Origin of the sequence: Oxalobacter vibrioformis (genome assembly GCF_027118995.1) — a bacterium.
Taxonomy (GTDB): Bacteria; Pseudomonadota; Gammaproteobacteria; order Burkholderiales; family Burkholderiaceae_D; genus Oxalobacter; species Oxalobacter vibrioformis.
This window is the reverse complement of the sequence record NZ_CP098242.1, coordinates 112697-168409: the sequence shown is the minus strand read 5'-3', so window position 1 is coordinate 168409 and position 55713 is coordinate 112697. Positions and strand designations below refer to the sequence as shown.

The 55713-nt window shown below is 53.6% G+C and carries 56 protein-coding genes and 5 pseudogenes (1 of these 61 running past the window's edge); 36 read left to right on the top strand and 25 right to left on the bottom strand.

Annotated features, from left to right (window positions below; genetic code table 11):
• A protein-coding gene (locus NB640_RS00915) for an EAL domain-containing protein (protein WP_269309266.1) crosses the window boundary here: on the top strand, positions 1-3185 show its 3' portion. The gene continues 1495 nt to the left of window position 1, outside the view; the window shows 3185 of its 4680 coding nt (coding positions 1496-4680); its start codon lies beyond the left edge, outside the window; the stop codon is at positions 3183-3185.
• 216 nt (positions 3186-3401) lie between these two features.
• On the opposite strand, the gene NB640_RS00910 is transcribed toward NB640_RS00915, so the two are convergent.
• Positions 3402-4811 carry an FAD-binding oxidoreductase gene (locus NB640_RS00910; RefSeq protein WP_269310467.1) on the bottom strand — a complete coding sequence of 470 codons (1410 nt, stop codon included), beginning with the start codon at positions 4809-4811 and terminating at the stop codon, positions 3402-3404.
• Between the two features lie 216 nt (positions 4812-5027).
• Between NB640_RS00910 and NB640_RS00905 the strand changes: the two genes are divergently transcribed.
• Both NB640_RS00905 and NB640_RS00900 read left to right on the top strand, forming a co-directional pair.
• The gene (locus NB640_RS00905) at positions 5028-6332 is read left to right on the top strand and encodes a YhjD/YihY/BrkB family envelope integrity protein (RefSeq protein WP_269309265.1); all 1305 of its coding nucleotides are present in this window, start codon (positions 5028-5030) and stop codon (positions 6330-6332) included.
• A 75-nt stretch (positions 6333-6407) separates the two neighbouring features.
• Positions 6408-8030: an MFS transporter gene (locus NB640_RS00900; RefSeq protein WP_269309264.1), complete on the top strand. Its 1623-nt coding sequence runs from the start codon at positions 6408-6410 to the stop codon at positions 8028-8030.
• Positions 8031-8226: 196 nt separating this feature from the next.
• On the opposite strand, the gene bioC is transcribed toward NB640_RS00900, so the two are convergent.
• From bioC to bioF, 3 genes are read right to left on the bottom strand one after another with little or no spacing between them, the layout of a single operon-like run.
• A complete protein-coding gene (bioC, locus tag NB640_RS00895) occupies positions 8227-9009 on the bottom strand; it encodes a malonyl-ACP O-methyltransferase BioC (RefSeq protein WP_269309263.1) in 783 nt (260 codons plus the stop codon).
• The gene (locus NB640_RS00890; RefSeq protein WP_269309262.1) at positions 8996-9739 is read right to left on the bottom strand and encodes an alpha/beta fold hydrolase; all 744 of its coding nucleotides are present in this window, start codon (positions 9737-9739) and stop codon (positions 8996-8998) included. Before NB640_RS00890 ends, bioC begins: the two co-directional genes overlap by 14 nt.
• A complete protein-coding gene (bioF, locus tag NB640_RS00885; RefSeq protein WP_269309261.1) occupies positions 9736-10890 on the bottom strand; it encodes an 8-amino-7-oxononanoate synthase in 1155 nt (384 codons plus the stop codon). Before bioF ends, NB640_RS00890 begins: the two co-directional genes overlap by 4 nt.
• 621 nt (positions 10891-11511) lie before the next feature.
• Between bioF and NB640_RS00880 the strand changes: the two genes are divergently transcribed.
• On the top strand, positions 11512-11787 hold the full coding sequence (locus NB640_RS00880; RefSeq protein ID WP_269309260.1) for a tetratricopeptide repeat protein: 276 nt from the start codon (positions 11512-11514) through the stop codon (positions 11785-11787).
• Positions 11788-11927: 140 nt separating this feature from the next.
• Here the strand turns inward: NB640_RS00880 and NB640_RS00875 are convergent, their stop codons facing one another.
• Complete coding sequence (locus NB640_RS00875) at positions 11928-12668, bottom strand: NRDE family protein (RefSeq protein ID WP_269309259.1); 741 nt, start codon at positions 12666-12668, stop codon at positions 11928-11930.
• A 13-nt stretch (positions 12669-12681) separates the two neighbouring features.
• Positions 12682-13677, bottom strand: coding sequence for a CAF17-like 4Fe-4S cluster assembly/insertion protein YgfZ (gene ygfZ / locus NB640_RS00870; RefSeq protein WP_269309258.1), 996 nt, complete (start codon positions 13675-13677; stop codon positions 12682-12684).
• 182 nt (positions 13678-13859) lie between these two features.
• Here ygfZ and mltG point away from each other — a divergent pair, with 182 nt between their 5' ends.
• The 3 genes from mltG to NB640_RS00855 all read left to right on the top strand — a co-directional run bounded on the left by mltG (position 13860) and on the right by NB640_RS00855 (position 16257).
• Complete coding sequence (gene mltG / locus NB640_RS00865; protein WP_269309257.1) at positions 13860-14855, top strand: endolytic transglycosylase MltG; 996 nt, start codon at positions 13860-13862, stop codon at positions 14853-14855.
• Positions 14852-15487, top strand: a complete 636-nt coding sequence (gene tmk / locus NB640_RS00860) for a dTMP kinase (RefSeq protein WP_269309256.1) — start codon at positions 14852-14854, stop codon at positions 15485-15487. The genes mltG and tmk overlap by 4 nt, the downstream gene beginning before the upstream one ends.
• A gap of 227 nt (positions 15488-15714) precedes the next feature.
• The gene (locus NB640_RS00855) at positions 15715-16257 is read left to right on the top strand and encodes a DUF7831 domain-containing protein (protein ID WP_269309255.1); all 543 of its coding nucleotides are present in this window, start codon (positions 15715-15717) and stop codon (positions 16255-16257) included.
• A gap of 512 nt (positions 16258-16769) precedes the next feature.
• Here the strand turns inward: NB640_RS00855 and NB640_RS00850 are convergent.
• Positions 16770-17192: a hypothetical protein gene (locus tag NB640_RS00850; protein WP_269309253.1), complete on the bottom strand. Its 423-nt coding sequence runs from the start codon at positions 17190-17192 to the stop codon at positions 16770-16772.
• A gap of 481 nt (positions 17193-17673) precedes the next feature.
• Here NB640_RS00850 and NB640_RS00845 point away from each other — a divergent pair, with 481 nt between their 5' ends.
• The 7 genes and pseudogenes from NB640_RS00845 (at position 17674) to NB640_RS00825 (ending at position 22410) form a co-directional block, all read left to right on the top strand.
• Positions 17674-19188, top strand: a complete 1515-nt coding sequence (locus NB640_RS00845) for a tetratricopeptide repeat protein (protein ID WP_269309252.1) — start codon at positions 17674-17676, stop codon at positions 19186-19188.
• A gap of 19 nt (positions 19189-19207) precedes the next feature.
• Positions 19208-20272, top strand: a complete 1065-nt coding sequence (locus NB640_RS00840) for a tetratricopeptide repeat protein (RefSeq protein WP_269309251.1) — start codon at positions 19208-19210, stop codon at positions 20270-20272.
• Between the two features lie 68 nt (positions 20273-20340).
• Positions 20341-20427 (top strand): annotated as a pseudogene (locus NB640_RS12985) (SEL1-like repeat protein); the annotation flags it as partial.
• Between the two features lie 9 nt (positions 20428-20436).
• Positions 20437-20526 carry a hypothetical protein gene (locus NB640_RS12940; RefSeq protein WP_332880219.1) on the top strand — a complete coding sequence of 30 codons (90 nt, stop codon included), beginning with the start codon at positions 20437-20439 and terminating at the stop codon, positions 20524-20526.
• Between the two features lie 112 nt (positions 20527-20638).
• Entirely contained in the window at positions 20639-21343 is a 705-nt protein-coding gene (locus NB640_RS00835; RefSeq protein ID WP_269309250.1) for a tetratricopeptide repeat protein, read from the top strand.
• Positions 21344-21740: 397 nt separating this feature from the next.
• Entirely contained in the window at positions 21741-22106 is a 366-nt protein-coding gene (locus NB640_RS00830) for a porin (protein WP_269309249.1), read from the top strand.
• A gap of 22 nt (positions 22107-22128) precedes the next feature.
• Positions 22129-22410, top strand: a complete 282-nt coding sequence (locus NB640_RS00825; RefSeq protein WP_269309248.1) for a porin — start codon at positions 22129-22131, stop codon at positions 22408-22410.
• A 511-nt stretch (positions 22411-22921) separates the two neighbouring features.
• On the opposite strand, the gene NB640_RS00820 is transcribed toward NB640_RS00825, so the two are convergent.
• Complete coding sequence (locus NB640_RS00820; RefSeq protein WP_269309247.1) at positions 22922-23653, bottom strand: MarR family winged helix-turn-helix transcriptional regulator; 732 nt, start codon at positions 23651-23653, stop codon at positions 22922-22924.
• Positions 23654-23836: 183 nt separating this feature from the next.
• Here NB640_RS00820 and NB640_RS00815 point away from each other — a divergent pair, with 183 nt between their 5' ends.
• On the top strand, positions 23837-25144 hold the full coding sequence (locus tag NB640_RS00815) for a hypothetical protein (protein WP_269309246.1): 1308 nt from the start codon (positions 23837-23839) through the stop codon (positions 25142-25144).
• A 199-nt stretch (positions 25145-25343) separates the two neighbouring features.
• Here NB640_RS00815 and NB640_RS00810 read toward each other — a convergent pair whose 3' ends face one another.
• Positions 25344-25634: a hypothetical protein gene (locus tag NB640_RS00810; protein WP_269309245.1), complete on the bottom strand. Its 291-nt coding sequence runs from the start codon at positions 25632-25634 to the stop codon at positions 25344-25346.
• Positions 25635-25962: 328 nt separating this feature from the next.
• Here NB640_RS00810 and NB640_RS00805 point away from each other — a divergent pair, with 328 nt between their 5' ends.
• The 5 genes and pseudogenes from NB640_RS00805 to NB640_RS13100 all read left to right on the top strand — a co-directional run.
• Complete coding sequence (locus NB640_RS00805; protein WP_269309244.1) at positions 25963-26442, top strand: tetratricopeptide repeat protein; 480 nt, start codon at positions 25963-25965, stop codon at positions 26440-26442.
• Between the two features lie 56 nt (positions 26443-26498).
• Positions 26499-27341 (top strand): tetratricopeptide repeat protein, encoded by an 843-nt coding sequence (locus NB640_RS00800; RefSeq protein WP_269309243.1) that lies wholly within the window; start codon positions 26499-26501, stop codon positions 27339-27341.
• A gap of 61 nt (positions 27342-27402) precedes the next feature.
• Entirely contained in the window at positions 27403-27576 is a 174-nt protein-coding gene (locus NB640_RS13110; RefSeq protein ID WP_269309242.1) for a transposase, read from the top strand.
• A gap of 85 nt (positions 27577-27661) precedes the next feature.
• On the top strand, positions 27662-27838 hold the full coding sequence (locus tag NB640_RS13105) for an IS3 family transposase (protein WP_456299712.1): 177 nt from the start codon (positions 27662-27664) through the stop codon (positions 27836-27838).
• Positions 27828-28037 (top strand): annotated as a pseudogene (locus NB640_RS13100) (integrase core domain-containing protein); the annotation flags it as partial. The gene NB640_RS13105 and the pseudogene NB640_RS13100, both read left to right, overlap by 11 nt.
• A 312-nt stretch (positions 28038-28349) precedes the next feature.
• On the opposite strand, the gene NB640_RS00775 reads toward NB640_RS13100, so the two are convergent.
• Positions 28350-28736 carry a hypothetical protein gene (locus NB640_RS00775; protein WP_269309240.1) on the bottom strand — a complete coding sequence of 129 codons (387 nt, stop codon included), beginning with the start codon at positions 28734-28736 and terminating at the stop codon, positions 28350-28352.
• A gap of 169 nt (positions 28737-28905) precedes the next feature.
• On the opposite strand from NB640_RS00775, the gene NB640_RS00770 reads away from it, so the two are divergent.
• The 6 genes from NB640_RS00770 to NB640_RS00745 all read left to right on the top strand — a co-directional run bounded on the left by NB640_RS00770 (position 28906) and on the right by NB640_RS00745 (position 34602).
• Entirely contained in the window at positions 28906-29499 is a 594-nt protein-coding gene (locus NB640_RS00770) for an SMI1/KNR4 family protein (RefSeq protein ID WP_269309239.1), read from the top strand.
• Between the two features lie 200 nt (positions 29500-29699).
• Entirely contained in the window at positions 29700-32552 is a 2853-nt protein-coding gene (locus tag NB640_RS00765; RefSeq protein ID WP_269309238.1) for a tetratricopeptide repeat protein, read from the top strand.
• Positions 32552-33235, top strand: a complete 684-nt coding sequence (locus NB640_RS00760; RefSeq protein ID WP_269309237.1) for a tetratricopeptide repeat protein — start codon at positions 32552-32554, stop codon at positions 33233-33235. The genes NB640_RS00765 and NB640_RS00760 overlap by 1 nt, the downstream gene beginning before the upstream one ends.
• Before the next feature lie 51 nt (positions 33236-33286).
• Positions 33287-33622, top strand: a complete 336-nt coding sequence (locus NB640_RS00755; protein ID WP_269309236.1) for a hypothetical protein — start codon at positions 33287-33289, stop codon at positions 33620-33622.
• Positions 33576-34418, top strand: a complete 843-nt coding sequence (locus NB640_RS00750; protein WP_269309235.1) for an amidohydrolase family protein — start codon at positions 33576-33578, stop codon at positions 34416-34418. The genes NB640_RS00755 and NB640_RS00750 overlap by 47 nt, the downstream gene beginning before the upstream one ends.
• A gap of 10 nt (positions 34419-34428) precedes the next feature.
• Complete coding sequence (locus tag NB640_RS00745; protein ID WP_269309234.1) at positions 34429-34602, top strand: hypothetical protein; 174 nt, start codon at positions 34429-34431, stop codon at positions 34600-34602.
• A gap of 58 nt (positions 34603-34660) precedes the next feature.
• Here NB640_RS00745 and NB640_RS00740 read toward each other — a convergent pair whose 3' ends face one another.
• From NB640_RS00740 to NB640_RS00730, 3 genes are all read right to left on the bottom strand, one after another.
• Positions 34661-34852 (bottom strand): hypothetical protein, encoded by a 192-nt coding sequence (locus NB640_RS00740; RefSeq protein WP_269309232.1) that lies wholly within the window; start codon positions 34850-34852, stop codon positions 34661-34663.
• 1 nt (position 34853) lies between these two features.
• A complete protein-coding gene (locus NB640_RS00735; protein WP_269309231.1) occupies positions 34854-35912 on the bottom strand; it encodes a tetratricopeptide repeat protein in 1059 nt (352 codons plus the stop codon).
• 142 nt (positions 35913-36054) lie between these two features.
• Positions 36055-36345, bottom strand: a complete 291-nt coding sequence (locus NB640_RS00730) for a putative quinol monooxygenase (protein ID WP_269309230.1) — start codon at positions 36343-36345, stop codon at positions 36055-36057.
• A 420-nt stretch (positions 36346-36765) separates the two neighbouring features.
• On the opposite strand from NB640_RS00730, the gene NB640_RS00725 reads away from it, so the two are divergent.
• Positions 36766-37335, top strand: a complete 570-nt coding sequence (locus NB640_RS00725; protein WP_269309229.1) for an AAA family ATPase — start codon at positions 36766-36768, stop codon at positions 37333-37335.
• An 82-nt stretch (positions 37336-37417) separates the two neighbouring features.
• Here the strand turns inward: NB640_RS00725 and NB640_RS00720 are convergent.
• The 3 genes and pseudogenes from NB640_RS00720 to rfbC form a co-directional block, all read right to left on the bottom strand.
• A pseudogene (locus tag NB640_RS00720) lies at positions 37418-38593 on the bottom strand (IS3 family transposase).
• A gap of 245 nt (positions 38594-38838) precedes the next feature.
• Positions 38839-39093: a hypothetical protein gene (locus NB640_RS00715; protein WP_269309228.1), complete on the bottom strand. Its 255-nt coding sequence runs from the start codon at positions 39091-39093 to the stop codon at positions 38839-38841.
• Positions 39094-39123: 30 nt separating this feature from the next.
• Positions 39124-39672: a dTDP-4-dehydrorhamnose 3,5-epimerase gene (gene rfbC, locus NB640_RS00710; protein ID WP_269309227.1), complete on the bottom strand. Its 549-nt coding sequence runs from the start codon at positions 39670-39672 to the stop codon at positions 39124-39126.
• A gap of 160 nt (positions 39673-39832) precedes the next feature.
• Between rfbC and rfbB the strand changes: the two are divergent.
• A pseudogene (gene rfbB, locus NB640_RS00705) lies at positions 39833-40892 on the top strand (dTDP-glucose 4,6-dehydratase).
• Between the two features lie 39 nt (positions 40893-40931).
• Here rfbB and NB640_RS00700 read toward each other — a convergent pair.
• From NB640_RS00700 to NB640_RS00685, 3 genes and pseudogenes are all read right to left on the bottom strand, one after another.
• Positions 40932-41333: pseudogene (locus tag NB640_RS00700) on the bottom strand (transposase); the annotation flags it as partial.
• Between the two features lie 263 nt (positions 41334-41596).
• A protein-coding gene (locus NB640_RS00690; RefSeq protein ID WP_269309226.1) for an IS3 family transposase occupies positions 41597-42729 on the bottom strand; the annotation gives its coding sequence in 2 pieces (ribosomal slippage) (positions 41597-42477 and positions 42477-42729; 1134 coding nt in all).
• 86 nt (positions 42730-42815) lie between these two features.
• On the bottom strand, positions 42816-43277 hold the full coding sequence (locus NB640_RS00685) for a transposase (RefSeq protein ID WP_269309225.1): 462 nt from the start codon (positions 43275-43277) through the stop codon (positions 42816-42818).
• Positions 43278-43475: 198 nt separating this feature from the next.
• Between NB640_RS00685 and fabG the strand changes: the two genes are divergently transcribed.
• Entirely contained in the window at positions 43476-44231 is a 756-nt protein-coding gene (fabG, locus tag NB640_RS00680; protein WP_269309224.1) for a 3-oxoacyl-ACP reductase FabG, read from the top strand.
• A gap of 64 nt (positions 44232-44295) precedes the next feature.
• On the opposite strand, the gene NB640_RS00675 is transcribed toward fabG, so the two are convergent.
• The gene (locus NB640_RS00675; protein ID WP_269309222.1) at positions 44296-44484 is read right to left on the bottom strand and encodes a hypothetical protein; all 189 of its coding nucleotides are present in this window, start codon (positions 44482-44484) and stop codon (positions 44296-44298) included.
• Positions 44485-45193: 709 nt separating this feature from the next.
• Between NB640_RS00675 and NB640_RS00670 the strand changes: the two genes are divergently transcribed.
• From NB640_RS00670 to NB640_RS00660, 3 genes are all read left to right on the top strand, one after another.
• Complete coding sequence (locus tag NB640_RS00670; protein ID WP_269309221.1) at positions 45194-45454, top strand: hypothetical protein; 261 nt, start codon at positions 45194-45196, stop codon at positions 45452-45454.
• Positions 45455-45486: 32 nt separating this feature from the next.
• Positions 45487-45675 (top strand): hypothetical protein, encoded by a 189-nt coding sequence (locus NB640_RS00665; RefSeq protein ID WP_269309220.1) that lies wholly within the window; start codon positions 45487-45489, stop codon positions 45673-45675.
• 147 nt (positions 45676-45822) lie between these two features.
• Positions 45823-46392: a hypothetical protein gene (locus tag NB640_RS00660; RefSeq protein WP_269309219.1), complete on the top strand. Its 570-nt coding sequence runs from the start codon at positions 45823-45825 to the stop codon at positions 46390-46392.
• A 72-nt stretch (positions 46393-46464) separates the two neighbouring features.
• Here NB640_RS00660 and NB640_RS00655 read toward each other — a convergent pair whose 3' ends face one another.
• Positions 46465-47199, bottom strand: coding sequence for a flagellar brake protein (locus NB640_RS00655; protein ID WP_269309218.1), 735 nt, complete (start codon positions 47197-47199; stop codon positions 46465-46467).
• A 451-nt stretch (positions 47200-47650) separates the two neighbouring features.
• Between NB640_RS00655 and NB640_RS00650 the strand changes: the two genes are divergently transcribed.
• Complete coding sequence (locus NB640_RS00650; RefSeq protein ID WP_269309217.1) at positions 47651-48862, top strand: FIST N-terminal domain-containing protein; 1212 nt, start codon at positions 47651-47653, stop codon at positions 48860-48862.
• Positions 48859-50037: a GGDEF domain-containing protein gene (locus tag NB640_RS00645; RefSeq protein WP_269309216.1), complete on the top strand. Its 1179-nt coding sequence runs from the start codon at positions 48859-48861 to the stop codon at positions 50035-50037. Before NB640_RS00650 ends, NB640_RS00645 begins: the two co-directional genes overlap by 4 nt.
• A 71-nt stretch (positions 50038-50108) precedes the next feature.
• On the opposite strand, the gene NB640_RS00640 is transcribed toward NB640_RS00645, so the two are convergent.
• Complete coding sequence (locus NB640_RS00640) at positions 50109-51311, bottom strand: low temperature requirement protein A (RefSeq protein ID WP_269309215.1); 1203 nt, start codon at positions 51309-51311, stop codon at positions 50109-50111.
• A gap of 352 nt (positions 51312-51663) precedes the next feature.
• Between NB640_RS00640 and NB640_RS00635 the strand changes: the two genes are divergently transcribed.
• Positions 51664-52467, top strand: coding sequence for a hypothetical protein (locus tag NB640_RS00635; RefSeq protein ID WP_269309214.1), 804 nt, complete (start codon positions 51664-51666; stop codon positions 52465-52467).
• Positions 52468-52496: 29 nt separating this feature from the next.
• Here NB640_RS00635 and NB640_RS00630 read toward each other — a convergent pair whose 3' ends face one another.
• The gene (locus tag NB640_RS00630) at positions 52497-53036 is read right to left on the bottom strand and encodes an inorganic diphosphatase (protein WP_269309213.1); all 540 of its coding nucleotides are present in this window, start codon (positions 53034-53036) and stop codon (positions 52497-52499) included.
• A gap of 128 nt (positions 53037-53164) precedes the next feature.
• A complete protein-coding gene (locus tag NB640_RS00625; RefSeq protein WP_269309212.1) occupies positions 53165-53824 on the bottom strand; it encodes an NAD(P)-dependent oxidoreductase in 660 nt (219 codons plus the stop codon).
• A gap of 253 nt (positions 53825-54077) precedes the next feature.
• Between NB640_RS00625 and NB640_RS00620 the strand changes: the two genes are divergently transcribed.
• Positions 54078-54554, top strand: coding sequence for a hypothetical protein (locus NB640_RS00620; protein WP_269309211.1), 477 nt, complete (start codon positions 54078-54080; stop codon positions 54552-54554).
• Between the two features lie 75 nt (positions 54555-54629).
• Here NB640_RS00620 and NB640_RS00615 read toward each other — a convergent pair whose 3' ends face one another.
• The gene (locus NB640_RS00615) at positions 54630-55406 is read right to left on the bottom strand and encodes an EFR1 family ferrodoxin (RefSeq protein ID WP_269309210.1); all 777 of its coding nucleotides are present in this window, start codon (positions 55404-55406) and stop codon (positions 54630-54632) included.
• Positions 55407-55713 lie beyond the last annotated feature (307 nt).

Below are 55713 nucleotides of genomic sequence, written 5' to 3'. Positions count from 1 at the left end.
ATTTCTATACCCTCCCGTTCATCGGGATGGGTATCCTGTCCAACGACCTGACCTCCTGGCTGCAGTTCAATGACAAGCTGTGCGAGATACTGGGCTACAGCCGTGACGAGCTGCAGGTAACACCCTGGCCCCAACTCGTCACCTCCAACGACCTGTCAGAAGACATGCAGCTCATGGAAGATCTGCTGACCGGCCAGATGGAAGAGCTTCATTTGCAGCGAAACCTCGTCCGCAAAGACGGGGAGATTGCCATTGCCGACATTCATCTGCGCTGTGTGCGCAAGGCCGGTGGTTCCGTTGAGCATATCCTCCTGACAGTCGAGGACATCACCCGGCGCAAGGAAGACGAAGCGCAGATTCATCGACTGAACCAGTTTTATGCCGCGCTTTCCCACTGCAACCAGGCCATCGTCCATTCCCACAGCCCGGATGAAATGTTCCGGAAAATCTGCCATGCCATTGTCAACTATGCCGGCATGACCATTGCCTGGATCGGCTGGCTCAACGCCGATGACCAGACCGTGCATCCGATCAGCTCCTACAGCAATATCCCTGATCTCGTGGGGCAGTTGCAGATGCTCAAACTCAGCCTGGACCCGAATGAGCCGGGCAGCAGGGGGCCGACCGGTCTTGCCATGAGTGAAAGCCGGCCGGTATGGCTGCAGCATGTCGATGAGATCATCAATGATGAAATGCCTGATAGCTGGAAGGCGGTAATCGTCAACCTCAACATCCACTCCATTGCCGTTTTGCCCCTGAGGCAGAACGGGGTTTATTACGGCACCCTCAACGTTTACTCGGACAGGGCCAATGCCTTTGACGAATCCTCCCGGGAACTGCTCGCCGAGATGTCAACCGACATCAATTTTGCACTGGACAATTTCCTGCGCGACCAGGCCCGTACCGTGGCAGAAAACGAATTGCGCGAAAGCGAGCAGCGTTATCGCGATCTTTACGCCAGGCGCATGGAAGCCGAAGCCGAGATTGATCGTTTAAACAGGCTGTATGCCGCATTAAGCGAGTGTAACCAGTCCATCATCCGCTGCAAGAACGAAAACGAGCTTTTCCAGCAGATATGCGCCGACATCGTCCAGTATGCGGATTTCTCCACCGTATGGGTGGGCATGATCAGTCCCGCCAGCCGAACCATCCACCCCGTGGCAGCTTACGGTATCCACCTCAATTACCTGGATGGCCTGGCCATCCCGCTGGATGGAGAAGAAGTCTCCATGGGACCGGCACAGCGGGCTGTGCGTGAAAACCGTCCGATATGGGTACAGGAGGTCGCAAATGACCCGGTGCTCAAAGGCCTTTGGGAAGCCGGAGAACTCCATGACTGGGGTTCCCTTGCCGTTTTGCCGCTGCATCGCAAGGGAGAAGTGATTGGTGTTTACTTCATCTGTTCTGATTACACTCACGCCTTTGACGTCCCTTCCCAGAACCTGCTGGTGGAGCTGGTCAGCGATATTGATTTTGCCATTGAGCATTTCGAGCGGGAAGAGCAGCTTCTCCTGTCTGCCCAGGTGATCGAGCACAGCAGCGAAGGACTCATGCTGCTGGACAACAGCGGCAAGATCGCCATGATCAACCCGGCCTTTACGGCGATTACCGGTTACGAGTTTGATGAGGTCAGGGGCAAAGACCCGAATATCCTCTCTTCCGGTATGTACGACAATGATTTCTACGCGGCCATGTGGACCTCCGTCAGTGACGGGGACCGCTGGCAGGGGGAGGTCTTCAACCGCCGCAAGAACGGCACCATTCATCCCATGTGGCTTTCCATCAAGGCCATGCGTGACACCCTGGGGCGGCTGACCCATTACATTGCCATGTTTGCCGATCTGACCGAGCGCAAGGAAGCGGAAGAACGGGTCCATTGGCTTTCCCACTTCGATTCACTGACAGGCCTGCCAAACCGGACACTGCTGCGTGAGCGCTGCAACATGGCGGTCAGCATCGCCCAGCGGAAAAACGAACCCATGGGCATGATGTTCATTGACCTTGACAACTTCAAGAACGTCAACGACTCACTGGGGCACGGTGTGGGCGATGAGCTCCTGAAACAGTTTGCCGACCGATTGCGCGGTGTTGTGCGTGAGCAGGATACCGTTGCCCGTATTGGCGGTGACGAATTTGTGCTGCTCTTGCCGGGAACCGATACGGACGGCGCGGCCTTTTTGGCCGAGCGCCTCCTGCATGTCGCGTCAAGACCTTATCTGGTGGATCACCACGAAATCAGCCTGTCCATCTCAATCGGCATTTCGCTTTACCCGACTGACGGCAATGATTTTGATACTCTCTCACGCAGTGCCGATGCCGCCATGTACCGCGCCAAGGAAAACGGACGCAATGACTACTGTTTCTTTACCGTGGAAATGCAGGCCAGTTCCGCACGCCTGCTTCAGCTGGACAATGCCTTGCGCCGTGCGCTGGAACGTGACCAGTTTACCCTGCATTACCAGCCGAAGATGTCGCTGGAAACCAGTCGTATTGTCGGGTTTGAGGCGCTTATCCGGTGGAACCATCCCGAGCTTGGCTTTATTTCCCCGGCCGAATTCATCCCGGTTGCCGAAGCCAATGGAGAAATCGTTCCCATCGGCGAATGGGTACTCCGTACAGCCGCAAGGCAGCTCAAGGAATGGCTGGATGGCGGTTTTGACAGCCTTTCCATGTCAGTGAACCTCTCCGCCGTCCAGTTCCGCCATCCGCGCCTGTCTGAAATGATCATGCACGTCCTGGACGAATTTGCGCTGCCGCCCGAATCCATGCATATCGAACTCACCGAAGGCGTTGCCATGGAAAATCCGATGGCGGCCATCGCCATCATTGACCAGCTTCACCAGCGCGGCCTGCGCATTTCCATTGACGACTTCGGTACCGGCTATTCCTCGCTGGCTTACCTCAAGCGATTCAGCGTCTATATCCTCAAGATCGATCGTTCCTTCGTCCAGGATATCCCGGCAGATGCCGATGACATGGCTATCGTCGAAGCCGTTATCTCGCTGGCAGACAGCATGGGCATGGTTACCGTGGCAGAAGGGGTGGAGACCGAAGAGCAGCTTGCCTTCCTGAGGGAGCGCGGCTGCAAGGAAATACAGGGATACCTGCTTTCCCGTCCGATACCTGCTGAAAACATCCCGGGATTTCTGGTTGAGCATGATTTGAAGAAGGGGTTGATTATCTAGCGGGGGAGGGGCCGTGGTGACGCGACGGCAGGCGCGTTTGTTGTGGCGTTTACCTCGTAGCGTGCAGGGAACGCAGTGAGCGTGCCAAACGCAGTGCGGCGCACGAGGGGGGCGGCTTGGTACGTTTGCTTTATTACTCTTTGCTTGTTGTGTTCTTGCTATGAGATGCCCCTCGAGATTGAGCTCATAAGGTGGGTGGCTGACCCACGGCAACCATCAAATCAATATCTTCCCAGGATTCATCACATGATTCGGATCAAACGCCGCCTTGATCCGCTTCATCATGTCAATCTCGATTGGCGGTTTGTACCGCACCAGTTCTTCGCGTTTCAAGGCCCCCAGGCCGTGTTCCGCTGATATCGTTCCATTAAATGAGGCCACACTGTCATACACGATCCGGTTGATTTCCGGGGTGCAGTCCATAAAGGCTTCCACCGGCACTCCCGGCGGCGCGCTGACGTTGTAATGCAGGCTGCCATCGCCCAGATGCCCGAATGTCACCATGCGGCAGCCGGGGAAATGCGCCTGCAACAGCTGGTCCGTTTTCGCGATAAAATCCGAAACCGATGACGTGGGCAGCGCAATGTCGTGCTTGATATTTTTCCCTTCCATCGCCTGGGCGGCAGAAATGTTTTCCCGCAGCTGCCACATGCTTTGCGATTGCGCGATGGATTGGGCAACCGCCGCATCACGGATGACATCCTCTTCTATCGCATATTCCAGGAAGGTTTCCAGCATGTCGGCGGCATGATCCTCCGATTCGCTGTCTGAGAGTTCGATTAACGCATATTGCCCGTAAGTGAGAGGCAGGGGAGCCGAAAGTGCCGGAAAATGTTTCAGCACCAGTTCCATCGCGTATCGCGACACCAGCTCAAAGGCGGTAAGCGAGGTGCCGCAGTAACGCTGTGCAATATTCAGCAGGTCCAGCGCCTTGTCAGGCGTTGTCATTGCGGCAATTGCTGTCAGCTTCGCCTTGGGAAGCGGGTACAGCTTTAACACCGCTGCCGTCATCACCCCAAGCGTGCCTTCCGCACCGATAAAAAGATCCCGCAGGTCATAACCCGTATTATCCTTTCTCAGCCCTCTCAAGCCATTCCATATCCCGCCTTCACCCGTTACCACCTCCAGCCCCAGGCACAGCTCCCTTGCCGTGCCGTAGCGCAGCACAGCCGTGCCCCCGGCATTGGCCGAAAGATTGCCGCCTATCGTGCAGGTGCCGGAAGAGGGGAGTGACAGCGGGAAGAGGCGCTCCGCATCTGTTGCCGCACTGTGGATATGGTCCAGGATACACCCCGCCTCGGCGGTCAACGTGTTATTGGCGGCATCCAGTTCGCGTATCCGGTTTAAGCGGTTTAGCGACAGCACAATCGCCTTGCCGGATTCATCCGGGATACTCCCGAGCACCAGGCCCGTATTGCCCCCCTGGGGGACCAGCGGCACATGGTGCAGGTTGCACAGTTTGACAATGGCGGCCACCTCCTCTGTGGTGGATGGCTTCACCACAGCCAGCGCCCGGCCCGTAAAGCGCTGGCGATAATCTGTCAGAAAAGGCAGCATCAATGCCTCATCGGTGACGACATGATCGGCACCAATAGCATTGGCGCATCCATTCAGAAAACCCTGCATTGGCATAAAAAATTTCCCTTAGCAAGCTGTAAGACGAATAAATCCATTCTGCCCTAAACCATGAAAAAGCGCAAAAACCATCGCGTTCCATCCACGGTACAAGCGCAGATAGCGGAAACATCAAGAAGCCCGGCAGCAGAAAATGATAAAACCGGGAGGATAGCAACAGGCGCATCCTTGCGCTACACTGGCAATACAACAACATGATTTGACCTGATGCCCAACCCGATAGACAACCTGCACGCCAAAAACCGTCACCTCCAGCGGCTGATCGATCTGGCCCAGTACGTATGGCGCCGGGTTGACGAAGAACGCTTAACGCAGGTGGCGGGCAACATCACCTACACCCTTATACTCGGCATCGTCCCGGCCGTTGCCGTTGCACTGGCCATCTTTACCCGTTTTCCCCAGTTTGAAATGCTGCAAAAGATGGTGGAAATCTACTTCACCCGCGGCATGATCCCGCCCGGCATGGCAAAAGGCATCCTGGACAACCTCACCCTTTTTGCCAGCAAGGCATCCGGTGTCTCGATTGTCAGCTCGCTGGCGATGCTCTTTACCACCGCCATGATGTTTGACCTCATCGAAACCACCTTCAACCGTATCTGGGGTGTCCAGGAGCCGCGCCCGATCATCCGGCGCTTCATCATGTACCTTTTCATTGCGACGCTGGGGCCGCTGCTGTTGGGCGGGTCGCTTTACCTGACATCGTATCTGTACCTCGCTGCGCGGGGTATCGTGGGCGGGCTGCCATACCTCAAGGGCATCTGGCCCATCTTTTTCCTGGGCGGTATTTCCACGACTGCCTTTACCTTGCTCTACCGCTTTGTCCCGTACCGCCAGATCCTGTGGAAAGATGCGCTGTGGGGCGGGGTCTTTGCATCCGTTGCCTTTGAAATCGCCAAGCGGCTCTTTGCCATTTTCGTCATGCAGTTTGCGTCGTACCAGAAAATATACGGCGCAATAGCCATCATCCCCATGTTTTTACTCTGGCTTTACGTCAGCTCGCTCATCATGCTTTTCGGTGCGGTACTCACCTCGTCACTGCCTGATTTCCGCAGCGGGCGCTGGCGCCGGGTAGTCACACCGGGCAGCCAGTATGCAGACGCGCTCTTTATCATCCGCACCCTTTTTTATGCGCGGTCCGAAAAAAACAAGTCGGTCGGCTGGACACGCCTGCAACGCCACGCCAGCCTGTCCAGTGCCGAGCTGGAGGGCATGCTGCTCACCATGCAGGAAAAGGGATGGGTTGACCATATCCAGCGGCGGGCGCGCATCATATTCCGCCGCCGCAGAAAGGCCATCAGGCGTGCACTCGACGAATGGCGCTGGGTGGGCAATGCCCGGAAAATCACCCTGGCAGACGTGTATGTCCTCTTTGTTTTCCAGCCCGAAGAAGAAGACGAACTGTCACAGAAAATCACCTGCCTGATCGAGGAAAACCTCGACCAGAGCCTGTCGGATTATTTCGACGAACTCGACAAAAACGACCCGTCAAGCACGCCGCCCGGCTTTTCCTGATTCAACATAAACCGTTTTCTGCCGTTACAGCATACAATAAGGCAAGCCTCGGCATTCAGACAAAACGGATTACATGTGACATTTGAGGAAAGACGGGAAAACGAACAGACAGGCCCATTTTCACCCCTGAGCAGCAAAATATTCAGGATGATGTGGATCGCCACGTTGTGTTCCAACATTGGTTCCTGGATGCAGGAAGTCGGGGCAGGGTGGCTGATGACGTCGCTGGCCCCCGATCCGCTCATGGTATCCCTCGTGCAGGCTGCCACGACCATCCCTTTCTTCCTGCTGGCCGTTCCCGCCGGCGCACTCGCCGACATCCTTGACCGGCGCAAATACCTCATCGCCACCCAGCTCTGGATGGCCGTCAGTGCCGCCATTCTCGGTGTCCTCACACTCACCGGCATGACCACCGCCTGGACACTCCTTTTACTCACATTCTCCTTAGGCATTGGCGCTGCCATGATGATGCCCGCCTGGGGCGCCATCGTCCCCGAGCTCGTCAGGCGCAGCGAACTCCAGTCCGCTATCGCCCTAAACACCATCGCCACCAATTCCGCCCGCGCCATCGGCCCGGCGATAGCCGGCCTCATCATCGCTGCCACCGGGCCGGGTGCTGTCTTTGTCCTCAATGCCATCTCCTTTTTTGCCGTTGTCATCGCCATCAAGAAATGGAACCGCAGCCCCCGCACCAGCAATCTGCCCCAGGAACAGCTGCGCGGGGCAATACGCGCCGGATTGCGCTATGCAAGGCACTCACCTGAATTGCGTGCTGTCCTTGCCAGGGGCTGTGCCTTCTTTGTCTTTGCCAGCGCGCCCTGGGCGCTTTTGCCCCTCATCGTCCGCCAGCAACTAAAAAGCGGGCCGGGCACCTACGGTTTCATGCTCGCCTGCATTGGCGTCGGCGCCATCTGCGGTGCGCTGCTGCTGCCGCGCCTGTATGGCCGTATCAGCCGTGACAGGCTCGTTGCCATCACCACCTTCACCTATGCGGCTGCCATGCTCGGGCTGGCGTACAGCACCCGTGTCTATGAAGCCGCGCCTGCCATGCTCGTCATCGGCATCTCGTGGATGACCGTCTTTTCCTCCCTCATGACATCCGCGCAGACCGCACTGCCAAGCTGGGTGAGGGCACGGGGGCTGGCATTGTACTGGGTCATCTACACCAGCGGCTTTGCCCTCGGCAGCGTCATATGGGGGCAGATTGCCTCCGTCATTGACATTCCCACGGCGCTCGCTTTTGCCGCCATCGGCGCCTTTGTCGGCATTCTCGCCGCCTGGCGTTATGAAATCGGCCAGCACGATGTGCAGGACCTTTCCCCCTCGCTCGACTGGTCACCGCCGCTTGAGGCAGACACGCACGCAATGGATCGCGGCCCCATCATGGTCACCATCGAATACGAGATCGATGTCAAAAGACAGCGCGAATTTGTCCGCGCCTTAAGGCACCTCAAACACGTCCGCCAGCGCAATGGCGCCTACCTGTGGGAAGTGCTGTGCGACATCAACCGGCCCGGCCTCATTGTCGAGATATTCATGGTCGAGTCGCTCATCGAGCATCTCCGGCAGCGCGAACGCATGACGGTGGCCGATAAAATGAAACGCGACATCGTGCGGGAGTACCATGTGGGGGATGCACCGCCGAAGATCACCCGGCTCTTGGGGTTGACGCATCGGAAGCGGACGCGATTGCGGTAGGGGGCCGTTGTGACGCGAAGGCGGGCGCGTTATTGTCCTTCGCTTGTTATGTTCCTGCTATGAGATGTACCTCAATAGAATGTCATAAGGTGGGTCAACCACCCACCTTATGAGGCCATCTTGAGGGCTAATCTCATCGTAGAGTACCAACCCGTGCAGGGTAACAAACCAAACGCGCTGCTATCGCGCTACTGCATTACCGCCGCCCGTATCCAAACACCAGCTCATACGTCGCAGGCAGCATCCCGTCAGCACCACGCAGGGTCTCGTAGCGTTCTTCCGCCAGTTTCCAGGCATTTTTTCCCATCAGGGCGCGGCGGCGTTCACCACCCACCTGGTTGGCGCCGATACCGCGTACACTCGTCAGGAAAGTGCGGAAGTCGGGAAAATAAATCCGGCGCGTCTCGCATTCGATACGGATATCGGTAAATCCGGCCTGTTTTAGCGCCATGCGGGTTTCTTCCGGTGTGGAAAAAGCACGCACATGCGGGTGCGCGTCAATGGCGGAAAAGGCAAAGTCCAGCTCAGCCAGCGTCCCAGGCCCCAGCGTCGTGAAAAGCAGTACGCCTTCTTTTGCGAGGATACGGTACATCTCGGCATACACATCCGGCGTCGTGCACCATTGCAGTGCCAGCGAACTCCATACCAAATCAAAAGCGCCGTCACGAAAGGGAAGCTGCTCCAGGTCGGCACAGATGGTGTCGATACTTTTCCCCCGTGCCAGGCGCAGCATCTCCAGTGACAGGTCGCACCCGGCAATGCGGCTGGCGGGCCAGCGGCGGGAAAGGAGTGCCGAGCCGTAGCCTGTGCCACAGCCCCCATCCAGCACCATGCCCGGCGACGGCATGTCCGGCGCAAAAACAGGCAAAAGCCCCATCAGGCTGTCGCATACCGTGTGCTGGAAACGCGCAATGCCGTCGTAATCGGGGGCGGCACGGTCAAAAGCGGCACCTACCCGGGTCTTGTCAATTGCTGGCATTCAGGAAGTCCACAATGATTTCGGCGCATTTGGGCGTATCAGAGAGGAAGGGGGCATGGGAAGCGCCGGGCAAAACAGCCAGCACGGACTTCTGTATATGTTTTTGCAGCCACTCGGCGGCAGACAGCGGCATCAGCGTGTCGTGCGCACCGTGAAGAAGCAGTGTCCGCTGCCGGATATCATGCACGATCGGGCGCAGGTCAGTATGTTTCAAAAGATCCAGCCCGGCTTCCAGCGATGCAGCGGGCGCTGATGACACATCGGTGAGTTTGCGGGCCACCTCGCGGGCATTGGCGTCGTTCTGATTGAAAATCGTGATAAAACGGCGCAGTGCCGTGACCGGGTCAACCCGGATACCCGAGCCCAGCTTGTCGATCATGTTTAACGGTACACCGCCCGGCCAGTCGTTTCGCTTCATGAAGTTCGGGGTGGCGCCGATCAGGATCAGCTTTTGCACCTGATCCGGAAAACGGGTGGCGGCCAGCATGGCCAGCATCGCGCCAAGTGACCAGCCGCAAAGGATGATCGGGCCGGAAAGCTCCTTCATCAGGTCGTCCAGCAACTGGGTGGCGGAGTAATAGATGGTCGGAATCTGCTCCGGCGTGTAGCCGGGCAGGGGCTGGACAAGGAGTTCGTATTTTCCTGCAAGCGCCGGACGCAACTCGTCAACCAGGTCATCCCAGACACCCGGTCCCACTCCCCAGCCATGCCAGAAAACGATAGTACTCACGCCAGTCCTTTCAGCGCATCGGTTAAACGGTCGATATGCTCATCATTATGCCCGGTAGAAAGGGAGATGCGCAAGCGCGCGCTTCCCTTCGGCACCGTGGGCGGCCGTATCGCCGGGACAAAAATGCCCATATCACTGAGTGCCTGCGATACCCTCAGCGCTTCCTCATTGCTGCCGATGATGACAGGCTGGATGGCGGTGGGGGAAGGCAAAAGCTCCCAGCGGGATTGTGACAACCCCATGCGCAGCCGCTCGATGAGCGAGAAAAGCCGGGCTCGCAAAAGCGAGCCTTTCCGGATGAGTTCCAGGCTTTTCAACAGTGTTGCCGTAATAATGGGACTCGATGCGGTGGTGAAAGTATAGGTCCGGGTGCGCTGAAGCAGCCACTCCACCACGGGGTCTGTGCCGGCGACAAAGGCGCCGGACACACCAGCGGCCTTGCCCAGCGTACCGATGTAAATGACACGGGAAGTGACCGGTATGCCAAAGTGCGAGAGCGTACCGCGGCCTTCGTGCCCCAGTATGCCAAAGCCGTGCGCATCATCGACCACCAGCCAGGCGTCATGTGCCTCAGCCAGCTCTGCAAGCGCCGGTAGGGGCGCTACATCGCCATCCATGCTGAAAACTCCATCGGTCAAAATCAGTTTACGTTTCGCCTGGCTGTCTTTCAACAGCGCGGCAAGATGGTCCATGTCGTTATGGCGGTAACGGACGTTTTCTGCGCGGGAAAGCTGTACGGCATCAATCAGTGAAGCGTGGTTCAGCCGGTCCGAAAAAACCGCATCCCCGCGCCCGACGAGTGCAGGCACGATACCCGTATTGGCCATGTATCCCGTGCTGAAATAAAGCGCACGGGGAGCACCCACAAAATCTGCCAGCGCTTCCTCCAGCATCTCATGCGGCATCATGTGTCCGGTGACCACATGTGAGCCGCCCGAGCCGACACCCCACTGGCGTGCCGCCTCGGCAGCTGCCTCAGCCAGTGCAGGGTGTGCCGCCAGGCCCAGATAGTCATTGCTGGAAAAGGTGAGCATGGGGTTGCCGTCCACTTCTGCCATCACCGTACACGGCGAAGAGACAATGCGGCGACGGCGCAGCAGGTTTTCTTCCGCCAGCGCTTCAAGGTTTCTGTCGATTTCGTCAGATATCATGCGGCCCGCTGCTGTTTCAATGGTTTGTCCGTTTTCCGGTTTATCGCCCGGCTGCCAGTGTGAAACGCAACCTTTCGGGAGGGGAAAAAGGAAATAAACATAATGCCAAACTTGCGCCCAAAGGTCGAGAAAAAATGTGCATGCAGATGAAAAAAGAGTCGATCCATTATGGTTTCCGGTTCCGGTGCAGGCAAGACAGCCAAAAACTGCATTATCCTCCCTGAATTAGTTTTCCAGCGGGTATGATCCTCACTTGTTTTTCATTAAAAACAAAAGGTTACGTTGGTATCGGACAAACATTCCCCGGATAGCCTTGACAGCATGAAATGTGGCGTATAACAGAAGAGGAAAAACACATTCAACCATCCATTCAGGGAGAGCCCATGGGGAAATACGATACATTTGATTTTGACACAGATGACGAGAGTGACGGCATCATTCTGTTCGGAACCAATAACAGACCGGAACGATTCAAAGCAGACAATGCAGACATGGCAAAGCCGCCTATGAAAAAGCGGCAAAAAAGGGGAACGTCAATTCGATGGTGCTTCTCGGCTCAATTTATGCAAGAGGAGGGGCGGGATCGAACAGAGCTGGAAAGAGGCATTCCGCTGGTACAGCATGGCAGCAGAAAAAGGAGAAAAAACCCAGGCAGCACTCAGCCTTGGCCTCATTTACCTGCACGGGAATGACAGGGATATCGACAACGAAAAAGCCAAATACTGGCTGACGATCGCCGCAGAAAACGGTGAGCCACGGGCAACTTACTGGCTGGGTGTAATGCACCAGTACGGCTTCGGTTACCCGAAAGACATCAATAGGGCTCGGGAATGCTACCAAAAGGCGCTTAACGCCGGGGTGAAGGAATCGCAAGAAAAGCTGGATGAGTTGAAATAAGAGGAATACAGCACCTGTTATCCGTTTTTTTCAGTAAATGCCCGAAGTGCAGCAACCTGCCTTTCAGCCCGGCAGCGGTTCAGGTAATACGCCTAGGTTCTGCTATCAAATCATGGCTGAATGTTATTTGTTAGCAGAACCTAGCGTATTACGCGTTCATCCAGAACCGGCGGTTTATCGTTGTAAAGCTGTGCCAGCGTGGAAGCGCGGGTACCATATTCCGGTGTGATGATGCACACCGAAGACAGCGCTTTTTCCCTTTCCCTGCCGATGCCGGTGTCCGGCAGGTGGGCTTCCGGCGCGGGGGTGGTGTCGGAAAGCATCTCAAAATACGCTTCCATCGGCGCACGCTGACCTAAAAGGCTCGCAAACTGTGCGCGGGTACGGACCACCTTGGGCCATGGATCATTCAACAGCGCATTGGACAGGCCATAAATACCGGGAGCAAGCGGTTTCCCGTTGGTGGAGCGGCCATAGCCGCAGTTGGAAAACCAGATCATCGACTCCGCATCGCCCACCAGCAGATTGAAGCCGTTGTACTTGTGGGCATGCTTCCTGATACTGGCAATGTATGCATCCGGTGAAAGATCGCTCTCCAGGAAATCACTCACCAGCTTGCCGCGGGTGGTGTCCCTGGGCTTCATAAACTGGGGAGCGCGCACGTTCGTAATCGCGGCAAAACGGTTATTTTTCCGCTTCTCGCCATCCCGGATACCCATCCAGGTCCCGCCGCCTTCCAGGTCCCGCCCGGCATAAATATCCGGAAAATCGGTCCACCAGTGTGCCGGCTCGGCAGGACGGGCATAAAACTCATCACGATTGGCGGCGGCGATCAGGGGAACCGAGGGAACAACCTGCCAGGCAAAAACAATCAGACACATATCAGCAACCCTTTTAGGATTCTCCTGCCTCATCCGGCAGTGCATAGGGGAGGGGGGTAATGTGAAGCGCCGGGCCGTCAAGGGCACCCAGGCGCAGTGAACCGGAAGCAGAAAGCTCCCGTGACACGACCATGAGGCAATCAATGCGTCCGGTATCAAACCTTGCCGCCCGTACGACAATACCGCAGGCCTCATGAGGCGCTTTCGTATCAAAAACATCCAGTCCGGGCACAATCCCGGCCTCACGCGCCGTTTTTTCACCCGGTATCCCGGCATAAGCCGGCAGCATCCTGCGCTTTAAGGTGCCGCGGAACTGTGTCCGGGCCACGATTTCCTGTCCCGGATAGCAGCCTTTCGTAAAACTCAGGCCGTCCACGAGTTCCATATTCATCATCTGCGGCACAAAACGGTTCTGGGTCGCTTCATATACCTGCGGCAAGCCTGCGGCAATATCGCCCAGCGCCCAGTCCTCATCGTTTGCTATATACAACGTATCAGAAAGGGAAGCGCTGGCAGCCCTTGCCGCAGCCGGTAAAACCCATAAAAAGCGCGCACCGCCAAAAGCATCCGTTACCCGGATGAGCGTACCCGGTGCCGATTCTGTTTTGTCATAAGCACTGTCCGGCAGGGCGGAAAAAACAGATGCCAGGGCGTCAGGCGCTTTTTTTCCGCCCAGGCCATGGATGGCGTATTCATCACTCACATCCGTCATCGTCACTTTCGAGCGCAGGATATAAATCTGCAGGCGCGTAAGCAGTGCCGGCAAAATCTCCCGCGGCATCATCAGCCAGATATCGCTGACGGACTTCCATACCAGCAGGATGGCTAAAAGACGGCCCTCCGGTGTGCAGTAGCCGGCCATACGCGCCTCATCGGCCTTCAGGCGGGCGATGTCATGCGAAAGCTGGCCATGAATGAATGTGACGGCATCCTCACCTGACACCCGTACCAGGCCATAGCTTTCAAGCGGGGCCACAAAGCCCGATTCCAGTTGTTCAATCGAACGCATCTTACTCCTTCCTGTCAGCATAGGGTCAAACCGGCAAAGAAACATTTCCGGCGAAAATAAAGCCGGTTTTCATGAGAAAATACCCACTTTTCCTGCCGCCTTGAATTGACGGGAACCCCCGTCAACCAAAAAAGCATACCCATTATAAAGAGGATATCAATTTTCTGCCGGACCCCGACCATATGACCTTTTTCAAAAGAATCTTCCTTGTCGTTGCCGTCCTGTTTGTCCTTATGATGTCAGGCTTTGCCTGGTGGGCCAACGCCGCCATCTCACCGTCAAAAGAAGCGATTCCTTTCGATATCCGTCCGGGCGGGCTCAACTACGTGATTGACCAGTTGAACAGCCAGGGCATTGAAATCAATGGCAGCCTCTTTTCCCTGCTGGTTCGCGTCACCGGCAATGCCAAAAAACTCAAGGCCGGCAGCTATGAAATGAAGCCCGGTGAAACCCCGTCTGATCTGATGGAGCGCCTTGCCAAAGGCCTGGTTTCCTATGAATCCATCACCATTGTGGAAGGGTGGACCTTCAAACAGATGCGCGAAGCCATGGCTGCGCACCCCAAACTCAAGCATGACACCGACCATCTGACCGAGCGCGAACTCATCGAGCAGCTCAAAATCACGTGGGGTGCAACCGAAGGCCTCTTTTTCCCGAGCACCTACCTCTTTATGCGCGGCGCGAGTGATATGCAGATCTATCGGCAGGCGCATGAAGAATTGATGAAAAGGCTCTATGCCTACTGGGAAAAACGCGATCCGGCACTGCCGTACAAGACACCGTATGAAGCTCTCGTCATGGCCTCCATCGTGGAAAAAGAAACCGGGCATCCCGAAGACCGCGCCCATATAGCCGGTGTGTTCACCAATCGCCTGAAAATCGGCATGAAACTCCAGACCGACCCCACCGTGATCTATGGCATGGGTGACAAATACAAAGGCGTGATCTACAAGTCTAGCCTGACGACAGATACCCCATACAATACCTATACCCGCTTTGGCCTGCCGCCCACACCGATCGCACTGGTTGGCGACGCCGCATTGAATGCCACCTTCAATCCCGCGAAGACCGAAGCCCTGTACTTTGTTTCCCGGGCGGATGGCACCGGAAAGAGCGAATTCACCACCAACCTGGCTGACCATAACAGGGCAGTCGACAAATTTCTGCGAAACAAATGAAACCAGCCGCCCAAAACCCGCCTGAAGGACGCTTCATCACATTTGAAGGTATTGATGGCGCAGGCAAATCCACCCATATCGACTTTATCAGCAATCTTGTCAGGGATGCCGGAAAAGAAGTGGTGGTGACACGGGAGCCGGGCGGCACCGCACTGGGCGAAAAGTTGAGAGCGCTGTTGCTCCATGAAAAGATGAATCTGGAAACCGAAGCGCTGCTTATGTTTGCCGCCCGGCGCGAGCATATCAACGCCGTCATTGCGCCCGCACTTTCCCGTGGGGCATGGGTGATTTCCGACCGTTTTACCGATGCGAGCTTTGCCTACCAGGGCGGGGGCCGGGGGCTATCGCTGGAAAAGCTGGCTGCGCTTGAAGCATGGGTACATCCCCACCTGCAACCCGATATGACCTTTCTTTTTGATATCCCGCCTCATATCGCCAGCGCCCGTCTGGAGGCAGTGCGTACACGGGACAAGTTTGAAAGCGAAGCCGAAGCCTTTTTCCAGCGTGTCCGCGCCGAATACCTCCGGCGGGCAGCTGAATTTCCCTCGCGTTTCAGGATCATCGACAGCACACAGTCGATTCCTGACATACAGGACCAGCTGCAGCAGATGCTGCGCCCGCTCCTTTCATAAACAAGCCTTTTTCCATCCCTTTCACGTGCAGGTTGGCGGCTTTTCCAATCGGCCTCCTGTGCGCCGGATGCCCGTACCGGCCTCCTCAGTTTTTCTCCCTTTTCATCTTTGTTAGTGCTATTTTGAAAAAAATTACATATTTGGGCGAAAAATGAACCTGCGCCAGCAAAACTGATGACTTCAGGAGAGCACAGGCGTACAACCAGCAAGCGAAGAGGAGGAAGATAATGGGAATAAACAAGGTGACGCTGACGTTACAGGAAGACGGTTCTGTTAAATCAACGAACAAGGATGTCGATAAGCGGATTATCAATTATCTGGCATCACAGTTGGAAGCATGGAATCCGACAGTAAGTGGTAAATGGGTGTCAGCCAATATCTTTGAATGCGACCAAGTCTGGAAAGAAAGCGATGTCAAAGCCAATCCGGACTATATTTTCGTCTATGGGGACAATGACCAGCACAAGGGTGAGGGTGGTCAGGCAGTTATCCGTTACGCAAAGAACGGCCTGCCAATCCGGACAAAGAAAGCACCAGGCTATGATGAGGCAGACTACTATATTGATGCCGAATACAAGGAAAACATCAAAAAGCTCGATGAAGACTTTGCCGCTGTCAAAAAAGCGCTGGAAGAGGGCAAAAAAGTGGTCATCAGTGCCAATGGCTATGGAAACGGGCTGTCCCGTATGCCGACAAAATGTCCAAGAACATATGAACATCTGGAGAAAAAACTGGATGAGCTGATTCGTGGAGACGGCGGCTGGAGATAACAGCAGCCACACTATAAAGCCGCTTTAATGAACTACTACAGGTTAATACCCTTCGCTTGTTTTTCTCTCTACGATGGGATTAGTCCTCGAGATTAGGGCGGCTACCCATTGCTTGTGTTTGAGTCTGCGATGAGATTGGCTCTTGAGATTGGATTCATCAGGTGGGTGGCTGACCCACGGCAGGTTACTTTTTTGTCTTGCCACAAAAGAAGTAACCAAAAAAAGGCACCGCAACGCCTTGCCCCCTGACGGGGGTGCCCGGAGCTGCTCGTCGTGACAGGGGCGGCAGCCGGAATTCGCTGCGCTCAAACAGCCGTCTGCGAAGCTCCAGTCGCTCCTCACTGTCCCGGCTACGGTGCAATCGCGGATTTTAGTAGAGAAGTGACACCACTATGTGGTGTCAAGATGCCCCCGCTTCGCGGACGGCATGGCAGCGAAGCTGCCGTTGAAAAAGCGATAAGCGTGAGAGCACGTAGGGGACAGCATAGCTGTCCTGTTGCCGGTACATCCTGTCAAATGATGTGAATCTCCATGCCGGATGAGAGCGGGTTGTCCGATTTGAAGACGACGTTTTTGCCGGTTTCCTGCGCTTCTTTGATCATGCGTTCAAAGTGGTCCAGAAAGGAGATAAAGTCGGCTTTGTTGACGGTGACGAACACATCTTTTGTATCGGGGTCGAGCTCGGTAGCCAGGAACTCATCCCATTTTTCGGGATTGTCCACGATGCGTTTTTTGGCGTCAGCGATCATTTTCATGAGTCGCGGGAGTTCTTCCGGGGTAAAGATGGTGTCTTCGAGAAGGTCAATGTATTTTTCCGTGTCGTTGAAAAGCTCTTCGATTTCGCCATGGAGTGCCCAGTAGTAGATTTCTTCATAGAAGATGAGACGTTCTTCCATGTTGTCAGTGTTTTCACCAATTCCAGCGGTAAACGGCATAAGGCCACCTGTCGTTTAAGAAGGGTTAAGGGGTCGATGGGGTTTATTGTGGCATAGCCGCAGGATGGGGACAATGCTTTTTTTGCCTGCGGGAAATACTTTCCTGTTGTTTTGTCCTGTATCAGGGGGCTGGCTGGACTTGCCGCTGTGGTTCTTTGCTATCTGCTGCCACGTGCGAAAGGGATACTTCAAAAAGCGCGTGATGGCAGCAGGCTCAGCCCTCATTAGCCGGTCTGCTGTAAAGCGGCTTTTTCTCGCCGACTTTCGCTGCCGCTTCAAAATGGAACTCGTCATATGCCAGATACGACTTCGTCCGGTTTTTCCCTTGCGCCTTGACAGACAGGAAAAATCTGCTTTTTGCTCACGATAAATTAATGAGAGCTGAGTCTGGGGAACGCAGTATAATGCCAGCTGGAGGAACTGTACCGCAGGCCGGATCACGGGCAAAAAAGCAGGGCATGGCAGGTAACTGAAGCTGAGGATGAATGCGATGAATAGGGGATGGTTTGGGCGTAAGGGGTTTAAAAGCGGGGCTGCGGCTTTTTTTGCGGCGGCCTTTTTTGTTGCCTTTTCCGGTGCCGCACAGGCTGCCCAGGGAGATTTTGAGGAAGGTACCCGTGCTTATGCCAGTGGGGACTATGACAAGGCGTTTACCTTTACCATGCGTGCGGCTGAAGATGGCGATGCACGCGCCCGGACGGCTGTCGGCCTGATGTATGAGCTGGGGCGCGGTACGAGGCGAAGCGGCAGGGAAGCCGTGCGCTGGTACCGTGAGGCGGCAAAGCAGCAATTTCCGATGGCGCTTTTCAAGATGGGGGAGATGTACGAGTACGGTATCGGGGTGAAGCAAAGCGATGAGGAAGCGCTTTCCTGGTACAGGAGGGCGGCTAATGAGAATTATGGCGACACGCCATATATTGTTGGTACCTGGTACCGTGCCGGCAAAGGTACTGCAAAGAATGATTCCCAGGCGGCGCGCTGGCTGGAAAGGGCTGCCAAGAAAGGCAATATGCAGGCCCAGAAGATACTGGGTGAGATGTACCTGAAGGCGGAAGGGGTCATCCAGAGTGATGAAGACGCGGCCAAGTGGTATCTCAAGGCGGCCCAGCAGGGGGATGCCGAATCGCAGTACGCAATGGGGCTTTTGTATATTTTCGGGCGTGGTGTGTACCAGGATGCCGAGGATGGCATCAAGATGTTTGAACAGGCCGCCGCACAGGGCTACGAAGATGCCTACTATGAGCTGGGTATCATGAATCTCTACGGCGAAGGGCTGTGGATGAAAAAACCGGCGATGGCCTATGAATGGTTGAAAAAATCAGCAGAGGCGGGCAATGCCAAAGGGATGTATGCACTGGGTGGCATGTACCAGAAAGGGTATGAGGGGGTGGTCGCCAAAAATGATGCTGAAGCGGCGCGCTGGTATGAAACGGCAGCCAGGAAGGGGCATGCGGGCGCTGCCGCTGCGCTGGGGATGATGTATATCACCGGAGACGGGGTGCCTGCAGATACCCGCCAGGCGATTACCTGGACGCATAAAGCGGCCATGCAGGGCGATGTGGCGGCGCAATTCAATCTGGGGGTCCTCTACAGCAAGGGCGAGAGCGGAACAACAGATTATGCCAAGGCGGCGGAATGGTTCAGGAAAGCGGCCGAGCAGGGGCATGCCATCGCCCAGTACAACCTGGGCTGGCTGTACGGCAACGGGCAGGGTGTGCCTTTTTCGGCCAACCGGACGTTCTACTGGTTTGAAAAAGCCGCGCGCCAGGGTAATGCGGATGCCCAGTATTCGCTTGGTATGCTGTTTGAAGAAGGCTGGAACGTGGAAAAGGATACCGGCAAGGCTATCGAGTGGTATCGACTGGCAGCAGCGCAGGATGATGTGAAGGCCAAAGAGCGGCTCAATGCCCTGGAAGGAAGAGCCACGTCTGTTTCCGGGACGGTGGATACAAATACCGGCAGCGCGTCATTTGAACAGCCGGACTTCATAAAGTGATGGCCTGGGAGCGGATGAAATGAAAAAAACGGTTTTACGGTTTGTGTCATGCGCCATGGTGGGCGCGGTGCTGTGTTTGCCGCCGGTTTTTGCGCAGGGACTCAAGCTGGGCGGCAAGGAGCCTTCCCTGCAGATACAGCAGGGCGGTACGGTTGAATCAACGATGAAAGAGGCTGAGGCGGGCAATGCCAGCGCACAGTATAACCTCGGGCTGATGTACCAGTTTGGGCGTGGCGTGAGGGCAGATGATGCCGAGGCGGTGAAGTGGTACCAGAAGGCGGCAGTGCAGGGCAATGCCAGCGCACAGACCAATCTGGGCCTGATGCTTCGTGAAGGGCGCGGTATCAAGGCGGATGACAGCCAGGCGCTGAAATGGTTTGGCGAGGCGGCGAAGAAGAATGATGTAAACGCCCAGTACAATCTCGGTGTCATGTACTGTGAGGGGTTTGGCACGGCGAAAGATGAACAGGAGGCAGCGACATGGTTTACCCGGGCCGCAGAGCAGGGCCATGCCCGCGCCCAGAATAACCTGGGTACGCTTTACCGTGACGGCTGCGGGGTGAAGGCCAGCGACAGGGAGGCGGTGAAGTGGTTCATGCGTGCGGCCGAACAGGGTAATGCCGACGGGCTTTTCAATATGGGCAGCATGGCCGAGGCGGGGCGCGGGATGAAAAAGGACTTGCCCCAGGCGCTTTCTTTTTATCGGAAAGCGGCTGAACAATCCCACACCGGCGCGGCTTTTGCTTTGGCAGGACTTTATGACCGGGGTATAGGCGTAAAACAGAATGCTGCCGAGGCCACCAAATGGTATGAGAAGGCAGCCCGCCAGGGCTTTGCTCCGGCGCAGTTCAATCTGGGGACCTTGTACCTTGAGGGAAGCGGCGTAAAAAAGGATGTGGCAACCGGGCTGAAATGGATAAAAGATGCGGGCGAGGCCGGGCTGGTACCCGCACAGATGTGGCTGGGCAATGCCTATGAGGCTGGCACTCTTGTGAAGCAGGATCTGGTGGAATCGGTGAAGTGGTACCGGAAAGCTGCCGCCCAGGGCAATACTGAAGCCCGGGAAAAACTCAACCGCATGTAAGTCTGTGATGCCAGGGACTATCCATTTTCCTTTCCGGCTGGCAGTGTGCCTGACAGCGCCCAGGGCCAATTCATGGTTGGCCAAGCGTATTTTATGGGAAGGGGGTAGCCCCTGACACGGAAAAGGCTTTTGAGTGGCACCAGCGTGCGGCAGAAAAAGGGCATGTGCTGGCTGCCTTTGCCGTAGGGATGGCTTATGCCAATGGCTGGGGAGTGGCACCTGACTGCATGGTGGCGGCCCGGTGGTTCATGTAGGCGGAGAAAGACGGCATCACGCCTGCCAAATGGCAATTGGAATGGCTGAACAGGGGACGTGCCCCCTGTCTTTTTGGCGTGCGCCAGAAGTAAAGGTATCAGGAGAAAAGGAATGGAACAAAATCCTAAGGTCAGGCGGCAGGCAGCGAGATGGCTGGCAGGCGTTTTTGTCGTACTGCTGGCTTTCGGGTCCGCCGGTCTGGTGCTGGCGGATGATTTTTCCGATGGTGCGGCGTATTTTCGCAACGGGCAGTATGAGCTGGCTTTTGCCGCTTATCTGCGCGCGGCAAAAGCCGGGCATGCCGGGGCACAGAACAATGTCGGCAATATGTGTGCCGAGGGCCTGGGTGTTGCAAAAAATGAGAAGGAAGCCTTGGGCTGGTTCAAGAAGTCAGCCGGCCAGGGTTTTGTGCTGGCACAGCGCAATATGGGCAAGATGTATGATGAAGGGCGTGGCGTAAAAAAGGATGAGACCAAGGCGTTGGCCTGGTTCAAGAAAGCAGGGGCTCAGGGTGATGCACTCTCGCAATTCATGGCGGGGCTCACGTATGCGCGGGGCGAGGGAATCAAGCGTGACTATACGCAGGCGCGCTTCTGGTTTACCCAGGCGGCTGACAGGGGCAATGTGAATGCGATGTACTCTCTTGGCATGCTGTGTGAAGCGGGGCTGGGCAAGCCGCAGGATATTGATGAGGCCCTGATGTGGTATGAAAAAGCGGCAGCCCGCAAGCACAAACAGGCAGCGGCCCGGATTGATGCTCTGCGCGCAGGCGGGGCAGCCGCTGCTGTGAAGCCGATCAAGGAATTGACTCAATAAGGTCGACAATCTGCTTTTCACGCTTGTTTTTGTTGTTTTTTACCGCATTTTTCGCGGAAAATGCGGTTTTTTCATGTGGTTTCAAGTAAAAAGCGACATGTCGAATGCCATATTTACTGATAAAAACTGTTTTGGATGAAAAACAGTCTGCCCCTGAAAAAACAACGAATTGAGCAGAGATAATGACGCAACGTCAGATAAGAAGACCCCTGATAATCCTGTCTGTTGCCAGTGCACTGACGGGACTGGTGCCTGCCGCACAGGCAGAGTCCCATTCGAATATCACGCTCTACGGGCTGGTGGATACCGGCTATATCAAGGAAGGCGGGCGTGACCTGACGATTGGCAACAACCGGGAAAGCCGCCTGGGCGTACGCGGATATGAAGATCTGGGGGGGTGGCCTATGGCAATTATCTTTATTCGGAGCAGCTTGCCAGCACGGTGCGCTATGACAGTCCTTCCTTTTCGGGCATTGCCTTTTCGCTTTCCTACAGCCTGGGCACCGATGAGGATATTTCCGCACTTTATGGTGCTGGTGCCTCACAGCAGTATTACTACAAAAGCGCGGGTAATGACGGTTTTAATGTGCTGATGAAATACGATGTGCGCCCGTTTCTTGTTTTTGCCAATTTCCAGCGGGCGGCAGACAGTAACAATTCCTACCTCTGGAATGCCGGGGTGGCTTACTGGCTTGGTCCGGCCAAGCTTTCCATCGGTTACCAGGACGGATGCTACAAGGTGTTTGCAGTAGCGAGGAGGTGAAGCAGCGCGACTGGATCATCGGGTGCAGCTCAAACTCGGGGCGGGTGAGTTAAATGCAGCCTTTAACTATGCCAGATATGATGGCCCGATCCATAATGATTTTGTCAGCGGGAAAAAGGTAGATGACAGTGTGAAGAAATACGCGCTGGGTTATACCTGCCGCTTCACGAAGCGTACGTCGATTTATGCGAATGTGGCGTTTACTGACAACGGCAGCAAGGCGGTGGGGATGGTGTATAACAATTTTCATACTTACCGGGAGTCATCGACGGGGTTTCAGTTAGGGATGACACATCAGTTTTAGGGGGCCGTGATTACGCGATGGCGGGGCGCGTTTGCGGCCCTTCGCTTGGTGTTGTTTGCTGCGATGGGATTGGCCCTCAAGATGGCGTCATAAGGCCGGTGGCTGACCGGCGGCAGGTTACTTTTATCTTGCCACAAAAAGCTAACCAAAAAAGGCACCGCAACACCTTGCCCCGCTAAAGCGGGGTTCCCCGCTGTGTGGGGGACGAGAAGTCCGCACGGCACTTTTGCGTTACTTTTTGCTGCCGGGCCAGTGGGGTAAGAACGAGCGAAGCGAGGACAAAAAGATCGTTACCGTGGGTCAATCACCCACCTTATTATCTCACTCTAAGGGCTAATCCCATCGTAGAGAACAAAACCATGCGAAGGGTATTACCTCAATTAAAAGGCCAATCTCATCGTAGACTCAAACACCAGCGAAGGACATGTAATCAATACTATCCTGACTACCATAAATAAAAGGCGGGTTGCCCCGCCTTTTATACTGAGAGAAGAAATTATCTGCTCTGGGATCAGCGTTCATGTTTATGCCCGCGGCCCCCACCGCCACAACATCCGTGATGAGCATGCCCATGCCCGTGACGTCCGCCGCGTCCGCGACCACCACCATCGGGATGGTCCGCGCCTTCTTCGCCAAAATGGTTGGAGCCCGGTCCGCGGCCACGCCGCTCGGGATTGCCACACTGACACTCGTGATGGCCTTCCCCGCCATGCCCGTGTCCACACACGCGGGGACCGTGCTCATGATTTCCCCGACCGCGTCCGCCTCGCCCGCGTCCCAGCACAGCGCCTGACTGGTCCTGCAGGCCATTTACAAATTTTTCCAACAGTTGTGAGAAGGTTTCCTGCTCGCTTTCGGTGAGGCTGGAAAGCAGCATGCCCATTCTTTCCTCGCGGGCTGCCTCGAATTGGGAGGCGCTTTCGCGCCCCGTCTTGGTCAAAAATACATGGCTCATGCGCCTGTCCGATTCGCTCTGGCGGCGCTCGATCATCCCGTTTGACTCCAGTTTGTCCAGGAGTTCGGAAAGGGAGGGGGGGCGTATATGAAGTAACTCGGCAAGCTCGCGCTGACCGATGCCGTCCCGCTCCTGCAAGAGGGCGATGATGCGTCCCTGCCCGCGATGACCGCCACGGCCATGCGTGTGGCCGTTTCCGCGCCCGTGCCCGCCACAAGGCGCGCGGTGCATGAGGTTTGTGCAGTGATGCAGGTGATGGAATATTTTTTCTGCGTTACTTCTGTTCATTTATTACTTCCTTTTTTATTAGGTACCTTATAAATTTACTGCTGCTGCTGGCAGGTGTCAAGCATTTTTTATTAGGTACCTGAATATTTTTGTAACAAAATATCGCAGTAGGCGAATGCCTGCGGGTGGGAAGGGTGCTCGCGGGATGGTAGAATCGCGTGGAGTCCGCAGGATAAAAGGCTTTTGAAACAGCGACCGGCAGATATGACGACGATTGAAGAGATCCTGAGAAGACGGATGCGCCTGCCCGCACCGAAGGTAAAGACGCCGGTGACGCCACGACAGCTTGGCGGGCTGGCCGTTCCTTTTCTATGGGCGATGATTTATCCGACCGACCGTTTTGCCGTGCTTTTGCATGTGCAGGGGACATGGCTTTATGAGCTGCTGTCGTTTCTGACGGCAGTGGCGATTTTTCTGGCGCTGCTTTTTTCACCACGCGATGATATTGTGCCCTGGGAGAAGGTGGCAGAGCCCAGGCAGCGGCTTTTCTTTTTTGTCGCCTGCGGCGTCTCCCTGGCAGGGCTTGCGTTGCTGGGGCTGACAGGCGGGGGATTCTGGACGTATATCTACCTGGCGCTGGCGGTGCTTACGCTGTTGTGGCTGGTGTTGCCGTACCTGGTGCTGTCGGGCAATCCTGGGGCCTTGAAACTCTTGCTGTTTTCGATGCGCATGGGGATGGTCTGGTTTACGTCGATGTTTTTGATCCTGGCGATCAAGGATGGTACAGGGCAGATCATGAGTAACAGCCTGCCAGCTGTGGCGCTGGGTTTTCTGGGGGGCATGTACTGGTGCTTTCTGCTGACTGCAAACCGCCTGACCTCTGACGAGGCCGGGGAGTGGCCGGCGCTTTTTCCAGGCTGGGGAAAATGTTACTGGACGGGGCTGCTGCTGTCTGCCTGTCTTGTGTTTTTGTGGGTGCTGACGGGTTTTACGAATGATGGAGGCGGACAGTATGGCGCAGCCGCGTACAACCTGTCTTTTCCATTTTATGATGTGGCGGCTTTTCTTGAGCCTTTTTCTTTTTCAAACGGGCCGCTTCTGCTTTTACATGCTATTCCCTGGCAGGAGATGATTTTTCCCGGATCGAGCACAGGTGAGGGAAGTCTGCTTCATATGCTTTCGCTGATGCACTGGCTGGGGCTTGCTTGCTTGGCCATAGCGTTTTTTGGTGCGTTTGGTGCCTTGTTTTCGGGGATGTTCCCGCGTGTTGCCATTATTTATGGGGTTTTGGCAGCAGGGATATCGGCAGCGGTGGCTTTCCAGGTAGTGTCGGTCTGGCAGGAGTTTGCCTTGCGTCCCTGGGAGCCGGATCATTGCCTGCATCCGCCGGATGCGTTGCATGGCTGGGGCTGTGCCAGCCGGTCGCTGGGCGGGTTGGATAATTTCATGCTGATGCGGCAGCATATCCCGGCGCTTGTCTGCTGTGTACTCGCGCTGGCGCTGGCGGCGGCCTTTTTGGTGTTGCTCATGAAAAACCGCATCCGCCGGTAGCTGTTAGGCTCAGCCCTCATTAATTGGTCTGCTGCAAAGCAGCTTTCCCGCCTGCCTTCGTTAACGGCTCAAAATTGACCTTGCCGACGATCCAATACGCCTTCGTCCAATTTTCCCCTTGCGCCTTGGCAGACAGGAAAAATTCGCTTTTCGTCCACGACAAATTAATGAGGGCTGAGCTTGGATGAAAGGCGGGAGGTTATGCCGATTTTGACATGACGCGGTTTAAGAGTGCCTGGGTTTTAACAAGGGCGAGATCAGCCTGCGCTTCGGTATAGACAGGCTCTCCCCGGTAATACACCTCGGGCAGGCAGCCGGCGTGGATCATCTCGATGGAGAGATGGTCAATGATTTCTTTTTTATGTGCCCGTAAAACAGGCAGGATTTCTTCAATGATATCTGCTGTGCCGCGTACCTTGACGGTGCCGTTTCCCAGGCAGAATTCAATACCGTGCTCGCGGCAGTAAGCAATCAATCTGGCAATGTTCATATCGGATCCTGATAGTGACAGGGAAATCCAGTGTAGTCATAGGAAATCATTCGCTTATGGAAATATCTCAAGCATTTGTGTATTATCGAAAAGCAGGCATGACAAAAGCCTGATAAACAGCAAACCCTGCGACTGTTTCACTGTAAATGGGCAAGACCTTTTTCCGCAACAGCCGCAAACGCGCATGGATGCGCTGTGAAATAAGGTGGCAAAAAATGAACAACTCAGTATTCACCTCCTCCTCCCCTGATCGGGCAGGAACACGGACGGCTCCCTCCTTTGTACGCCGTATTTTCCTCAAACTTTTTTTGCGCTGGCATGCCTTGGCATGGGGGGCACGCTTTTCGCGCAGGATTTTGCAGAAGGATTGACGTTTTATCACGAGAAAAAGTATGACAAGGCGCTTATCGCTTTTGAAAAGGCGGCAAAGGAAGGCAATATGGTTGCCCAGTACAATCTGGGCGTGATGTACTACAAGGGCTTTGGTGTGGAGGAAAATACGGCCAAAGCCTACAACTGGTACTGCAAGGCGGCTGAGCAGGAGTTGCCGCAGGCTGAATTTAATCTTGGTATTATGTATGTGCGCGGGCATGGCGTGAAAATGAGTGACCAGCAGGCGTTTTCGTGGTTTGAAAAGTCTGCCGAGCACGGCCTTGCGGATGCGCAGTATGCCCTGGGCATGATGTACCTGAGTGGCACGGGTGTGAGGCCAAACAGCCATGTGGCCGAGCAGTGGTTTGACAAGGCGGCCGGGCAGGGACATAAACTTGCCCAGAATCGATTGAAGAAACTTCGTAAAAACCGGTAATGCATAAAAAACGTTCTTTTTTTTCCTTTGTTTGCGCCCTTTCGGGGGCGCTTTTCTTGTCCGCTACCATCGGCTTGGTAACGCCATCGCATGCGGATACGGATGCCAGGGTCTACCTGGATGAAGGCTACCGGCTGTACCAGAAGCGGCAGTACAAGGAGGCGCTTCCCTTGATACAGAAGGCGGCTGAAGGGGGCAATCCGATGGCGCAGACGCTGATGGGGATGATGTACGAGGAAGGCCGCGGGGTGCCGCTCAATATGCATGAAGCCATCAAGTGGTATCGCCTGGGCGCACAGGGTGGCTCGACAACGGCGCAGACGGTGATGGGGCTTTTGTACCATGACGGGCGTGTGGTGAAAAAGGACCATGTCGAGGCGGTAAAGTGGCTTATGCTGGCGGCCAACAAGGGCCATGTGATGGCGCAGGGCATGCTGGCAGACAGCTACCGCAAGGGCGATGGGGTCAAGCGTGATGATGTTGAGGCCGCCAAATGGTACAGGAAGGCGGCCGAGCAGGGGGACCCGGCCTCGCAGTATAACATGGGCTATATGTACTACACCGGGGCTGGTGTCAAAAAGAGCGATGCGGAAGCGGTGCGCTGGCTGTCCTTGGCCGAAGCCAAAGGCGATATCCGTGCGAGGGCCCTTTTGGGGGTGATGCTGGTGCAGGGGCGTGGTATCAAGCGAAACCCCAAGCAGGGGATGGAGATGATCCAGAGCGCTGCGCACAGCGGCTCACCGGAGGCGCAATATCTTCTGGGATATGCGTATGAGACGGGCTCTATCGTGAAGAAGGATATTCCTGAAGCGGTGAGATGGTACCAACTGGCTGCCGAGCAGGGGTCGACGGATGCGAAGAAGCAGTTGCAGAAGTTGTATGAGCGGGGGGAATATTGAGGGGTTCCCCTGCATAATGGACACTTTGAAAAAGAGCCGATAATAAGGCAGGAGGAGTGTCATGCAAACAAGACGCAAATACACATCGGAGTACAAACATGAAGCGGTTCAACTGGTTATAAGCAGCGGTCAGTCGATTCGGCAGGTTGCTGGCAATCTGGGAATCCGCGTGATGAAAAATTGGCGCGATTGCGAAAAGAGCTTGCCCAGGTCAAAAAGGAGCGTGATTTTTTAAAGGACGCGGCAGTCTTCTTCGCGAAAGAATCGAAGTGAAAGACAAGACGATAGAACACTGCCGCCGTCACTATCCCATCCGGCTGATGTGCCGTTGCCTGAATATTTCGCCAGGCGGTTACTATGCGTGGAAATCGCGAGTATCCAGTGCACGCCAGCAGGACAACCAGAGGCTTGGCAAACACATAAAAGCCTTGCATCAGCAAAGCGATGGGGTCATGGGAAGTCCGCGTATCTGGAAAGCCTTGCGCCACCAGCGATGAATATCAGCATTTTTTAAAGCAACACAATCTCATTTGCAGCATGAGCGCCGTTGGCAGTTGTGCAGACAATGCCGCAGCGGAGCGCTTCTTTGGCCCGCTGAAACGGGAACGGGTTAACAGGCGTGTTTACAGATCTTGCGCGCAGGCCAGATCGGATATCTTCGACTACATCCAATGCTTTTATAAACCACTGAAGCGACTGAAAATGAAACCAGATAAACTCGTCTCTTAACCTAACCTTCCATTAAATCGGGGAAAAACCCGGCACTAAGGCGAAGCGCCGAATCGGGAATCCCCCGCTGTGTGGGGGATGAGAAGTCCGCACGGCACTTTTGCGTTACTTTTTGCTGCCGGGCCAGTGAGGTAAGAACGAGCAAAGCGAGGATAAAAAGATCGTTGCTGTGGGTCAACCAGCCACCTTATGAATGGAAATCGAGGATCAATCCAATCGCAGCAAACAACACCCGCGAAGGGTAACAAGCCAAACGCGCCTGCTGTTGCGCTACGGTTTTTAATCGCCGTCAAAAAGCAGGCCGTTTCCCTGATACTCGGCTTTGTCGATGAGGGCATCAAAGCGCTCGAGGAAGGAGGAGAAGGCGTTTTTGCTCACAGGCTCGTAGAGGTCTTTTTCGACAGGTTTCAGTTGGCGGCCAATGAATTGTTCCCAGGTGGCGGGGTTGGACCTGATGCGTGTGCGTACGTCGGCAATCAGCTTTCTCAGATGGACAAATTCCTGTGCCTGCATGCGCATGCTGCCGTAGAGGTCAATATAGCGGCCGGTGGTTTTCAGCATGGCCTCGATTTCCGGGTACATGGCCCAGTAATAGACTTCGTGCTCGAAGATGAGCATGTCGTCTTTTTCGTAAGAATCGGCGTCAATCAGGATGGTAAGAGCCATAGCTGCGTCTATGAGAAAAAATGAAAAGGGATTGTTGCATAATTTTCCTGGAAGCCCAATACCTGTTGAGAGGGCGTGAAAAGGGGCTGAGAGCGGGGGCTTTTCTGTTATTCTTATGCCTTGTGTAAGGTAACGCAGTGTCATACAACAGGAATACAGACTGAGGAATATGGGACGTTTTGCAGATCTGATCAGGCAGCATGTCAGCCGCTATGACCATCTTGGCACAGAGACCGCATCCAATGGTGCTGTACGCACAGGGTATGTGAAGCATATTCCCGGTGGTGCCTGGCTGCATGCCACTTTCCCGCCGCTAAACGAGGAAAAAATCGGGCGGATGGTACAGTTGATCCGTCGCAGGCTACCGCAGGAGCTTCGCGAGTTTTACCTTGATGCCAATGGTTTTAACTACATGCTTGATACCTTTGTGGTTACCGGCCTGCCCGAAGGCAATGTACGTGCACCCAATGCCCCGCCCATGCCTTACCATATCGAGACGCTGGACAAGCAGGAGCGACCCCGTGATGCCAAGGCGGATATGGTGTTTTTCGGGGCGTATGACTATGATCTTTCCCGCATCTACATGCGAGAAAATGATTCCCGCGTGTTTTACTGTACCTATGATTCGGCTGAACCGATCGGTGAATGGCCCTCGTTTTACGATTGCCTGTCGAGTGAATTTGCACGGATTGACAGGTTGCGTGACAAAAATGGTGAGCGTTTTGACCTGGAGGGTTCCCCTTTGCCGTTTGGCCGTAAGTAGGGGATGCCGTCACCCGGCAATGTCCCGTATGCTGTTTGGAACAAGGCAAAACGTAGCGCTTTTGGTAAAATCACATCGTCATGCCATGCCTTTTGGTGGAGGAGGCGGCTTTTTTTCCGCATGGCAAAAGTTTATGGCATGATGTAATCTGCATACAGGGGAAAGGCATGCGTCGCCATGCCAGTCAATGAGGGCGTCGGGTGGACGATAAAGATTTCAAACAGGCGATGAAATGGTACCGGCGAGCGCCGGTAACTCATGTTGCCCCTGACTCCGGCAGTCTGGTTTCCCCACAGAAGAAAGATGTCACCCAGCGGGAAAAAGCCCGTGTCTGGTTTCCGCGCCCTGCGGCGTGTTCCATGGGCGTGAAACCCGGTAGCCAATCCGAAGATGAGACAAAACAGGATAGCGCGTATGGTGCGCTGGCTGTTTATCGTGAAAAGCATGTGAGGGTACACGGGCCGGCAGAGAAGGTGGATCAGCCCGAATCCATGAATGCACCGGAGGTACCGCTTGCCGATACCATGACAGAAGATAATCCGCCCCATGATGTGGACTATACGGTTGTCAGCGATGAGGACGAACCTTTGCAGCTTGGCATGTCGGCTGACGGCGCGGCGCCCGCAGGCAGCGGGGAGGCCGATGATCCTTTTGCAGGCATGATTGCATCGGTACAGACCGGTATTTCAGGCATGCTGGCAGAAAAACCGACAGCGGACGAGATGCTGGCTGCCGGGGATGGTGATGATGGTGACGCGGAAGATGACGATGAGGTTGCTGAGGCGCTGACCGGACTGAGTGAAGAAGAGCGGGCAGAGATTGCCGGTTTTGACCTTTCCCTGCTGAAAGAGGATGAAGAAGCGGCAGCTGCAGCAGAAGTGATGGCAGCGCTGAGTGAGGAAGAACTGGCGGAGATTGCCGGTTTTGATCCAACTCTTCTCCTTGAAGACGATGAGGAGGCGGCTTCACTGTCAGACGAGACGGAAGCCCTGGCGCAAAGTGATGAGGAGACAACCGGAGAGGTGTTGGAGGAAGACGCGCCTGAAGCACAAGCGGATGATACTGCTGATACAGCGCCGGAAACGGCAATCCCGGAAGCCAGTGCTTTTGAGGCGGCGGCCGAGGCAGCCCTGATGGATACCCTGATTGCGGATGAAGCGGCAGCGCAGGCAGAAGAGACAGAGGCAGCAGAATCCCCCGTGACAGAAGCGGATGATATTGCTGACGTGGCGCAGGAAGCGGCACTTCCGGAAGCAGATGCCTTTGAGGTGGTGGCGGAGGCAGTGCTGATGGATGCGCTGATTGCAGATGAGGCGACAGCGCAGGCAGAAGAAGTTGAGATGCCGGAAGTGCCGCTGGCGAAAGCGGCAGCAGAAATAGAAAGTGCCGATGCCGTATCTGATGAGATGGTGATTGGTGAAGCATCCGGCTTTGATGCGCTCGTTGAGGAGGCAGAAGAGGAAGCGCGGGAAGAGGCTGTGCTTGATCCGGAACCGGATGTGCTGTCCGATGCGGAAGAAGCGATGACCGCACGGGAAGTTGATCTTGAGGAAGCCCTGTCTGCGATAGAAGCAGTTGATCCGGCGACAGCCGAGGATATCCTTGCTGAGGTAATGCCAGAGGTTGTGGAAGAACAGCCGGTTGCTGAAGAAGCGGTTGCCGAAGCGGCAGAAGCAGAAGCAGAGACAGAGACAGAGACAGAGACAGAGACAGAGACAGAGACAGAGACAGAGACAGAGACAGAGACAGAGACAGAGACAGAGACAGAGACAGAGACAGAGACAGAGACAGAGACAGAGACAGAGACAGAGACAGAGACAGAGACAGAGACAGAGACAGAGACAGAGACAGAGACAGAGACAGAGACAGAGACAGAGACAGAGACAGAGACAGAGACAGAGACAGAGACAGAGACAGAGACAGAGACAGAGACAGGGACAGTGGAAGCGGAGGCGTCACCTGATGAGATGGTGATTGGCGAAGCATCCGGCTTTGATGCGCTTGTGGAGGAGGCAGAGGAGGAAGCGCAGGAAGAGGTTGTGCTTGAAGGGGTGCCTGATCCGGAACCGGATGCGCTGTCCGATGCGGAAGTGGTCGTAACGGCACAGGATGTCGATCTTGAGGAAGCGGTTTCAGAGGAAACGGCGGCTGCTGCAGAGGAGGCCGAAGCGTCAGGCGAGGCGGATTTTGATCCGGTGACAGCCGAGGATATCCTTGCCGAGGTGATGCCGGAGGCTGCGGAAGAACAGCTGGTTGCCGAAGAAGCGGTTGCCGAAGCGGCAGAAGCAGAGACAGTGGAAGCGGAGGCGTCACCTGATGAGATGATGATTGGCGAAGCATCCGGCTTTGATGCGCTTGTTGAGGAGGCAGAGGAGCAGGCACGAGAGGAGGCTGCGCCTGATCCGGAAACTGCGCTGGCTGACGGTATCCTGATGGTTGAAGGGGAGACTCCGCCTGATTTTGAGGTGCCGCGTGTTCCTGTCCTGGATGAGATGACAACAGGCCCGGAAGTGGCGATACCGGAGGAGCAGGTATTTCGCGACAAGATCGAGACGCACCAGCGAAACAAGATGGCTTTTGCCGAGTACAAGGTTGCCGCAGCGTATGCGCGGGAGGATACCCAGGCCAGCCGTCTTGAAGCGTTGAAATGGTATACGCGCGCGGCGGAAAACGGCCATGCGGTGTCCCAGTTCAATCTGGGGAATATTTATTATGCCGGGCGTGGCGTAGCGCAGGATTACACACTGGCGGCAGACTGGTATGAGCTGGCGGCTGCGCAGGGCGTGGCCCGTGCGCAGGACAATCTGGGCCTGATGTACTTCCATGGCCGCGGCAGGCCGGTAGAGCCGGAGATGGCGGTGTACTGGTTCCGTCAGGCGGCGATACAGGGCTATGCGCCGGCCCAGTATAAGCTGGCGATGCACCTGGAAGCCGGTGTCGGCACGGAGCCGGACCTGGAAGAAGCGCTGCACTGGTACAAGAAGGCGGCTTCCCAGGGGGATGCCAAGGCTAAAAAGGATGTTGCCCGCCTGATGGGGCAAAAAGAAGCGTGATGCGATACGGTTTTGCCGGGAAAGGTGAGGTGCTGCTACTGGCTTTTTGTCTCACGCTGGCAGGGATGGTGCAGGCCGGGCCGTATGAGGAAGGCAAACGCCACTATGATGCCGCCCGCTATGAGAAGGCGCTTTCGCCGCTGGAAGCGGCAGCAACCGATGGTAATAGGGAGGCGCAGTATCTGCTGGGGGTGATGACCATGGATGGCCTCGGGGTGGAGCAGGATGACAAGGCTGCTTTTTCTTGGCTGAAAAAGGCAGCGGAAAAAGGACATGCCGATTCACAGTATCTTCTGGGTACCCTTTATACCAACGCCCGGGGTGCTTTCCGTGACGATGTGGCGGCTGCCCGCTGGTACAAGAAAGCGGCGGACCAGGGGCATGTGGCCGCCATGTCTGCCATGGGGTACATTTATGTGGAAGGTTATGGCGTGCCGGAAGATTATGCCAAGGCAGCCGAATGGTATCGCCTGGCAGCCGTGAAGGGGGATTCTCTTGCACAGTACAATCTGGGCGTGGCGTATGCCGGTGGTTTTGGCGTCAAACGCAATCTGACGGAAGCCAGGAAATGGCTGGGCCTGTCTGCAAAACAGGGAAACCGCGATGCAGTAGAAATGCTGCGCCAGCTGGATAGTGAAAAAGAAGAAAAAACGCGGAAAAAAGATGAAAATAATAAAAAATAATGCAAAATAACAGATGATGTGTAAAGATAAGGGGCGGGGAGGGAGAGGTAAATGGCGACCCTGAACCAGATGATGATCCGCCTGGCAGCGCTGATGCTGGTCTGTGCTGCGGGTCTTTCCGGCTGTGCTGTCAGCGATACTGAAGACAACTATGAAAGTACCGGGTACCAGCGCGGTGGGGCTGTTGTCATCGTGCCGGATTCGATTGTGACAGAAAAGGGAGAACTCAAGGGTCGGGCTGTCCTGGTCAAAAGCGGTAAAATTGCCCAGATCGTGACGGCAGCCAATGCGCGCAAGCTGGCAAACCAGCACCGGGCAGCCCTTGTTCTGGCACCGGACCATGTTTTCTCCCGGCTTCATCAATGCCTATCATCAACTTTCCTATGACCATAAGGGGTCGCTGACGATACTGACCTGTCCCAAGGCGGAGTATGGCGACAAGGACCCGCGTCAGCGATATGACCAGCGCCAGGACCGGCTTTCTGGGTGCCGTCGTTTTACCCGGCTGCATTTTCACCAGGACAGGGATACTGAAACACTGGCCTTTAATGAATTGCGTCACCTGGTGGGGGCCACCAGCATGGTGGGACCGGACGGGGCTCCCGGATTTGTGCGCAATTTCGGGGTGGGTAATAATGAGGCGTTGCGCGAGGGCCTGAAATCCCGGCGGGTGATTGTCGACGCTTTTCCACTGGGCGATACCGGCTGCAAACACCAGGTGGGCAATGGGGATAAATATCCGACCCATCCGGACAAGGCAAGCGTGAAGGGCGCGGTGTATATCGCCCCGGTGGCGGCGGGCCTGGACCGGCAGGCCAGGAATGAGTATCTCAATCTTTCCAGTGACAAGGGCGGGCGTGTGAATATGCTGGGCAGGCATACCGGTTTTGTCCACCTGATGGCGCTTTTGCCGCAGGATGTGAAGGCGTTTGCCCAATCCGGCTCAACCAGCCTTCTGGGCGAACTGGCGGTGGTTTATGCCTTTAATGAAAACCTGCCAAAGAAAGCGGCGTTTTCCGACAGGGAAATATGGCGCATGGTGACGGCCAATCCAGCCCGGCTGCTGGATGTAAGCCGCCAGCTTGGGGATATACGCACCGGGATAGTGGCAGATCTGGCGCTTTTCAGAAAGCGGGAAAATATCTCGTACCGTTTATCATGTGGTGATAACGGCAGGTCTTGAGGAAGTGGACATGGTGATGCGGGACGGTATCCCGCTGTATGATCTCAGTTGCTGTGGCCAGCCGCTGAATGATTGTGACCGTGATGGCATGGCCAGTGGAACGGATAATGATGATTCCCTGTTTAACCCGCTTCGTCCTATCGATATAACAGCCGGGCGAGGGCGGCAGGTGAAAGCATGGTAGGGTGGGAAGGCCGTGGTTACGCGAAGGGTAACAAGCCAAATGCGCCACGCCGTCGCGCCTACGGCCTCTCCCGCTTCATCCATGACGGCTGTGCGGCCATCCTGTCAAGCAGCATGATATTTTCGCCTTTGGGACGGAGACCGTGCCGGTTGTTGTGCGTCCCTTTTTTAAGGGGCGTATCGGCATGAAAAACGCGTGTCAGCACGAGGGAAATGAAGTGGCAGCCGTCCTTGTTTTCCTGTTTTTGCATGTCAGTGCACTTTCCCGAGTTTTTCCTGTGCATCGTGGTTGCCCAGCGCGGCGGCCTTGCGGTACCAGTCAATTGCAATGGCCTTGTCCTGGCTGACCCCTTCGCCGGTTTCGTACATGGCGCCCAGCAGGTATTGGGCCGGGGTGTATCCTGTCACGGCGGCTTTCCGGAACCATTCAGCAGCGATTGTGCTGTCAACGGGTACGCCCTTTCCTTGCACATAGATGAGGCCGACATGGTACTGGGCTTCCGGCAGTCCCTGGTTGGCAGCCTTGAGGTACCAGGACAGAGATTGCGCCGCATCGTAAGATGCGCTGCCCTGGGCGCCGTAGATGGCGCCCAGGGCGTACTCTGCCTCGGACATGCTGTTTGCCGCGGCTTTTTCGAGCCACATGATGGCTGTGCCTACATCCTGCTCTACTCCGGTACCCTGGTAGTAGGCGATGCCGGTGTTGAACTGGCCGCTGGCGTTGCCTTCTTCTGCTGCCGTCCGGTACCACTCGGCAGCCATGCTGTCATTTTTTTCGGTGCCGACACCCATGGCGTACATGTTGCCAAGGGCGACAGCAGCATCGCTTTCGCCTTTGCCTGCGGCGATTTCAAACCAGCGAAAGGCGTCTGCATCGTTTTGGGGTACACCGCGCCCGGCAAGGGTCATGCCGCCCAGCGCAACCATGGCCTGGGCGTGGCCCTGGGCGGCGGCTTTGAGGTACCAGCTGTAAGCCTTGTTGTAGTCTTTGGGGACGCCCCAGCCATTGGCGTATTTTCTGCCCAGGTCAAACTGGGCATCGGGATAGCCCTGTGAGGCGGATTTGTGGCACCACTCGGCGGAGAGCTTGTGATCCTGTTTAGCACCGGATTTGCCGGTTTCATGGTAGTGGGCCAGAGTGTGCTGTGCCTGGGGGTCGCCCAGTGCCGCATTTTCCTCGGCGTCTGCCAGTGTCATGAGGTGGGTGTTGGGGATGTAGGTGCCTTTGGGCAGGGAAAGGTCTGCCGCACCAGCGGCAAGGGGCAGCGCCAGGGCAAGGCAAAGGGCACTGAAAAGGCGGGACATTTTCATGGCGTCTTCCGTGACAGGGAGGGTGAATGCAAATGATCGTCCCATACTTTGGAAGACGGGGTTTTGATGCATTCTCTGTTACAAGTGCGATGTCTTTTCCCTTTGCGTTATCGCAAAGGAGGTACCCTGCAAGGGGCGCTGATCAGTAAACGGTCTTGAGTACGGTAATGTCGAGGCTGTCGGTCTTGCCGCTGATGGCCTGGCCAAAGGTGGTAAAGTGCGGGCTGGCATTGTGCGTGTCGATGGCAGTCTGGTCTTTCCATTCCTCGAGTATGACGGTTTTGAGTGGATTGGCAATATCCTTGCAGATGAGGTAGGAAAGACAACCGGATTCTTTGCGGCTGGCGTCAGCCAGCGTCCGGATGGCGGTGTCGAGTGCCTGGGCGTGGTCGGCTTTGGCGGTAAGGGTGGCGACGATTTTCAGTGAAGACATGGGTATCCTTTTGATAAGGGGCTTAGGGCGTGTTAACACTAAACAACCTGCTGCAAAGCCGTTATGTTCCAAATGGCTGCGTTACCTCGAAAAATCTGGATTTGATGGTGATTGACCACGCCTGTACCCAGATTTTCCGATGCGTCTTGCCCTTTGAAACAAAACGACTTTTCGTGAACGGCGGTTAAATGTTAACACGCCCTGGATCAGGACTATTGTACTCCTGTGCTGATGCTGTTAGAGTCTGTAAACACTATCAGCATAGAAAGCTTTACCGACAAGTGTAAGGAAAATGGGGGCTTTTTTCACAAGCTACCGGTCTCAGGGCCGTGGTGAGGGTGATGACAATGCGGTGGTGATTTAAAAGAAAATGCCGGAAACAGTGAAACAACAAAAAACCTTGTTTATTAAAGGAAAATCATGATAACTCCAATCGTAACAATCACAGGCCCCTCTTGTTCTGGTAAGACATATCTCGAAAACTATATGTCTGAAAACGGTTTTGTCAGGCTGATTTCACACACCACGAGAAAACGAAGGGAGGGAGAAACAGACGAGGATTATTTTTTCGTGGAAAGCGCAGCGGAATTTGCCAAAATACCCATGGTGGAAACGATCCGGTTTGAAGGCAATATGTATGGTCTTTCTGTTGAGGAAGCAGATAAAAAGAAAAAGCTGGGAAAGCCCCTGGTATTGGGTGTTACCCCGTTAGGAAGACAGCAGATACAGGAATTCTGTACCGCCAATGAGGGGTGGCTGCATATCCCGGTATGGGTGTCTGCACCGACAGAAAAGCGAATCGCCCGGCTGGCACAAAGAAAAGATGAAAAGGATACCCGTCAACTGGAAGACAGGCTGCACACCATGCTCACAACAGAACATGAATGGTCTTCGGTGGAAGACGGGAAAGAGGTGTACGATCTGTGTTTTAACCGGTGGGGAAATCCTGCGCCGGTGGTCAGCATGATCAAGGATTTACTGGTGAAGTAACGGGGGAGGGTTTTGTAGTATCTGCTATCGGATGCTTTGTCCCGGGTGGTGGCTGTCCCGTCCTGAAATAGGTTGACGGATTTTATGAATCAAAGAACGCCTGATGCACGGCATCGGGCGTTTCATATTTTAAGCTGAGATGAGGACGTTTGTGATTGTAGACATCGACAGATTGCGCAATCATTTTTCTGGCCTCGTGAATATCTTTTGGTTTGTGAAGGAGAAATTCACTCTTGAGTGATGCCATTGACCCGCTCAGCCAGGGCATTCTGGTAGCAATCATAGCCATCTGTCATGGAACAGGTGACGTTGTGCCTGGCATGGAGGCTTTGGTATAGTGATGAACAGTACTGGATTCCCTTATCCGAATGATGAATCAGTGGCAGGTTGCTTTGCCGTTGTTTCAGCGCACGCTTTAAGGCTACGGCAACTTCTTCTGTCTGCAATGCCGGATGAACATGGTATCCCACGATCTTTCTGGAATAGGCATCTGTTACCAGACTCAGGTAGACAAACCGCTCCCGTGTCGGGATATACGTAATATCAGCTACCCAGACTTCTTCAGGACGGCGGATTATCCGGCGAGATGCTCCGTTTAGCAGATTCGGATGTCTACGGAAACGGTGATGACTATAGGTCGTCTTGTGATACGCCCGGCGATTGGGAACAAGTAGCCTTGCCTGTTTTAACAGGTCAAACAGGGCGTCCCGTCCCACAAGGATGCCCTCCGGCTTGAGCATGGCGTAGAGTTTTCTGGTGCCAGGCCTGGGCTGAATCATCCGTTCATGGCGAACTCGCTTTAGAATCTGTTCTCCCAGAGCCTCTTTACGTAATTCCCGCGCTTTTCTCTGGTAACAGGCCTGGCGGCTGATGCCGACAAACCGGCAGGCTTGCGCTATGCTTTTTTGACAGCTTTACTCCATACTCTGTCTTGATAATGTCCGGCATGGATTCAAACAGCTGTGCTTTGAGATTGGCTTCCTTGAGTTCTTGCTCAAGTTCTTTGATCCGCTGTTCCGGTGTCTGTGGGCGCTTTTCGGAATCCATAATGTTTCTCTTGAGACCGGATCTCCCCAGTTTATGCCAATTCATCCGTCCGTGCTTGCGTAACCAGACTAAGACGGTTGATCTGCCCTGGATGCCATAGCGCTCCTGCGCCTCTTTTGCTGTCATTTCCCCTTTTTTCAACCTGCTCTACAACGGTCAGTTTAAAAGCCATTGTGTAATCCCGCTGGGTGCGTTTAACCCAATCTCCCATTGACTTCTCCTTTCAAGTGGAAAAAAGTGTCATGAATCCCCCGCACAGCGGGGGACGAGAAGTCCGCACGGCACTTTTGGGTTACTTTTTGTCTGTACATGCCGGGCAAAAAGTAACCTGCCGCCGGTCAGCCACCCACCTTATGAGGATAAATAGAGGATTAATCTGATCGTAGAGTACCCACTACGCGTAGGGTAATAACAACAAAACGCGCCTGCCATCGCGTCACCACGACCCCTTACCCCTCAATGACAGTACTTCTCTCCTGTCTTCATGTCATGGTGGCAGCACAGGCCGCCGGATGAGCTATACTCCGTAAAGGAGCCGATACAGAATTTCATGCCGGTGTCGGGATCACGTGAGCAGGTGACGCCGCGTTTTTGGGGCGGTTTTTTCTCTGTCGTTTCCAGCTTTTTTTCAGGCTTGTCGCTGGCGGTAATGGCGGAAAACGGGCTGGTCAGCAGCAGGGTAGTAGCGAGTAAGGCAAGTGTCTTTTTCATGGGGCGTATCCTGTCGTGTTTTTTTGTCTCTTATCCGAATATTTCGGCCTCACCGAGTGATACCCCCTGCCTGTCTTTTTCCGAGAGAATGGGGGGTAACTCCCCGGGCCATGCGATGCCGATGGCGGGGTCATCCCAGGCGATGGTGCGTTCTGCTTCGGGTGCGTAGAATGCGGTGACCTTGTAGAGGCATTCGGCATTGTCAGTCAGTGCAAGGTAGCCGTGGGCGAAGCCTTCGGGTATCCACATCTGGCGGCCGTTTTCCGCAGAGAGGATTTCGCCTGTCCATTGGCCGAAGGTGGGGGAGGAGCGCCGCAGGTCAACGGCCACGTCAAAGATGGCACCGCGGGTTACCCGCACAAGCTTGCCCTGGGCATAAGGAGGGAGCTGGTAATGCAGGCCGCGCAGGACGCCTTTTTTTGAAAGGGCATGGTTATCCTGGACAAATGTTGCATAAATACCAATTGCCGATTCAAAATCCCTGCTGTTATAGCTTTCCAGGAAAAAGCCCCGCGAATCCCCGTGTTTTATGGGCTCGAGCATGATGACATCCGGCAGGGCGGTAGGGGATTTTTTCATGTTTTAACAGTAATTTTCATGTTTTATTGTGAAAGGGTATTGGCGAAAAGAAAGTTTTCGATACAATGAATACACAATAAAAACAAATGCCTCCTGATGTAAGCCTGCGTATTATACATATACACAGTGAAGAGGAGTTCCTGAACCTGGTGTGAGGGCCATGACGATTCTCGTGACCGGCGGTGCCGGATTTATCGGATCCAATTTTGTACTGGACTGGCTGGCGGCCTCGAATGAGCCGGTGGTAAATCTGGACAAGCTGACGTATGCCGGGCATCTGGAAAGCCTCAAGTCGATTGAAGATGATCCGCGCCATATTTTTGTCAAGGGTGATATCGGCGACATCGAGCTGGTGACTGATCTGCTGCATGAGCACAGAATCAGGGCTGTCATTAATCTGGCCGCAGAAACGCATGTGGATCGTTCGATCAGGCTGATGGAAGATTTTGTGCAGACCAATATCGTAGGGACGTCACATCTTCTGGAAGCCTGCCGGCAGTATTTTGCTGTAGCACGTGAAGAAAAGCGGATGCGTTTCCGTTTTCTGCATGTCTCGACAGATGAGGTGTTCGGGTCTTTGGAGGAAGCGGTGCCGGCATTTACGGAAAGCTCTCCTTATTCGCCCAGCAGTCCCTATGCAGCCAGCAAGGCAGCAGCAGACCATCTGGTTCGCTCGATGCACCGGACGCATGGGCTGCCGGCTATCACGACACGTTGCTCGAATAATTACGGCCCTTACCAGTACCCGGAAAAGCTGGTTCCGATCATGATCCACAATGCGCTTTCGGGAAAGCCGCTGCCGCTTTATGGTGATGGCATGCAGATCCGTGACTGGCTGCATGTGAAGGATCATTGCAGTGCGCTGCGTCTCGTGCTGGAGCGTGGGAAGATCGGCAGGACTTACAATATCGGCGGGCTGAACCAGAAACGCAATATCGAGGTGGTGATGTGCCTGTGCCGGATTCTTGATGAGCTGTGCCCGCGCGAAGGGGGGGGGCAGCTACAGTGCCCTGCTGAGTTTTGTAGCGGACAGGCCGGGGCATGACCGGCGTTATGCGATTGATGCAACCCGTATATGGGATGAGATGGGATGGGTGCCTTCGATACACTTTGAGACAGGCTTGAAAATGACAGTGGAATGGTATCTTGAAAATACTGCTTGGATAGAGAGAGTGTCTGACGAAAAATTCCACCAGTGGATTAAAAAACAGTATGCCTGACAGAAGACAGTGTCCCGTCCTGAAATAGGTTGACGGATTTTATGAATCAAAGAACGCCTGATGCACGGCATCGGGCGTTTTATATTTTAAGCTGAGATGAGGACGTTTGTGATTGTAGACATCGACAGATTGCGCAATCATTTTTCTGGCCTCGTGAATATCTTTTGGTTTGTGAAGGAGAAATTCACTCTTGAGGATGCCATTGACCCGCTCAGCCAGGGCATTCTGGTAGCAATCATAGCCATCCGTCATGGAACAGGTGACGTTGTGCCTGGCATGGAGGCTTTGGTATAGTGATGAACAGTACTGGATTCCCCTATCCGAATGATGAATCAGTGGCAGGTTGCTTTGCCGTTGTTTCAGCGCACGCTTGAAAGCGAGATGAACAAAAGCAGTGAAACGCTCGTGGCACCTGTCCCACCGGGTTATGGCCCGTTTGTATTTGTTGAGCCATGCAAACAGGCGCTCTATTTTCCAGCGTCTTTTGTAATGGCGCAATGCGCGGCCATCCTGGGTGGCAGGGCGCTTGCGGTTCTTCCTGTGAGGCGCAATCATTTCGACCCCGCCAAGAGAAGTGGCTCCGATTGTTTGGACAGGATTTTGTCCTGCTTAAGTGTGTTCCTTGCGGTTAAAGGGTTATCCACGGTGCCGCCTTCAGCAATAAAGGTGCTGGAGGCGAGTGCGGTGGGTAACCCGTTCATCACCTACGCTGCCATTTCCGGCTGGTGCAGGTTGTCATAGTAAAACCGATCCGGTGGTATGCCGTCAAGCGATTGGTGTGGCCGTTTCCGGTTATAAAAATCAAGATAGCGCCCGATCCCCTGTTTTACCGCGCTTACCGTGTCATAGGCACGCAGATAAATATCCTCATACTTGAGGGTTTTCCACAGGCGCTCAACAAACACGTTATCCCGCCAGGCACCCTTGCCATCCATGCTGATGGCAATCTGATGGGCTTTGAGCAGCTGCGTAAATTCCAGGCTGGTGAACTGACTGCCCTGGTCGGTATTGAAGATATCCGGCCTGCCATGGCGGTGGATTGCTTCCTCGAGTGCTTCGATACAGAAGTCCGCTGTCAGGGTGTTCGATATACGCCAGGACAGCACTTTGCGGCTGGCCCAATCCATCACGGCGAACAGATAAACAAACCCGCGTTTCATCGGAATATAGGTGATGTCTCCTGCCCACACATGATTGGGACGGGTGATCTCCAGATTGCGCAGCAGGTACGGATAAACCGGATGGGCCGGATGACGCCGACTGGTATTGGGCTTCCTGTAGATCGCCGATATCCCCATCTTCTTCATCAGCGTGCCAATGCGCTTTCTGCCAACTTCATACCCCTCAAAACGCAACAGGTCGCGCAGCATCCGGCTGCCCGCAAACGGATACTCAAGATGCAACTCGTCCATTCGGCGCATGAGAGCAAGGTCTTCCGGCCTTGTCTCACAGGATCGGTAGTAGGCCGTCGATCTGGAAAGTGACAATATCTGGCATTGCCGGACAACCGACAAGTTGTGGGTACGGTCTATCATTCTTTTGCGCTCAGCAATCCCGCCTTGGTGAGCGCGCCGCTTAAAAAATCGATTTCCAGCGCCTGTTGACCAATCTTGGCATGCAGTACCTTCAAATCCGGACCTGCCTTGCCAACGGGCTTCTTGCCTTCAAAAACATGGCCAGCGTTCTCTTGCAACTGTCGTTTCCATTCGGTGACCAGGTTGGGGTGAATTTCATACTGTTGTGCTATCTCGGCTATCGTCCTGTCTCCCCTGAGCGCCGCCAGCGCCACTTTGCCCTTGAATACGCTTGAATGGTTTCTTCTGCTTCTTTTGCTCATGATTTCGCTCCCTTTGACTGCTTCGCAGCCACTATTGTGAAGCAAAAAACTCACTTATAAATCTGTCCTAATTCCCGGGGCCACTTCTACTTCATGTGGCCAAGCAGAATCCGTGTGCACGGCGAGTGGAAAACCAGAAGCGTCTGCAATAACCATGAGCTTCGTACCTTTGCACCGCCTGGTCTTTCCCACTTTGAGCCCCCTTTTTTCGCCACTGTGAAGGTGCCATCTATAAAGCATTCGGATAAATCAATTCCACCGCGTTCTTCAAGGTCCTGTGCCAGCGCTTCCAGTATATGGCGTAATACGCCTTGTTTGACCCACCGGGAAAAACGCCTGAAACACGTTGATCCTGAAGGAAATCGATCAGGAAGATCCACCCAGGCAGCGCCTGTTCGCAATACCCGGAAAACGCCGTTTAATACGTCCCGGTCTGTGGGTACTTCCGGACGGCCTCGACCGGTACGATGACTCTCGGATTTCGGGATCAAAGGCTCCAGAAGTGCCCATTGTTCGTCTGTAAGTTGTTCTGCGCGTCGCCTTTTCATCCACACAACTTACCGTTTTTATAAGCAAATCAATGGCTTGAATAACGAGGGTATTCATGCCGATTTATGAAATGAGTTCTAGACAGATCAACACACGGATATCAGGATAGACAGATTGTTCGTTGATTGTTTCTTTCAGAAAGTTAGGTTATAACAGTATATAAACACGATGAAGGACCACTTTTACAGGAGAAGCCCATGTTCAGTCTGAAGGATAAAGTTGCACTCGTTTCTGGTGGGGCCAAGGGGATTGGCAAGGGGATTGTCAGGACACTGCGGCAGGCCGGGGCGAAGGTGATCATTGCGGATATTGACGATACAACAGGTGCGGCGTCAGCCAGGGAACTGGGTGCGGATTTCATGCACCTGGATGTCACGAAAGCCGATGAGTGCCAAAAGGTGATCACCGATGCGGTGGCAACATATGGCAGGCTCGATATTCTTTGCTCCAATACCGGCATTTTCCCGCAGGCCACACTCAAGGATATGACAGAAGCCGACTGGGATATGATGAACAACGTCAATCTCAAGGGAATGTTTTTCCTGATCCAGGCGGCCCTGGCGGTGATGGAAAAGCAGAAATACGGTCGTGTGATCATCACATCTTCCATCACCGGCCCGATCACTGGTTATCCCGGGTGGAGCCACTATGGCGCGACCAAGGCCGGGCAGCTTGGCTTCATGCGCAGTGCGGCGCTGGAGTATGCAAGATTTGGTATCAATATCAATGCGGTCATGCCGGGCAATATCCTGACGGAAGGACTCAAGGCGCAGGGCGAGGATTACCTCAACCAGATGAAGGCATCCATTCCGACCCATACGCTGGGTGATCCGGAAGATATTGGTTATGCGGTCTGTTTCCTGGCGTCAGATGAAGCAAAATTTGTGACAGGGCAGACAATCATTGTCGACGGGGGGCAGATTCTGCCGGAGTCACCGGATGCGCTCCTGTAAACCATGAGGTATCGGGGAAAACGGCTCCTTTTGGGAGCCGTTTTTTTATGAGTGCAATAACCGTTTATTCGACAAATTCGATGATGATTTCCTTGCCAAATACCGCTTGCAGGGTGTTGGTCAGCACGCGCTCTATACGGGTGAGCACATCCGGATCAAACCAGGTGCTGGTGGCGTAGCTGGCGCCAAGCATCATGTCGGCAGCAGCCTGTCTGACAAGTGAATAGGGCAGGGTGAGCCTGGGTTTATTCATGTTTCCTCCGAGGGTCGGGTCTCATTAATTTTCCGTTTGCAAAAAGCCGTTTTGGCTCAAAGGGCCAGGCGCAGCGGAAAATGGGGACGCAGGCGTAGCCGCCCACCATCAAGTTCCCATTTTTCGATGCAACGCCGCCATTTGGGGCACAGCGGCTTTGCAGCAGGCAATTTAATGAGGCCTGACCCTTGGATTCCATTGTAACGACAGATCCGGTGTCGGGATATGAAATGGTCTGATGGTATCAATATCAGCCCCGCTGCTTTCCCGTAAATAATTGACATGCAAAGCATTTCTTTATATGATTTACAGGTTAAGTATTCGTTTTTTATGTTCTTTGCAGAATTTATTGACAAAATCAGATCAGGACATCTCTCATGCAGAAGGTGAAAAGATGAGTTGTATGTTGTCCGGCTTTTGCTTTTCCCTTTTCGGCATATTTCCAGTTTATTTTATTTTTTCTTTTCAGGGAGCATCCCTGTTGCCTGAATCTGCTGCCTGTGGCCTCGAGCCGCAGTTGCAGGAAAACCCCAAATCAGGAGTGGCAGCAGGATCAGCCCGGCTGCCCCCTCCCGATTGCACACAACCGCAGTTTTTCCCCGCGTTTTATTTGAATTTGCATCTTGGTGCCAGGAGGGCAGAGGCTCATATTGTGCAGGGCAAAGTCTGTTTTTAATTTTTTTTATTTGAACTCAACACGGAGAAAACCATGCAAAAGCAGTTTGTTGAAGGTGGCAGATATTCAGGCGAAATTTTTGATGGAGGCTGCGGCATCCTCGATACCCTTAGTGTCACTATTTTGAAAAGAAACGGCAAGTCAGTCACCTATACGTTGAACCATCACCATTCGGTAGGGCATATTGCCGAAGCCGAAATCAAGACGGTAGAGGGCTGGGGCGAATACATCGAAGCGGCTGATGATCGTTTCTTTGCCTATGCGACTCACGCTGCCAAAGGTGCCATTGCATGATTTATCCGTGTATCTGAAATAGGAGAAACCCTATGAAACAGGATACACAGGCATTAAAAGAAAAGTCCGCACCGATCGAGATACAGATGTCGAAAGCATGCGTCTTGCCAATGGCCGTGGAAATCAATGTATTTGAAACGTATGATATGGATCTTGCGATGCGCTCTATTGAGGATCTGTATCGTGCGGCTTATGGTGTAAAGATCGTCTGGACTGATTAGGACCTGTGAACACTAACAGGCCTCTGGCAGAATAAAAGGGTGACTGAAATTGCCGGTATGTTACCGGTGGTTTTGTCACCTTTTTTGTTGGGGGCGCAGACCTCCGGTTTGGAGAAATCATTGGCTTGCGGGTAAGATGCTTGGGTTATGTTTACCTACATCATCAGGAAAGCGGGTTTTGCCTTTATCGTCGCAATACTGGCGGTCAGTTATTATCTGTACAAAAACAACAAGATAGCCATGCCGGAAAAAGAATCGATGACAAAGGAAAGAGAAGAGCTGATCGCTTCAGTGAAAAAGCGCTATGGCGATATCAGTATGGAAGAAGTGACAGCCAAAGTGAATGAGAAGCTGCTGTCGATGGCCAATATGAGCGCCATGACGGCGGATGCTGCCAGAACGAAGCAGAATCCGGAAAGCTTCCATCGGGCGATTGCGGCTTATGAGGAGTCTGCCCACCTGGTATCGGAAATCGATAAAATGATGGCACTCAGGTATACTTTCCTGAAGGGAAAGACACTGTACCAGTTCCGTGAATTTTTCCCGGATAATCCGGAAACCCCGCAGGCGGCGCAAAAAGGCATCGCCATTATTGAAGGGGTCATGAAAGAGTGGGACAGGGAAAAAGACGCGGATTTGTGGAATGAAATGAAAGCGATCCTGGATGAGTACAAAAAGAAGACACTTCCACCGGAAAATGTCGCAGGCAAAAGCTGAACCCATGTTTTGAAAGATCAAAAAACAGCGATACGCTTTCGGGCTGTATCGCTGTTTTTTATCCGGCTGTTTTTATCCGGCAAGCTGCTGAGCTGCTGCCTGGCGGCCAAGCAGGATATAGTCGTTGATGAAGTTCTGAAGTGTGGCGCGGTGAAATGGCCTCAGTTCGTTGAAAAGGACTCCATTCTTGTATACGGTGTTTCCGGATTCATCCTGATCTTTTCGGGAATTACGGATGGTTGCCATGACTTCAATCAGGGTGTTTTCATCGGTGACGGCATTGCGTACCGAGAATGAAATCCCGACTTCCTCGCCAACCTCTCCCAAGTTGATATCTCCCTGAAGCATGACGCCGGTAATACTCAGGTCCAATGCCGTGACAATGTGGGTGTCTGCCAGTTTTTCACCATTCATATGCCAGATTCTGACAGGCATTTTCACCGTGATGCGGATATCCTTCCTGAGTGGCATGACGCGGATATGGTCAGGAAATGCCAGTTCGACAAAATTGCGGGGTGTCTGATAGATGTACTCAACACAGGAAGGGAAGGTGAAGATGGATACACCGGTAAAAATCCGGATTTCCACCCGCTCGGCGACTTTAAGTGGCACATTAAAGCCGTTTTCCTGTGGCATCCTGATAAAGACATATCTGCCCGGCTCAAATCCGATCAGGGACGAGTAGTATTCATTTTTTTTGGTGCCATAGGTGATCAGCTGCATGCGTGTGCCAACCTGAAGATTCATTTCTTCAAATGAGACCCTGTTTTCGTTCCTTTTTTTGTCGTTTTCTTTCTTGCCTGTCATTTCCGTATTCCTCATTCATCCGGGCCCCCTGGCGGAAAATATTTTTTTAATGGTAACCGATTTTCACCGTTTTTTTGCCTGAATGAAACTTTTTTGTCAATAATTATTATTTACTGGAAACAAGAGTTTAAATCAGATTCCCGTTAAAAAAAAGATAACAGAAAAAGTCCCGCGTTTTGTCACTGCACACAGGATATCCTGGTGATCCCGGAATTGCCGTTCTTTTTGAAAAAACGCATGAAGCAATGCCGTTTTCTGTTGGAAAATCCGGGCAAGGTGTTTGTTGCAGACAGGAGAGGGATGGCAATAATACTCCGTAAGGTAATTTTATAATCCGGCAGAAAAATAAAATGCACAAAATGCCCTTGAAACAGGGTACCGGGATAACTTTTTGCTTATGTGCTAAGATCGACTACATCCGAAGTTGAGCAGAGAAACCAGGAAAGAAAAAATGCGAGCAGGTGTTGGATACAGTGAAAATCCAGACACGGCAGCTGCGGCTGTTGAAGCTGCGACTGCTGCACTGGCACAGGCCGGAAAAACCGGCCCCCCGTGCGATCTGGTGCTGCTTTTTTCAACAGCGCGCCACGATGCCAGGATTCTTCATGATTCTGTTGTCTCAGTGGTTGGCGAATTCCCCCGAATTGTCGGCGGTGGTGCTGTCGGAGCAATGACCAATGACCAGTTTGGCTACGCCGGGGACCAGGTCGGGATTGCTGTTATCTGGCTGGATGGTGTTCAGTGCGATATTCTTGATGAGGGAGGATTGCTGCAGGGGGAAGAGAAAGCGGTCGGTCAGCGTCTGGGTAAAAAGCTGGCAGCGCTTGGTATCGGGCAGACCTCTCATGTCGTGATGTTTTACGACAGCTTTGATCGTACCCGTGGTGATTTGCGCCTGGTACAGGCTTCTTCGCTGATTGAGGGTATGGAGGAAAGCCTGGGCTTTTTCCCGGCCCTTTCAGGCGCCGGATTGATGGGGGATTTTACCAATTCCCCTTCATGGCAATGGACGGGAGAGAAAATGGCTGAGCGCCATGCACTGGCACTGGCATTTGGTGATGGCGTGCAGGTGGATAGTGTCATCATTCACGGGTGTCGTCCCATCACAGGGTATTACACGGTAACAAAGTCCGAGCAGCAGACTATTCTGGAAATTAATGGTGAGCCTGCGCTGACTTTTCTCGACAGGCTGCTTGGGGCGTCAATCCTGCCGGAAAGCTATCCGTTTTTCCTCATTTTAGGGATCAATAAAGGGGATAAATGGGTTGAATTCAACGAGTACAATTATGTCAATCGCTTGTGCCTGGCTCTCGATAAGGAGCGAAAGGGGCTGGTCATGTTTGAATCAGATATGGTGGAAGGCACGGAATTTCAGATCATGCATCGCAGCCTTAATCTGGATTATATGAAGCCCCAAATCGAGGGACTTTTCAAAGGGCTTGGAGGCCGTCGCCCTGTTTTTGCGTTTTATATTGATTGTGCCGGCAGGGCAGCAGCTTACGCCGGGCTTGATCAGGAAGATGCCGTCAGGGTGCAGGAAATTGTTGCGGGAAGGGTTCCCTTGCTGGGACTTTATACGGGGGTGGAAATCGGTTCAGTCATGGGGCGTTCACGGGCGCTTGACTGGACAGGGGTGTTTTGTCTGTTTAGTGTGCCGCAATGAAGACGCAAAATGACCACGATTTGAGAGATCAGGAGATTGAAGCGCTTCGCAGGGAAGTGGCGTATCTGCGAAAGAACAGCGAGCAGACCGCTGGCCGCCTGCTCCTGGCTGATACGCAGGCTATTGCCATCCGCCATGAGCTCGAACAAAAACGCCGGGGGTTTCGCCTGATGGCGGATCTGGCCGTTTCCCTGGGACGGGAAACCGATTATGAAAGTGTATTTGTCTCGGTCAGCCGCCGGATTAATGCCGCATTGAGTATGCAGCGTACTGCGGTTTTGGCGCCTGACCCGGATGGCGGTTTCAGTGCCGTGGTATTGCAGGGGTATCCGCCTCACGAGCAGAAGGTGATTTTAGAATGCCGTATCGAGATTGATCCCGAGATGCTTGATCCCACGCACCCTGTCCTTGTGACGGGTGCCGATCCGGATGAGCGGCTTGCGTCTGTACGTAAAGCACTGGCATTACCCTATCTGATTTCATCACCGGTGATGTTGCATGACAATGTGGTGGCGCTTCTAGTGACAGGGCGACTGGTAGAGGAGCGCCCGTATCTGCCGCGTCTGGGCGAAAGTGATGTGGAAACCGTCCAGATGGTCAGTGTTTACCTTGCTGTCATGTTCACCGGGTTCCGTTTGCGCCATGCCGAAATTTTAGCCAGTTACGATCCATTGACCCAGCTGTTCAACCTGCGTTCAACAACAGAAAGCCTGCGTCATACGCTGGAATACGCACAGCAGGGCGGCTATCATGCCGCCCTGCTTTTTATTGATCTGGACGGGTTCAAGGATGTCAATGACACGCATGGCCATGCGGCAGGTGATATGGTGTTGCGTATTGTGTCTGAGCGTCTTGTCAATTGTGTCCGTGAGTCGGATATTGTTGGACGGATTGGCGGCGACGAGTTTGTTGTTGTTCTTACCCATATCAGCCAGCCTGAAGATGCAGCCGGTATTGCCGGAAAAATCGTAGACAGCCTTTCCAGGCCAATGGATGTGCAAGGCGCACGCTGCCAGGTGGGCGCCAGTGTCGGTATCGCCGTTTATCCCGAGCACGGAGAGGATGAGTCTGCGCTTTTGCATGCCGCGGATGATGCGATGTATGCGGTTAAAAACAATGGTAAAAATGCCTATCGCTATGCCATAACGGCAAAAGGTACGGAAAAGGGAAGCTGAAACCGGTTTTCCGCTTTTATTTCTGCTTCTGTTTGCCAATACCTTCTATGAAAAGAACCCGCCGGGCGGCCCTACTCCTGTGACGATGCTTCTTCATGCGCCAGCGACGGTTTTTTTGCAGAAAAAGCCTCATAAACTGCAACGCCAAACAGGACAATCAGCACGCAGACATTCGTCAACAGGTTATCAAGCATAAACGAAAAAGGAATGAGTACGAAAAGCATCACAATCGCAATCAGATGTGAGCGGAAAAAGGTGCGGCAGGTCACCCAGTGCAGCATCATGTTGGCGGCAATATAAATGACCGGGCTGGTAACAAGAAGGAAGAGCGACATGCTGTTCATGGTGCCTTCAGGCTCTTTCACGACCATTTCATCGCCTACAGCGCATAAGATGATGGCGCCGATCAGGATGACATGAATGGCATTGTAGGTAAGGCCAAGCGAGCCGGGATTTTTGCTTTTTTTGATACTGCTCGTTGTCACGGTATTGCTGATTTCAAAATAGATCCACCACATGGCCACGCTTCCCAGGAAGGAAACCAGCCCGGCGACGACTTTTTGAAAAGACCAGATAGCGGTTCCGCTCAAGGTGACGCCTGTCATCAGGACGGTTTCACCAAAAGCGATGATGACAAAAAGCTTGCATCTTTCCAGCAGCAGTTCGCCGTTGATGGTCCATTCCTTCATGGAATGGGAATAGCCCAGACCCGGTGTGTAAAAGCGGATCATGGCCGAAAGATAATCAATCAGCACACCGGCCAGCCAGAAGAACAGGCGCAGGGAGGGAGAGACAAATGCGCCGGCCAGCCAGAAAATACCGGATATACTCATCCAGAAAAGAATGCGCTTGTAGTTGTTGGATATGAGGTGTCCGTTGCCAACCATGAAGAGCACCGCCAGTGTCCGCCCTACCTGGATGGCGACATAACAACAGGCAAAAAGAATGCCTTTATCGCTGAAGGCTTCCGGCAGGGCGGATGTCATAAAAAGGCTGATGACCATGATGGCCACGACCAGCAGGCGAATAGGGCGGGTATCCGCATTAAACCAGTTGGTCATCCATACCGTGTGCTGCCATAAAAGCCAGATGCCGAACCATAAAACTGCTGATTGTATGAGCCCTGTCAGGTTGAGATGGTGCAGCAGGTAATGGGAGAGCTGGGTAACGGCAAAAACAGTGATCAGGTCAAAAAGCAGCTCGGTATACGAAACAACGGCTTCTGTCCCTTCCTGCTGGCTGCGCATGATGTGTTGCAACGATGGTTTTTTCATGACACGGTCTCCGTTTTTCTCAATGTTACACCGTTGTAACCGTTATCTTTATGAGTGACAGCAAGGTTTAGGGCCAGGACTCATTAAATTGCCTGCTGCAAAGCCGTTGTGTCCCAAATGGTGGTGTTGCACCGAAAAATGGGAACTTGATGGTGGCCTGCACCACCTGCATCCCCATTTCCCGTTGCGCATCACCCTTTGAGCCAAAACGACTTTTCGCAAACGGAAAATTAATGCGTCCTGCCCCTGGGCTGAAGGTGTTTTTTGCATCAAATTATACTGGTATTGAATCCCATGGCGTGTTTATGGCGTAACATATCGCTTTATTCGGGCAGAGCCTAGGCAAGGCAGGATGATTAAGGAATCAGGAGTGACGGGAAAAACAGGTATTTTCAGGTTGATTGCGTTATTGCTGTGTACCGTGCCAGGTATGCCGATGGTGGCGTATGCCCAGAAAACACCCGTTTCTGCGCCTTTTTCCCTGCCGGCATGGGTACAGGCTGTCGGCACAGTAGTGGCTATCCTCGTTGCTATTGCCATCATGGGCTGGCAGTGTCGCAGCCACAGGCGGCTGGATGAAAGCCGTGAAAAGCGTCAGATGGCGCGAGAACAGGAACATGAATCCGCCGAGATGCGAAGTCTTTTGTGTTCCGCCCGGCATGAGCTGGCCTTCTTTTACATGAGCTACAAGGAGGGGGCGGGTGAAATGCTTGAGCAGATATCCGGGGATGGCTATCTTGAGCACATTGTTCCTGTCGAGCATGAGCGGTACTACATCTATCCGATATGCGCATCCAATATCGGCAAGGTCAAGGATGCCAAGCTGGGAATGCACATCCTCTTTGCCTATACCGTGCAGATCAAATTCATTGAAACCATGAAGTGGAACAACAATCTGCTGCGCTGGCTTCGGGATGCGCGGAAAAGGCAGATGGAATACAAGGATGCGGAGTCCATCAGGACACAAAAGGAACTGGAAACAGACCTGAAAGTGCATGTGCCAAAAATGGTGGCGGCTTTTGATGAGATGGAAGTTGCCACGAAAACGATTATGGAATACATCAACGAGGATGGAACCATCAATCCGCGCAGCAAGCACAAGCTGCACTCACGTTATTATTTTCTCAACAGTCCGCAATCTGTCCGTTACCGGTAAAGATTACTTCAAGGGTAAAAGACCCTGCGCTACTTTACGAGTTCCGGGCGTCTTCTTTCGTATTCCTCAATATAGTCTTTAATGATTTGCCTGGCGGTTTCCGGTCCCTGTATATCGTCAATCACCGTGCTTTTGCCTTCCAGTGCCTTGTACACCGAGAAAAAATGCGAAATTTCACTGGCAATGTGATGCGGCAACTCATCGATATTGGCGTATTCGTTATAGACAGGGTCTCCATAGGGAAGGGCGATGATTTTTTCATCCTTTTCATCACCGTCGACCATGCTGATGACCCCGATGGGAAAACACTTGACCAGTGACAGGGGAGCCAGGACTTCTGAACATAGCACCAGTACATCAAGCGGATCATTGTCAGCTGCATAGGTGCGGGGAATAAAACCGTAGTTTGCCGGGTACTGTGTAGAAGTGTACAAAATCCGGTCCATGAGCAAAAGGCCCGTTTCTTTGTCCAACTCATACTTGACCTTGCCGCCACGCGATATTTCAATCACGGCGTAGAAGGACTCGGGAGTGACCCTGTCTGCTGCGATATCGTGCCAGATATTCATGGATTGTCTTTCGTTTGGTCTCGGTTAACCGTAAATTTCAATGGGATTGCTATTGTATAGGCGTGACCAGGTACGGACAAGGCTTTCCCTGGCAAAACCGGTTGATTCAGAAAGCGGCTGGAAAATGCTCAGTCTTTTACCAGTCCGGCATCTTCACGCTGCGCATGGGAAATCACTGACATATCTTTTTCTCCCCGGCCTTTGGCAATCGCGCTTAAAAAACGGTTTTCCACGATAGCGGCAAATGCCATTGGCGTATTGCCTGCTTTTGCTGCATCACGAACCAGTCCCATGTCTTTTGCTGCGAGCCGGGCAGTAAATCCGGCGTTGTCAAAATCGGCTTCAAGAATCAGGCGGCTGTAAGTCTGGACAATGGGTGCTGAAAACAGCGCGGTGGAGATAAAACGGGAGAACTCCATCGGGCTCATCTCATGGCTTTCAACCAGTGAAAACGCTTCACTCAGTAATTCAACCATTGAACAGATCATAAAGTTACCCGCCAGCTTGATGACATTGGCACCAACAGGCGATTCACCAAAATCCCAGACTTCGCCCATTGGAGACAGATAAGGCATGATCTTTTCCTTGAGTACCGGATCACCTGACAGGCATAGTCTCAGTTTCCCGGCTGCTGCGGTATCCGGACGGCCAAATACAGGGCATGCCAGGTAACCTCTTTTGTGTTTGGCATGGCTTTCCATCATGGGGGACGCCATACTGGTACTGATCGTGCTCATGGAAACGTGAATGGCGCCAGCAGACATACTTTTGAAAGTCTCTCTGCTCATGATTTCCTAAAGCGCCGTATCATCGGCCAGCATGGTAAAAATAATTGCTATTCAGGCAACATCTTTCTCCGTCAGGCAAAGGTGAGTTTAGTCATATATGAACCGGTTTTTGCAAAAAATCAAAGTATTTCCAGCCGGAAATTAAACAGAACGCCAGTATTCATGCGGCTTTTAACGTGATCAAAAAAAAGGCTTCCGTGTCTGAAAAAAGGCTGCTATAGTGACGCGAAATTGGGTTTTGGAGTCAAGGTCTATGGGTATATTCTCCAAGAACGGAATCATAAAATCAGATGGCGCAGCACGTTCAATCCGGCAATCCGGCCTGGAAGAGCGTGTGGCAATGGCAAATGACAAGGCGGCAAAAAAGGTTTCAAAGCTGAAGTCTGATGCTGCCAATGACAATGCTGGTGGCCGGTCTTTTTTTGCGCCACAGGCGTTGCAAACGGCTTATGTCCGCCTGAAAACCCGTCTTTCCGAGGTTGGTTCGGCATTTGATCCTGAAATGTATGTGGCCGGTGTGACCATTGCGCTGGCTTATGTAAAAAGTGAGTCCGGCTTCTTTTCGGATTTTGCGATTTTTATGCTGGCATGCTTTGGCGATTCCATCAAGCCACACCTGCTCTCATTTTATGCCGGTATTTGCAGCGCCCCGGAGGTTGTTGCATCTGACCTGACTTCATATGAAGAATGTATGAGAGAGCACGCTGCCCTGATGCAGATCAGTGTCTGATACCCTGATGACATGTTCCTGAAAAAACAAAGCCTCCTGATACAGGAGGCTTTTTTGCGGGAAAGCCTGGCTGCCTTACATGAAGAATTCCGGTTCTTTTCTGGCACTGTTCTTTTCAGCAAATACAGCGCCATATTCAGCATATTCCGGTGAGTGGAACCCTTGGGCCTTTTCGGGGCAAACCGCAATACAGGCGGTACAGGTGATGCAAAGATCAGTGTCCTTCGTTTTGGGATTATCCGGCGGGATGGCACCAACAGGGCATACCGAAGCACAAATCCCGCAAAGCGTGCAATTATCATTAACCGTCGGTTTCATTGCCGGTACCTTGTACTCCCGGTAAGGGAAATTACCTTTTACCTCGATTGCCGGCAGCGGTTTTTCCGGATAGGCGCGCAGTTTTTGTGAACATTGCCGGGCAAAGGTCGTCAGCGCTCGTCTGTCCTGGGGATCCGGCCGGTCTGTGCCAACCTGCGGGAAAATCGAGTGCTGGGTCACAACTGCGCCTGCACCCAAAAGGACAAAACCGTTTCTTTCCAGGATCGTTTTCAATTCCAGAAGTGCATCTTCATACTCCCGATTGCCATAGGTGACAACCGCAATAGCAGGGGTATTTTCCCCCTTCAGGTTGGCAAGTTTTTGCGCGCACAGATCCGGAATCCTGCCGGAGAAAACCGGCATGGCGACAATTGCCAGCGTATTGGAAGGAATAACCGTTTCCTCATCCAGCGGATCCCACATCAGATTGAATTCGTTTTTCTGTCCAAAGAAGGCCTTGCTGATTTCATCGACAACTGCCTTGGTTGTGCCGGCCGGACTGAAGTAAACCTGTTCAATCGCATCTGTCTGCATTCTGTTTTCCTTTTTTTGAAATTGAATATTTCCGTTCATGAAAGTTTAAGCGATTTTTGGCTTTGCTGTGAACAGAAGGTACCCGCATATCTTCTTTCACTCCTGAAAAAGTGTCAATATGGCATACCGGATGCCTTACCCGGGAGCGTTCGGGAGCGGTTTTTTGCCGGAATTTTATCCGCTTGCCCGCTGTCAGGAAAAAAGTGTTGTGTATCTGGTTGTAACAAACGGTAATGTTTGCCAAAAATCAGAGAAAATAGGGGGAATGCGTGGAAAGATGCATGAGAAGGATATCGGCATGACATCG

What these genes read in the sequence shown, in the direction of transcription:
- NB640_RS00645 (WP_269309216.1), top strand. Translation starts at nt 48,859, where the DNA reads ATGAAGACGCAAAATGACCACGATTTGAGAGATCAGGAGATTGAAGCG.
- NB640_RS00770 (WP_269309239.1), top strand. Translation starts at nt 28,906, where the DNA reads ATGGGACGTTTTGCAGATCTGATCAGGCAGCATGTCAGCCGCTATGAC.
- NB640_RS13110 (WP_269309242.1), top strand. Translation starts at nt 27,403, where the DNA reads ATGCAAACAAGACGCAAATACACATCGGAGTACAAACATGAAGCGGTT.
- NB640_RS00615 (WP_269309210.1), bottom strand. Translation starts at nt 55,406, where the DNA reads ATGCAGACAGATGCGATTGAACAGGTTTACTTCAGTCCGGCCGGCACA.
- NB640_RS00640 (WP_269309215.1), bottom strand. Translation starts at nt 51,311, where the DNA reads ATGAAAAAACCATCGTTGCAACACATCATGCGCAGCCAGCAGGAAGGG.
- bioF (WP_269309261.1), bottom strand. Translation starts at nt 10,890, where the DNA reads ATGATATCTGACGAAATCGACAGAAACCTTGAAGCGCTGGCGGAAGAA.
- NB640_RS00660 (WP_269309219.1), top strand. Translation starts at nt 45,823, where the DNA reads ATGTTTACCTACATCATCAGGAAAGCGGGTTTTGCCTTTATCGTCGCA.
- mltG (WP_269309257.1), top strand. Translation starts at nt 13,860, where the DNA reads ATGACCTTTTTCAAAAGAATCTTCCTTGTCGTTGCCGTCCTGTTTGTC.
- NB640_RS00725 (WP_269309229.1), top strand. Translation starts at nt 36,766, where the DNA reads ATGATAACTCCAATCGTAACAATCACAGGCCCCTCTTGTTCTGGTAAG.
- NB640_RS00845 (WP_269309252.1), top strand. Translation starts at nt 17,674, where the DNA reads ATGAATGCGATGAATAGGGGATGGTTTGGGCGTAAGGGGTTTAAAAGC.
- NB640_RS00810 (WP_269309245.1), bottom strand. Translation starts at nt 25,634, where the DNA reads ATGAACATTGCCAGATTGATTGCTTACTGCCGCGAGCACGGTATTGAA.
- NB640_RS00820 (WP_269309247.1), bottom strand. Translation starts at nt 23,653, where the DNA reads ATGAACAGAAGTAACGCAGAAAAAATATTCCATCACCTGCATCACTGC.
- NB640_RS00715 (WP_269309228.1), bottom strand. Translation starts at nt 39,093, where the DNA reads ATGAAAAAGACACTTGCCTTACTCGCTACTACCCTGCTGCTGACCAGC.
- NB640_RS00620 (WP_269309211.1), top strand. Translation starts at nt 54,078, where the DNA reads ATGGGTATATTCTCCAAGAACGGAATCATAAAATCAGATGGCGCAGCA.
- NB640_RS13105 (WP_456299712.1), top strand. Translation starts at nt 27,662, where the DNA reads ATGTGCCGTTGCCTGAATATTTCGCCAGGCGGTTACTATGCGTGGAAA.
- NB640_RS00905 (WP_269309265.1), top strand. Translation starts at nt 5,028, where the DNA reads ATGCCCAACCCGATAGACAACCTGCACGCCAAAAACCGTCACCTCCAG.
- NB640_RS00735 (WP_269309231.1), bottom strand. Translation starts at nt 35,912, where the DNA reads ATGAAAATGTCCCGCCTTTTCAGTGCCCTTTGCCTTGCCCTGGCGCTG.
- NB640_RS00875 (WP_269309259.1), bottom strand. Translation starts at nt 12,668, where the DNA reads ATGTGTCTGATTGTTTTTGCCTGGCAGGTTGTTCCCTCGGTTCCCCTG.
- NB640_RS00850 (WP_269309253.1), bottom strand. Translation starts at nt 17,192, where the DNA reads ATGCCGTTTACCGCTGGAATTGGTGAAAACACTGACAACATGGAAGAA.
- NB640_RS00635 (WP_269309214.1), top strand. Translation starts at nt 51,664, where the DNA reads ATGATTAAGGAATCAGGAGTGACGGGAAAAACAGGTATTTTCAGGTTG.
- NB640_RS00840 (WP_269309251.1), top strand. Translation starts at nt 19,208, where the DNA reads ATGAAAAAAACGGTTTTACGGTTTGTGTCATGCGCCATGGTGGGCGCG.
- NB640_RS00750 (WP_269309235.1), top strand. Translation starts at nt 33,576, where the DNA reads ATGTTTTCTCCCGGCTTCATCAATGCCTATCATCAACTTTCCTATGAC.
- NB640_RS00910 (WP_269310467.1), bottom strand. Translation starts at nt 4,811, where the DNA reads ATGCAGGGTTTTCTGAATGGATGCGCCAATGCTATTGGTGCCGATCAT.
- NB640_RS00745 (WP_269309234.1), top strand. Translation starts at nt 34,429, where the DNA reads ATGGTGATGCGGGACGGTATCCCGCTGTATGATCTCAGTTGCTGTGGC.
- NB640_RS00630 (WP_269309213.1), bottom strand. Translation starts at nt 53,036, where the DNA reads ATGAATATCTGGCACGATATCGCAGCAGACAGGGTCACTCCCGAGTCC.
- NB640_RS00665 (WP_269309220.1), top strand. Translation starts at nt 45,487, where the DNA reads ATGAAACAGGATACACAGGCATTAAAAGAAAAGTCCGCACCGATCGAG.
- ygfZ (WP_269309258.1), bottom strand. Translation starts at nt 13,677, where the DNA reads ATGCGTTCGATTGAACAACTGGAATCGGGCTTTGTGGCCCCGCTTGAA.
- NB640_RS00755 (WP_269309236.1), top strand. Translation starts at nt 33,287, where the DNA reads ATGGCGACCCTGAACCAGATGATGATCCGCCTGGCAGCGCTGATGCTG.
- NB640_RS00805 (WP_269309244.1), top strand. Translation starts at nt 25,963, where the DNA reads ATGGGGGGCACGCTTTTCGCGCAGGATTTTGCAGAAGGATTGACGTTT.
- NB640_RS00670 (WP_269309221.1), top strand. Translation starts at nt 45,194, where the DNA reads ATGCAAAAGCAGTTTGTTGAAGGTGGCAGATATTCAGGCGAAATTTTT.
- NB640_RS00775 (WP_269309240.1), bottom strand. Translation starts at nt 28,736, where the DNA reads ATGGCTCTTACCATCCTGATTGACGCCGATTCTTACGAAAAAGACGAC.
- NB640_RS00650 (WP_269309217.1), top strand. Translation starts at nt 47,651, where the DNA reads ATGCGAGCAGGTGTTGGATACAGTGAAAATCCAGACACGGCAGCTGCG.
- fabG (WP_269309224.1), top strand. Translation starts at nt 43,476, where the DNA reads ATGTTCAGTCTGAAGGATAAAGTTGCACTCGTTTCTGGTGGGGCCAAG.
- NB640_RS00760 (WP_269309237.1), top strand. Translation starts at nt 32,552, where the DNA reads ATGCGATACGGTTTTGCCGGGAAAGGTGAGGTGCTGCTACTGGCTTTT.
- NB640_RS00880 (WP_269309260.1), top strand. Translation starts at nt 11,512, where the DNA reads ATGGCAGCAGAAAAAGGAGAAAAAACCCAGGCAGCACTCAGCCTTGGC.
- NB640_RS00855 (WP_269309255.1), top strand. Translation starts at nt 15,715, where the DNA reads ATGGGAATAAACAAGGTGACGCTGACGTTACAGGAAGACGGTTCTGTT.
- NB640_RS00675 (WP_269309222.1), bottom strand. Translation starts at nt 44,484, where the DNA reads ATGAATAAACCCAGGCTCACCCTGCCCTATTCACTTGTCAGACAGGCT.
- NB640_RS00625 (WP_269309212.1), bottom strand. Translation starts at nt 53,824, where the DNA reads ATGAGCAGAGAGACTTTCAAAAGTATGTCTGCTGGCGCCATTCACGTT.
- NB640_RS00740 (WP_269309232.1), bottom strand. Translation starts at nt 34,852, where the DNA reads ATGCAAAAACAGGAAAACAAGGACGGCTGCCACTTCATTTCCCTCGTG.
- NB640_RS00655 (WP_269309218.1), bottom strand. Translation starts at nt 47,199, where the DNA reads ATGACAGGCAAGAAAGAAAACGACAAAAAAAGGAACGAAAACAGGGTC.
- tmk (WP_269309256.1), top strand. Translation starts at nt 14,852, where the DNA reads ATGAAACCAGCCGCCCAAAACCCGCCTGAAGGACGCTTCATCACATTT.
- NB640_RS00685 (WP_269309225.1), bottom strand. Translation starts at nt 43,277, where the DNA reads ATGAAAAGGCGACGCGCAGAACAACTTACAGACGAACAATGGGCACTT.
- rfbC (WP_269309227.1), bottom strand. Translation starts at nt 39,672, where the DNA reads ATGAAAAAATCCCCTACCGCCCTGCCGGATGTCATCATGCTCGAGCCC.
- NB640_RS00730 (WP_269309230.1), bottom strand. Translation starts at nt 36,345, where the DNA reads ATGTCTTCACTGAAAATCGTCGCCACCCTTACCGCCAAAGCCGACCAC.
- NB640_RS00835 (WP_269309250.1), top strand. Translation starts at nt 20,639, where the DNA reads ATGGAACAAAATCCTAAGGTCAGGCGGCAGGCAGCGAGATGGCTGGCA.
- bioC (WP_269309263.1), bottom strand. Translation starts at nt 9,009, where the DNA reads ATGCCAGCAATTGACAAGACCCGGGTAGGTGCCGCTTTTGACCGTGCC.